We start from the raw sequence: 56,655 nt of genomic DNA on the forward strand, positions 1-56,655 counted from the left end.
GACTCTGCCCGGCGCGCAGCGGATGGCCGCAGCGCTCCCAGACATGGCGGATGCTCGCCGAGCAACTGCCGCAGTGCGAGAGCGGCGTGTTCAGCTCATCAAGCAGGGTGCGCAGCAGCCGGAACCAGGGGTTTGGGGAGCAACGGAACAGAAAGTGCACTTAAGCCCAGCGCCTGCCCGCAAACCCTTGTGGCGTCTGGTTAGTTCGGGAAAACCATCCTTTTGTCGAACCCTGGCAGGCACTGACGCCAGGCCGTCCAAACGCATGAAAAGCAGTGCAGAAAAGTCGTTCAGTAAAACAAAGTCTGGATAACCGCCCCTATTTTCGGCAGCGGTGAACTCTAGCTAAGCCTTACGTTGGTTTTTGGTTCCACTGCTCCCCAAACCCCTAGTGCCGGGAGATTGATTCTTGGCGGGCTTGGTTTGCTGCAGAGTAACGCGCGGTAGGCTGTGCAATAAGCCGGGGCAGGCCGATTTCCTCGCCTGTCATTTCGCACCACCCGTATTCGTCATCGGCAAGTGACTTGAGTGAGTAGCGGATGTTGTTGAGCTGGTTGGTGAGGCGGTCCAGTGTGCGTGTGAGGTTCTGCCGATCCTCTTCGATATTGGCAAGGTCTGCAGGATCAGCCGCGTTGCCGAGGGTGGCCAAAGTGAGTCGCGCGGCTGCAATGGCATCCATCACGGACGCCTGATTTTCCAGCAAAACCTGAGAGAAAAAATCCTTCTGGATTTCGTTCATGTAGTCATCGGCCGGCATGGCGAGGATGTCTTGAGGGGTCATGCTCAACTCCTTGTTGGGTGATGTGATGCAAGGGTAGGGGAGAGGGATCAAGGGCGGGGGTGATATCCCGCCACATTCCATACAGATAGGCCTGACTTAGCGCTTTGTAGCCTTGAGCAACAGCACGCTGATCGAGGTGCCCGAAAATGCGTTGTCGATGGGCTCGGAGAACTCCAGGTCAAAGCCCGGCAGTAGATCAACAGCATGTTTGCGTGCAGACATCGGCAGCACTGCGCCGATTCGGCCGCCATCGGCCACCAGGGTTGCGGCGCGTTTCAAGTGCTCTTGCCAGCGGCCCTCGCTGTACGGTGGGTTCAGAGCCACTACAGAGAAGGTTGTGCCAGGATTCCAGGTAAGGAAATCTGCCTCGGTTACGGTGTGACCTTTGCGCCGCAGGATGTCGCAATGTAGCGGGCTGATCTCGACGCAGCGGGTGCGATCCTTCGGAAGGTGGTCGGCAATCCCGCCCTGACCCGCTGAGGGCTCGCAAACCGTATCGAGCAAGCCGATTTCGAGCCAATCGACCAGCCGCAGCGCCACTGGCTCCGGGGTTGGGTAAAACTGATGGCTCTTGTGATCTGGGATGTAGCCGAGGGTGGCGACCTCATGCACGAGGTCTAGGGCATCATAGTCAAACTGCCAATATGTGAAGTGTTTGCGCTCTGTGTCAGTAGTCAGGACGCCACCGAGGGCCTGCATGACAGCATCAATTTCCGCTGCAAGGTGCTTGCTGGTGTCACGCTGGCGAAAGCACAGCTCGATGGCATTTCGAATCGGACGCTTATCGTACTCACGACGCCAGTCAGTGCTTTTGACGTATCGGCTGGCTTGTTCCATGTGTGTAAGGGCAGTAGCCACCGAGTTGCTAAAGGGGCGCTCGAACAGCTTTTTGCTCTTGAAGCCAGACGCCTTCGCACGAACTGGCCGTCTACGAAATGCTTCTGGGATAGCTGCCGGGTGGAGGAATGCAAGAATGCTATTCAACCGGTAGGCCATGTCTGGGTGAACTTCTAGATGGGCGGTGCCCACTTGGTAGGCACGCACACGAAATGAGCCGCAATCGGCCTCAAGCCATTCACCGCGAGCCGCTCGGGCGCTGTTGAGCAACCGGCTTGTGGAGGCCCTGCATGGATCGTCGCGGCCCATAAATTTTGCGATCACGAGCCGGAGGTCATGAATCACGCCCTCACTGCTGTAGTCCACGCTACCCCATTCGTTGAATACGCGGCCCATGATCATGCGCTTGGAGAAGCCCTCAGGCACGTTTGTTACATGACTGCGGGAAAGCGCCTTGAAGATCCCATCGACCCGCTCGGCCAAAAACTCGGCACGTCGAGCCAGCAGAGATTCAACTGTGGCGCGGAGGTTTTCGAGGTTGAACTCCGGCATGTCCAGCTCGGGATTCTTCCCGCGCTGATAGCCATGCTCACGCCAGGCGTTGAGAATTTCAGTCCATTGCGAGCGGCGAGCCTGGGGCATGAACTCCATCAGGTCGGTCTGACGTAGTGCTCGATCCCAGAATTTCGCCGTCAGCTCATTGAGCGCGCCTTCCAGGTTGAAGATTTCGGTGAACGAGCTGAGGTGGCGTAGCGAGGCGTTGTTGCCGTATTTGTCGCCGGAATTACCAGCGAAAAAAAACCCTAGCACCCCGCTTACGTTTTCTTCGGTGATGATGCCGTGGACCTCAATGATGCGCTCGCGCAGACGGATAAACTCGCTGGCCAGCAGGGTCAGCGCGTCGAACTGGACCGGCGCATAAAACTGGTCGAGGACATCGCCTGCGATGACGTGCTGAGCGTCGTGGCTGAAATCGTGGGATTGGGTGTGCATGGGCATCGCCTCCTTGTTGATGCCTTCAGCGTCTCACCGGCCCAGAAAATCCCAAGCGGTGCCCGGCATGGCCGGTGCCGGAGAAGCGCGTAGCGACAGGGATACGGAGGAGATTTTTTCCACCCCGAACGTAAAGGGTGAATACGCGACGCGGTGCGTACCAAATCCGCAACGATCCGCACCCTTCCGCCAGGCGCTCGCCCCTGCTGCTGGTGGCTTTCCGCAGAATCCGCAGAATCCGCCAGCATGTTCAGCAGGTTTTCAGCGACGCGAGAGCCAGCAAATCACAGCGCTCTCCACATCCACATCGTCGGCATAGAGCATCTGGGCTAGGCTCCCAGCGCTGATGTCATCCAAGCGCTCAAGCCATACACAACCGTCCCAATCATCGCCGACATCGACGTGAAGGCTTGCCAGCCATGAGGCCGCTTGATCCGCGTTGTTGAGTAGGGTGCTGTAGCCAATCGAGATTATTGAGCGATCCAGTCGGTCTGCATTGGCTTCGCCGTAACGCAGGATCGAGTGGAAAATGAGGCCCACATCTTCGGGGTCTTTGGTTCGGGCATTGGTCGTGATCACTACTATTTCCCATCCGTTCGGATATTCAGTCGATTACAGCTGTTTTAGCGGCATCCCAGTCCCCCGGTTGGGCAACTCCTAGTGAAAACCCCATCCGCATCATGACGGTCGGCCGTCCCTTCTTTAGGAGGTAAGCAGCAGCGCCCGCACACATCGCCTCATGCCCGGACGGGGTGTATTCACCCTCATCATCCCACTCACCTCCGCGCGCTGAATGCGTTGTCTTGTGGCATGGGAATGTGCCGTGATCGTTATCAATCAGAGAAGAAATTATCCCCTCCATTCGACCGCGGCTAAGTGTGATCGCCCCTTCTTTTCGAAACGGACAGTTTGCGCAGGGCTTCTTGAGGCGTAGATGGTTAGCGAACGGATCAGTGCTCATTGGCTGTGAAACCTCCTTGGTTTGCTTCAGTATTATCAGCAAACAGCAGAAGCCCAACATCCGGAGCTATGCTCTCAGCGCTACTACTTTCGGTAATCGGATCGGACATGACAGGCGATAAATTGAAATGGCGGGTTTCCACCGAGCAGGTTCTTGAGGCCTTACGCTATTTTAGCGCTGCGGATCTACGCGCTCAGCAATCGAAATTGACTGGGACCGCCACCCAGCTGAAACAACTGCTTGATGGTCGACTCAGCCACCTTCTCTCGGAAGAGGAGGTAGAAAATATCCGTGTGACGGAAGACCTGGTACAGCAGCTAAACCTTCGCGTGGAGCACGCCAAGGAGATCAAGAAGCGGGAGGAACAGAAGAAGGAAAAAGCCAGAAAGCTCCATCAGGCCGCAATTGATAAAGCCCTGGATAAAGCCCTTCCTCCGATAACCCGCGACGCTACCAATATCGGCAGCCGCATCATCAGCCTCACCGAACTACTTCTGGCATTTCACAGCCAAAAGCTCATTCTCCACTACCTGAGTTCACCCGAGTTGGTGAGCGATATTCGGCGAAAGGTTGAAAAATACGCGGCTCGAAGTGATTCGCTTTGGGAGGTCGGCGACTATCTCTACCGCGACCTGAGGGGAGCCCTTGATTCATTCCTTGGCTGGGCGAAGGACGAAACACCTGAGCAGAAGCTGTCTGAAATTCTTGAGCTTGCGCGTGGTGATGTAGCGGGCATTCGCAAGTCACAAGCTGACCTTTTCGCCTATGTCGAGGGTCAGGTGGCTATTGAGGAGTCTTCTAACGTCCAGCGGTTACGGGGAAAGCCCACGCGGTAAAGTTCTACTGGCTTTCTCCGTGGGGCTTTGCATGCTGTTCCTCACGCCGAAGCAGTGCGCGTTCCATGTACTCGATTGCCTTTTCGAGCGCAGCAACGGCCCAACCAGGGCAAGGGGTTGAGCTGGGTTTATCCGGATCATTCACCCAGGATCGAACCGTGCGCGGCGAGCATGGTCGCTGTGTAACGGCGGCAATCAGCACAGCACTTTTCGCCTGAGTAATACCGTTTTCCTTTAGCAAGGTCAGGAAGCGGGTCCGATTATCCACTTGATAGCACCTACAAAATAGGCAATATTGCCTACGCAAGAGAATAGGCAATCTTGCCTATAAGCTCAACGAACGATCTCATGCCCGAGGATGGCTGGACGTTTGACGGCTTGGGTTTCCGGCGAAGCGTGTGAACCTATGAGGACCACAAATTGATATCGGAAACCAAGCCATGCAGCAGTCCAACTCAAGCGAATCATTTACTCAATCCATCTATGACGCTACTAAGCCGCTCATTCGTAAGCGTGTTCCAGGTGGAGTGGAGAAAGTTGAAACCATTCGCGAAAGTGTCAGCTCCGCATCGCAGTCACTTACCCCGCGCCACTTGCGGCTTTGCAATTTGCGCGTCGAAGAAGCTGATCAACGCCAGAAGGCATAGCAACGAAGATTGACCAAGGTAATCACCTAATGACCGATACCCGAGACCCAGTAACCGCCTACCTATCCCTGCACATAGGACTGATCACCGAGGCTGAAAGTGATATCGGCGTTCGATTGAGCACGAGGGGAGCTGAAAGCTACTTGCAGGCGTTGTACGACTTGCAGCGGATTCGACCGGAGACATTTTCCCGGCTCCGGGATGAAATCCACCAGTTAAAAGCGGCTCGTATTGCCGAGCTGGAAGCCCGTGCAGCTGAGTTGGACCATAGCATTCGCGCAATAGAAGAAGAGATGCGCAGCGACTAAGGCTCGTTAGGAGGCTCAACGTGCGGCTTGAGGCTTACGCGGAACGGCATAACGCCGTGATTGAGGATTTCAGCCAAGACTGGGACGCAGCTGCTGCTTCGCGGGGCTGGCGGTGCCTTGCTGTTTTCACGCAAGAAGATGACTGCGAACCTGACATGCTCCTGGTTCAGTCACCTCGGTGGCCAAACTTCCAGGTGCGCAATATCGCCTCAGGATTATCCAGTGGGACCATGCTCACCGAGCGTGAGGTCAAACAGTGGATCAAGGGGAGGGCGGGCGCTGGTGGCGAAACCTGCGCCCAATAGCCGGTGGACCCGGTAGAGGTCAGCAGGCGAGAGCTTGCTGGGAAAGCAGGTAGGTTGTGATTCGGTCATTCATGGCCTTGCGGTCTGCTGCCATTCTCGCTTCACGCTCTGCGCCGACCCCGTTGTATTTCTCGATTAGGTATATCAGTGATGTTGGCGTCCACGCGCCACGGAACACTTTCACCCAGTCTTGCCGGCAGCTCGCCCGATCTTGCTCGGGTAGGGCGAAGTACATGCTACGGGCTTTACGCCACAATGCGGCTTCTCGCAGCCTCCAGCGGGCAACACAGGCATCGTCCCTGCGCTGACGCGCATCTTTCTCTGTCTCCCAGTCGTGTTGCTGTTCGCGGATCTGCTCTGCAAACAGCGGCAGGGCATTGGCTTCGCGGTTTTGTTTGCGCTGGAACGCAGATGCTCGGCGCTGGTTAAAGTCGATGGGACGAGGCCGATGGGGAAAAGGTTTGTATTTCATGCGCGCACGCCCCCCTCAGCAAGCATGCCAAGCACCAAACCCACCAGCCCCCAGAATACCCACACTACGATGCCCAAAATTAAAACCCCGGTGGCGCCCATAAGACCTCCAGCAAGCATCAGGAACTCAAAGGGAATCAGATAGGCGTAGCCTGCCCAAATGGCGATAGCGTGGATTGCTCCAAGGGCAAACACTGCCCAAGACAGCAACAGGTGGAGGGGTGGGCGTGGGGTATGCTTGGTAGTCATGGGCAGCTCCTTGTTGGCCACGGGTAGATGGTTAAATGCTACTGCCGCCGCTGAAAATCCCAACTCAACAAAAAGCCCGGCGAACCGGGCTGGGTAGCTGGCCTGACGCATACACTTACAGTGCTAGCTCGCCCTGGCGGTCTGCGTAGCCGCACCAACGGGCGAAGCATTCAGGATTTCCCACCTCCATCTCTATGTTTCCGGCATAGCCGTGGGTGCGCGCGTCACGGATCAGCTCGGCGATAACTTCGGGACTGTCTCCCATCTCGAAGCAGGTATCAAAAGTACGCTCGCCCAGTCCTTCAAACCCACGATCCCACAACTGGTAGCTGGTGATCTCATGTACGAGATTGTGGCGGTAAGCCAGCTGTACAAAGCGCACACGAGCTTTGAAGCCCGAAGCGGTTGAAAGGCCTACCTTGTCGCGTAGACCAAACAGTTCGTTGATGGTGGCGGTGGTGTAAGACATAAGGCGATCCGAGTTTTCCAGGAGATGCCATCAGGCTACGGCATGAGCTGGGAATCCCAACCAGACTCAACGAGCCTCGGGAGGGCTGATGCCAAACGGCGGCATGATCAGGATTTCGTAGACAGAAGGGAGCAGGGGATCAATTTGCACCCTGATGCCGGTGTATTGGGCTGAAGGCCTCCCATCCAGAGGAAAAACGCCGTGGGGAATTTCAGGATCGGAGCCGAGCCACATCCTGGCGCGGTAGTCGATCCGGAAAAGCCCAACCTCGATCCAGTAGTGGGGAGAAACGGCCCGGCCAGCAACAAGCAGTTGGCCAAGCATGCCTTGGTAGGGAATTCCTGCCCGAGCCAACCTGGTAGCAACCAGCCTGCACATCCCATCGCACTCGACAGGTGCGCTATCCAAGGCTTCTAAGAGCCCATCCAGGACTGCGGCGGTGATTCGGCGGTCAGTCATAGTCCTTTGCCTTGAGGAATGTTGATCGTTCGCGAAGATGGCCAGAGTACGTTGGCTGGGGAGAATCCCAATGGCTGGTTGAGCGACAGCGCGTTGCTCAAAGAAAAGCCCGCCTAGGGCAAGCCTGGCGGGCTTCGGAAATAAAATGAGCAGCTTCAGCGACACCACAGACGAGACAGGTGAGGGGGGGAGTGCCTTGGGAGCGTAGCTTCTACCATGAAGCTGCCCAGCGGCTAATTTACCATGATCTCTACCGTCGCTGTTCGCTCACGAGAACATCGATTTGATTGCCGAGAGAAGGCTTCGCTTTGGCGCTTCTGGTTCTACTGGAGTGCTTGCCGCACGGTAGGCTGCCATCAGGTGAACATCGTTGGCCAGCATCCGGTAGACGCACTGGTTTGCGTCTGGGGTCGGCTTATGCAGTTGGTAGCCATAATGTTTGCTGATATACAAAGCAACCGCGGCACTGCGGGATCGGCCGGCTTGGCAATTGACAGCGATATTTTCCCCTCGATCTGTAATTTCCCGGATGCGCTCCCGCAGCACGTCAGCCTTACCGCTGAGCAAGTAATCGACGTAGTTCCGCTCAAAATCTGGCCCATATATCTCGATGACTTCTTCGTCAAAGCCAGCGTCAATGAAGTGGTGGTAGCTCACGCTCTTCCAGCGTGCCTCGTCGATGCGGGCCTGGTCTTCAAGACCATCAGATATCGATATCAGGTGCCAGTCGGGGCCTTGCGAGTATGCTTCAGCGTCACTGCGCGATAAGAAGGTGCAGCTGGGTATGGTTCGGTGCATTTGTTTCTCCGTTTCCACCGGCATGACTACTGGATTGGTAGATCCCTTTTACAATGACAAAGCCCGCGAGCTTGTCAGGGCTGCGGGCTTCTAATGTGGGAAGATGGATTACTTCTTGGCGTCGATGAACGGCAGGGTTCCGCCTGGAAGTACAGTGGTAGGCAGCACGCCGTTCCAGCGCTCGGCTTTGGTCAGTTCGACCAGGCCGGGGTTGCTGCCCAGGGCGCGAGCGCGGGCGTCGATGGCTTTTGCTTCCGCTTCGCCGCGCAGCTGAATGCTTTCCGCTTCGGCACGTGCGGCGGCCAGTGCAGAATCCGCGGTAGCCTGGGCCTGGGTGACGACAATCCGCGCCTGGATCTGCTCAGTGGCCAGTTGCTGCTCGCGAGTCTTCACGGCAACCTCAGCGCGCATGCGCTCTTCGATCGACTTCTCGTAGGCGTCACTGAAGTCGATGTTCTCGACCTGCACACTGTCGATCACCACCGGCCCACTGACTGCGCTCTTGATTGCAGAGGCGATATCGGCAACCAGCTTGCCGCGTTGCTGTACGGCATTGACGGCGGTGTATTGACCGAAGACGTTTTCCACCTGTGTTGGGACATGGCGGCTGATTGCTCTTGTCAGCAGGCCGTCCAGATCGGCGTAGCCCTTGTAGACCTCCGCGACCTCGCCTGCCGGCACGTGCCAGCTGACCGAGACCGACAACGTTGCAGCCTGTTGGTCACGGCTGTATGCCTGCAAACCGTCCCACTTGGTGGCGTTGTTCTGTATCGAGATCGCTTTGGCGCTATCGATGAAGGGGATTTTCCAATGCAGCCCTGGATCTGCCACCTCCATGAAGGCACCGTTGCGCAGGACCACTGCGCGTTCTTTCTCGTCGACGGTATAAAACGAGCCAAGCAGCAGACCCATACCTATAACGGCCACAACGGCAATCGAGCCGAGAGCCAAGGGAGATTTGGACGAGGATGAGAAATTGTTGAATTGCATACTGATGATCCTTGTTGGTTGGTCGGCGATTAGTTTGTTAGGTATTGGCTGAGGAAGGTCTCGATTTCAGACGGTTTTTTCGCCTGAAAGCGGGCTGCGCTGTTTGCGGTTGTGCGGTGTTTTTCTCCTCGGTTTCAGTCGAGGTTGCATTGGCCACGTTATAGGCCGACTTGAAAAACCCAAGTCACCTCAATGCGGCCGGCTACTAAGCTGATTGAGTCGTGGGGCCGGCAGCGCAAGGAAAAGCGAGAACAAAAAAGGCGACACAGCCGGTCGCCTGATTTCTATGGGCCTCCTTTTAGAGGCTCTTCAACACACCCCAGTGAACTGGACGGCGATCTGCCTTTTCCAGTGCCTCCGCTGCTACCGAGGCTTGCTCGTGCGAACTCCACACGCTGTCGGAGCAACGCTCAACTCCGTGCTCCTGGTCTCGGAAAATCAGGTCAAAGGTCGGTGCCTCGTACTGGTCAGAGATATCCCGCACTACAAAGCGCTCGTGCTCGAGGTGATGTGTCACGGCGGATGCGGCGCTCACAGGCACGATCCTGCTTTCAGGGGAGCTGAGGATGGAGACCCCGAGGGGACTCCCAGCTGCTCCGCCGAATCACTCTCTGGGGGCCAGATCGACGCCGAACCGTCGCGCTCTGGTTGGGAGATGGACGTTTCGATGTTGCAGCGACCGATCTCAATTCCAAGCTCATTGCTGGCCTGTTGGGAGAGAACTTGCAAAGCATCCTCAACCGCTAGTTCGAGCTTGGCCTTCAGCCGAGAAAGCGCTTGTGGTGAGCCAGTAACTCCAATAGCCAGGCTGAGGGTAAGTCCAGCATGATGCCGAGCCTGGGGCGTGACGACCTGCATAAATGGTTCTCCGTATAGGTTGATCTGCCTCCTTCTCTCACGATCGTTGAGAATCCCAAGAGCCAACCGCCTGTTCAGGATCGCCTCTCCCCAGTGTTTAATAGCCGGGAATCAATCTTTTAACGGAAATCCCATGGATCAAAGCCTTGAAGTCTTGGAGCGAACGCTGCAAGCAAGCATCAAAGAGCAGCGTGCAGCACGTCGCTGGAAGAACTTTTTCCGGCTCGCGACCCTTGGGGTAGTCGTGACTGCTTTTGTGGTCGGCGGAAGGGCAGACCTCGATGGCGTCGGCACCGATGTGCCGGTAACAGCGAAAATCAAGGTGAGGGGAGTGATTGCGGATGGGGAGGAAGCGAGCGCTGAGAACCTGAAGCGTAGCCTCGGCAAGGCCTTTGAAAATGAGAATACGAAAGCTGTGATTTTGGAGATCAACAGCCCAGGCGGAAGTCCCGTGCAAGCAGGCCATGTTTACGATGAAGTTCGTCGCTTGCGTGCACTGCATCCAGACACGAAGGTTTATGCCGTCATCACAGATCTGGGAGCCTCCGGCGGTTATTACATCGCCAGCGCAGCCGACGAGATATTTGCGGACAAGGCCAGTTTGGTCGGATCGATCGGTGTAACCGCGGCGAGCTTTGGTTACGTCGAACTCATGCAAAAGCTTGGGGTCGAGCGCCGCTCCTATACGTCCGGCGAACACAAGGCCTTCCTCGATCAATTCCAGCCTCAAAACCAAGAGGAGACGAAGTTCTGGGAAGGGGTGCTCAAAACAACCCACAATCAATTCATTCGCTCGGTTGAGGCTGGGCGGGGAGAGCGTTTGAAAGCGAAGGAGAATCCCGACCTATACTCGGGGCTGATATGGACTGGCGAGCAAGCGGTGGAATTGGGGCTGGTGGATCGCCTGGGTGATTCCGACTACGTGGCTCGCGAAGTCGTAGGTGTGAGCAAGATCGTTGACTTCACCCGCAAACAGAATCCCCTGGATCGCTTTGCCAGCAAGATCGGCGCTTCGGTTGCCGAACACCTCTCATTGCGGCTTGGGTTCGACGGCCTGAGCTTGCGCTAAAGCCCAGCAGGTACCCGGCCAGGCTAAGCAGGATCTGCCCCGTCCAGAGATGAACGGGGCATTTTTTTTAGCCGCGCTTGAGTTGATCACGCAACTGAGTGGGTAGATTGCGAATAGTCAGCGTGCCGGCATTCTCGTCGTAGTCGATCTTGGAACCCAGCAGGTGGGCCTCGAAGCTGATCGACAGACCTTCTGCGCGGCCGGTGAAGCGGCGGAATTGGTTGAGGGTGCGTTTATCCGCTGGGATCTCAGGCGACAGTCCATAGTCACGATTGCGGATGTGATCGTAGAACGCCTGTGGTCGATCTTCATCGATCAGCCCCGACAGCTCCTCCAGCGTCATCGGTTCGCCCAACTTCGCCTGGCTGGTGGCGTAGCCAACGAGCGTATTGGTCTTCTCCCGCGCCTGCTCCTCGGGCAGATCCTCGCTCTCGACGAAATCGCTGAATGCCTTGAGCAGGGTGCGGGTTTCACCGGGGGCGTCTACACCCTCCTGGCAACCTATGAAATCACGGAAGTAGTCCGACACCTTGCGACCGTTCTTGCCCTTGATGAACGAAATGTACTGCTTGGACTGCTTGTTGTTCTGCCACTCGCTGATGTTGATGCGCGCTGCCAGGTGCAGTTGACCGAGATCCAAGTGCTTGGCTGGAGTCACGTCCAGGGTGTCGTTCACCGCCACGCCTTCGCTATGGTGCAGCAGGGCGATGGTCAGGTAGTCGGTCATGCCTTGCTGGTAGTGGGCGAACAGGACGTGGCCGCCGGTGGAGAGGTTCGATTCTTCCATCAGCTTTTGCAGGTGCTCTACGGCAGTGTGACTGAAAGATGTGAAGTCTTGACCGCCCTCGATGTACTCCTTCAGCCATCGGCTGAAGGGATAAGCGCCCGACTCCGCGTGGAAAAGACCCCAGGCCTTGCCCTGCTTGGCGTTGTAGCTCTCGTTGAGGTCGGCGAGCATGTTTTCGATAGCCTGCGAAGCCCCCAGCTCTGTGTCGCGGGCATGCAGCACCGCGGGGGTGCCATCGGGTTTTTTGTCGATCTGATGAACGATGATGTGACGGATTGGCATGAGCAAAGTCCCTGTAGTTTGGGGTTAGTAAGGCGTTTCGTGGGGGTGTTTCGACAGATGGGCGGTGAGCACTTGCTTACTGAAGTCGGTCAGGATTTCAGGAGCAAGAACGGAACCGGTGATTGCGGCGGCGGGGCGAAAAATCCTCTTGCCGGGGGCCGTGAGCCAATCGAACACCATGAAGTGTTGGTGGGCTCCAGTTTTGAGAGCCGGCAGCGCCTGCCAGGTCATAGTGGAGCTGGCGTATAGCGACAGCGCTGATATGACGATTTGCGACTCCCGAGCATTGCGGCTCTGCTCTGGCAGAGCGTCATAGGCGCTGAGGGTCGCGCCGAGAACATCAGCGGGCTGAAGTCCGTCAAGATTCTTCAGATCTTCGCCGCCCTGCATTGCTCGATAGCCATCCAGCGTGAGCTGGCCAACGAGTCGGGGGCCAGCAACCAAGTTGTATGAGTACAGCCAGAATCCAACGGCGTTTTGTGCGCCGGCAGTATCGTCATCGATAACCCAGCTTGCATCGCGCAGTGACTCTGCAAACTTGCGAGCACGCGCCTCTCCTACGTCATCCATCTACGACTCCTATTTCTTGGCCTTCGTCGACGCCTGTGCGAAAGCTCAGGCAATGTCGAGCACAGTCGCACGCCGGCCGGAAAACCCAAGTCGAGGTGCGAGCATCAGGAAGAGCCTGTATCGGCGCGCATTGGCAGGAAAAAATATCCGCCTCAATTAGGCTGCGTTCCGTTGCCGTCTCCATCCCACGGATCGAGCACCTGGCTTGGGTTATTTCGAAGCGATGGTTTCCTACCTGTAGTTCTAACAGCGGGAAACCTCGATGCAGCTCCGACCCTACCAACAACAGCAGGATTTTGAACTCCGCAAGGGCATAAGCCTTGGCGCGATCATTCAGATGCTGATGAGTCCAACGGGCTCCGGTAAGACAGAGGTGGCCAAGCACATCATTGCCGGTGCGCAGGCGAAGAACCGGAGGGCCTGGTTCATCGTCGACAGCGTGAAGCTGCTCGATCAGACGCTTGAGCGGTTCCACAAAGATGGTTTGGTCGCCGGTGCAATTCAGTCAGACCATCCCTGCACTGACTACCGAAAGCCCATCCAGGTCGCAACGATCCAAAGCTTGCGTCCGCGCCTGGATTACATGCTCAACCACCACAAGCCACACCTTGTTCTCATTGACGAGGCGCATGTCATCCACGAGGCCCACATTGAGCTGATCACGTGGTGCCGGCGGAACAAGGTGCCAGTTATCGGGCTCAGTGCTACCCCATGGCGGCGAGGCCTGGGCCGCATCTTTGACAGACTTGTCAACTGCATCTCCCTTTCCGAGCTGACAGACCAAGGTTTCCTTGTCCCTACAGAGTGCTACGCGCCATCCGTGCCTTCTCTGAAGGGGGTGAGCACGAAGCCGAATGGCGACTGGATCGAGGACGAGCTAGCCACGGTCATGGGTGACGCCAAGCTGCTTGGTGACGTGGTAACGCACTGGAAAGAACTGGGCGAAAACCGCAAAACAATGGTTTTCGCCTGCAACGTCCAGCACTCCAAGAAGCTCGCAGATGAGTTTCTAAAAGCTGGGGTTGCCGCAGCCCATATCGATGGCTATATGCCGGCGCATGAGACTGAGGAAATCCTGCGCCAATACAAGGCAGGCAGGATAAGGGTATTGGTATCAGTGGCCATGCTGATCAAGGGGTTTGATGACCCCTCGACCAGTTGCCTCGTGATAGCGCGCCCTACCAAGTCCCTGATGCTTCACTATCAGATGATTGGCCGTGGGCTCAGGCTCTCGCCTGAAACAGGAAAAATCGACTGCATTATCATCGACCACTCGGGGAATCTCTTACTTAACGGGAAGCCAACGGACGAGGTGCCCGATGCCATGGACAACGGGGAAGGGGAGCGTCTTGACCGCCGCCCGCAGGACAAAGGCGATCAGGAGAAGAAAACCAAGCCATGTCCGAAGTGCAGCTTTGTTTTCAGCGGCTTGCTCTGTCCGAAGTGTGGCAATGAAATCGTTATACCGGATGGGGTGGCGGTGGCCACCGGCAAGCTCGTGAAGCTAGACGATCGACGCAAAGTGCTCGGGCCGACCAGTAAACAGCACACTTTCTGCGAGCTGCTTGGGTACGCCCGTGAGACCGGCAAGAAAGACGGGTGGGCTCAGTACGCATACCAGGCATACATGAAAGAGCTGCCAGATCGCGCATGGATCGGTACCGTGCAACCCAAACCACCGAGTGAAGACATGAAAAGCTGGGTGAAGGGCTATAACGTCCGTCGCGCCAAAAGCAAACGCCGATTCGGGTGAGCCGGCGGCTTGGGATTATCCAGAGCCATGTTTCACTGCTTTCAGCTGGGACTTAACACCCATGCGATTTTCAACAACCAAGGAGTAAAAGCGAATGAATCGTCAAGAACTCGTGAAAGCGATTGCCGACGAAAGCGGGCACAGCCAGTCAACCGTGGGAGAGGTGCTGAACAGCCTCATCTCGACGGTTCAAAATGTCGTTGCCGGCGGCGACAAGGTTAGCCTCGTGGGCTTTGGTACTTTCGAGTCAACCAAGCAGGCCGAGCGTCAGGGCCGTAATCCGTCTACCGGGGCTCCGATCACCATCGCTGCCTCGATCAAGCCAAAGTTCACCCCTGGCAAGTCCTTCAAGGATCGCGTCAACCAGTAAGCCCCCTCCAGCCGCCCCGATCTGGGGCGGCGTCTGCGTAATTCAGACCAAAAAACCGCCCGAAACCAGACCTTTCCCAGCGACCTGCATGAAACGATCTCCTCACCTAAGGAGACTCACATGCCCAGCGAAAAATATCTTCCGGCGATATGCCGATCACCACTCATTGACTACCTGGCAGGCATCGGCTCGCACGCGGTCATGATTCTGACGTTCAGGCACAGCGGCGAAGAGCTGCGCTCGATATCCAGTCGTCACACTGCTGGCCTGATGGCAGTAGCGGTTGGCATGGTCGTCGCCTGTACCCACTTCGCCCCGAGCTCCAGTTCCACGCATAGCTTGGTGTCTTGCGCATTATTTGCCCTCCTTATCGCAGCGGCCTTACGCACCTTCGGAATGCATGCCGTTGCAGGGTATGCGACGTTCCTGGTGGTTACAGAGCCGGTGGCCCTGGTTATTCGCCATCTCCCAATGGGCGACGTGATTGATGCCGTGTTTTCGTTCTGGTGCTTAGCAGCGCTGTCTGTCTACGGCGGTAAGTCCGCAAAAAACAGAATGGAGTCGCCTCAATGAAGTCGACCGCAGAACAGCTTCCGATCATCGAATACCAAGGTGACCATCTGGTGGTGAAGGCCTATGCCGGGTGCGGCAAGACGACAACGCTTGTTGCCTATGCCAACCATCACAGCCACTTGCGCATGCTCTATCTGGCGTACAACCGCGCTATCCGGGATGAAGGCGCGGAGAAGTTTCCGAAAAACGTAGTGTGCAAGACATCCCACCAGTTGGCCTGGCCGCAGTTTGGCCGACACTATCAGCACAAGCTCGGGAATATCCGTCTGACGGATGCTGCCGGGCTCCTCAAAACACGGAACTGGGGAGATGTTCGAGACGCTATCGCTGTGCTCAATGCCTACCTTTCGAGCGCTGACGAAGAAATCAGTGAGGCGCATTATTTTGCTGCGCTCAGCGAGGAAGAGGCAGCGGAGCACGGAGCCGATCACCTCGACCGGACGATAAATTCTGCCCAGAAACTCTGGGACGAGATGATCGATACAGAGAGCAAATTCCCCTGCCAGCATGACGCATACCTGAAGCTCTTCCAGCTCAGTAATCCCCAGCTGCCGTATGACGTGATCCTTTTCGATGAGGCGCAGGACAGTAACCCCGTAACTGCCTCCCTGGTCGCTGGTCAGAAGGCGAGGAAGATATTTGTCGGCGACAAATGGCAGCAGATCTACCGTTGGCGAGGGGCTGAGAACGCACTTGATACGCAGATTGTGCAGGGCGCGGCGTCGATGTTCTTGACCAACTCATTCCGGTTCGGGCCGATGATTGCCGGCGTAGCCAATGCGATCCTCAAACAGCAAGGGGAAACACGTCCCCTGGTCGGGTACGGTGCGCGCGACAAAGTGACGACATCGCTTCCCTCTGGATGTAACCACTACACCGTGCTCAACCGCACGGTGATTGGCGTGATCATGACGGCCATTGATGCTGTATCTGATGGCCAAGTTGTCTACTGGAACGGGGGGATTGAGGCATACCAGATCTCCGACCTCGAGGATGTTTACCATCTGAAGGTCGGCCGCAAGGATGAGATCCGCAACAAGCGCCTTTTTGGGCAGTTCAGCGACTTTGGAGGGTTTGCCGAAGCGGCAGAGGAGTCGAAGGATGCCGAGATGAATCGGATGCTCAGGATACTCAAGGAGCACAACGACATCCCGAAATTGATCGCAGCTCTACGCCGTAACTCAACAGATGATCCTCTCGATGCCGATGTGATTGTGAGCACATGCCACCGATCAAAGGGGCTGGAATGGGATGTGGTGGTCTTGGAAGAAGATTTCCCGGACATCTTCGACGAAGAGAAAATCACCCCAGATCAGCGGATTGATGAGCTGAATTTGCTCTATGTCGCAGCCACAAGGGCAAAGAAGGTACTGGTGATCAACAGCATCACCCAGGTCGTGATCCAGAAAAGTCACGCCGAGGCCAAGCGGGAGATGGAAGCGGCAGCGGGGCAGCGCGCATGATCTACCTCTACCTTGCGCTTTTACTTGTGCCGGCCGGAGCGATTTTTGTCTGGGGTAGGCTGGTGTCACAGTTTTCGGCAAAGACGTGGATTATCTATCGGAACACTGGAATCATCGGCGGGCCCGTACATGAGCTGGCGCACGCGATTGCATGCCTGCTCTTCGGCCTGCGAATCAGGAAGCTTGCGCTATTCGCACCGGATGCAATCACTGGGCAGTTGGGCTACGTCGAGTTTTCCTATAGCCCGTTTTCTTTGCGCAACTCGATTGGTCTTCTTGTTCAGGGCATTGCGCCCTTGTTGGCCGGGGGCGCAATCGCCGTTCTCTCCCTCGGCACATCATCCGAACAGAGCCTTCCCGACCAGGGCATGGTGCCTTTGGTTGTCTGGATCGGCGCTGTGGCCACCGGTTCTGTTACCGCGATCGTCGACTTGGGTACTGGCTCATTGCAGGGGTTTGCTCTGGCGTTGCTCGTCCTAGTTATCTCGATGCACGCCATTCCAAGCACTGCCGATATCGCCCTGGGTCTCAAGGGCTTTGCCATCATTGCGGTCGCTTTCGGCGGCTTAGTCTTCTTGCTCCAGATGATTCCATTCCAGGGAGAAGGTGTTGCAATGGCGTTCATCATCAAGGCCGCGGATTTTGTGGCGCGTTATCTCGAGATCGGGATGTGGCATGCGCTCAACGGCGCAGTAACGGTGGTGACCCTATCTGTAGTCGCGAGCGTAGTGCTGATCCTGCTCCCAGCGTTTTTCTTCCATCTCAAATCCTTCTGGGATGGAGCCCGTGGCCATGTTTGAGCACTTATGGTGCATGCAATCGCGGGTGCATTAGGCCCGAGCAATTCACGAAGTCAAGGAAATTATATGCCCAAGTTTCTTAACACCAGCGCTACCAATTACTACCTGGAGGAGCTGATCAAGAACGCGAAAGAGCGGCTGATCCTGATCAGCCCGTTCCTCAAAATCAATGATCGCATCCGCGAGCTGCTGGAAGACAAAAACCGTATGAAGATTGACGTGCGGATCGTCTACGGCAAGAGCGAGCTCAACCCTCAGGAAATTAACTGGCTCAAGGGCCTGACCTTCGTTCGCACGAGCTTCTGCAAGAATTTGCATGCCAAGTGCTACCTCAACGAAGAAGTGGCCATCATCACGAGCCTCAACCTCTACGAGTTCAGCCAGGTCAATAACAACGAGATGGGCATCCTGCTGACCCGGGAGGCTGACTCGGAGTGCTACCGCGATGCCTACGACGAGGCTCAGCGTATTGTCCGTGTAAGCGATGAGGTGCGTATTGCAATGGAAATGGTCGTCAAGGTCGAAGGCGGTGGCGCTGCTGCTCAGGCAGCATCGGCATCGACCGATGCGGCTGATGGCGGTTCAGGCGCTATGGCCAAGCTCACCTCTGCAAAGTTGGCTGCAAAAATGGGCATCAAGACGAAAGACCTGATGGATCGGCTTGTTGCGGGGGGATACCTCGAGCTTCGAGATACCATGCATTACCTGACAGAACTTGGTAAATCCGCAGGTGGCGAGTTCCGGAAGGGGCCTGGCGGTTTTTACTTTTTATGGCCGTTTGATTTTGATTTTTGACGCTTGTGTCGAGGCCCGACCGGCACGGAAAGCAAGCCTGGATGCCATGGAATTCCTCACCTGATGTGAGCCGGCCCAGAAACACGATAAGCGAGCCGCCCAAGGCTGACTAAGGGCGGCTTTTCTTTCTCCTCCGGGCCTGCTTGACCGCAAATTTGCGTGATCCCAGAGGGTTGCAGGCATCCCTGTAAATAGGCATCATGGCCCTACCGAAAGGTGCGTAAGCTGCGCGCTATTGCAGCTCAAGAACCCTCACAGCTCCGATCGGGGCTGTTCAAGTAAGCATAAGTCCATCTGACTTATGCTACCTCCCAGAATCAACCATCCGCGCATGAGCGTAGATGTTTGTCCGTGCCTGGCACGGGTCGTTAGCTGCGACTCTAATCAGCTTAAAAACCTACCCATGCGGGGAAACCCGTATGGGCTTTCTCCGCTCTGAAAACTGGAGTTGAGAATATGAGCAATACCAACGAAGTCGTTAACCTGACCAAGTTTAAAACTACCCGTGAACTCGAAGCCTTCGGGGTTCGTGATCTTACGAGTTGGAAGGAATTTCAGGAGATTCGTAGTCTCCTTTTCTTCCCGGTGTTGCCAACGAAGGAAAGTGTTGCAAAGCGCGTTGAGCGTCTTGGCGAAATTGCCCTTGCTGAAGCAAAGAAATCTGGCGCAACTACCGTTCTGGTCAGCTGCCCGCCATGGATGATGCACTCGCTGTGTGCCGAGCTGGTTTATCACGGGCTCACACCAGTCGTAAGCTTCACCAAAAAAACCAGTGAAGACAGCCTGTCTGTAATTGATCTGGTAGTTGCTGCGTAAAACCCGCACAAAAAAAACCGCCCACTGGGGGAGTCTTCCCCTATGGGGATTCTCCTTTTCTTGGGCAACTGCTTTCGAGAACGGAGAATTTAAAATGCAATTCAATGCACAAGTTGAGATGAAAGAGTTCGGCTTCAATACCAACGCGAAAGCGCCTGGTTTTGCAGAAGGACACCAGTGGATGCATCACGTCGCGCCGAAGAAGAAGTATTTCTTCCGCGAGATGCTGGTCAAGCCGTTCATGAGCTGGCTCTACGCTCCGTTTGGGGATAGCTGCATGCTCCTCGGCCCAACTGGATCGGGTAAGTCTTCGCTCGTAGAGCAAGTCACTGCCCATCTTAATTGGCCCTGCATCACCGTTTCGGCACACAGCCGGATGGAAATGCCGGAGCTTACTGGTTACAACCTGCCTGTCACTGATCCGGTGAGTGGCGACCTGAACACGAAGTTTGTGGATGGGCCGCTGACCCAAGCAATGCGCAATGGGTTTGTGTTCGTGCTCGATGAGTACGACACACTTGATCCGGCAGTAACTGTAGGTCTGCACGCTGTCATGGAGGGGAGACCCTTAGTGATTGCGGAAAACAATGGTGAGGTTGTGAAGCCTCATGCCAACTTCCGGTTTGTCGCTTGCGGCAATACGGCGGGACAGGGCGATGCATCGGGAGTACATGCTGGCACCATGCAGCAGAACCTGGCATCGCTGGATCGCTTCCGTGTGTTTGAGGTTCCATACCTCGAGGCTGATAACGAAGTAGCAACTTTGATATCTGCTTTGCCAATGCTTCCGGAAGAGATGGCGAAAAATATGGTGAAGGTTGCGAACTCCATTCGTAATCAACATCAAGGGTTAGGTGGTAATTACCTAAGCGTTACGATGTCCACTCGGACATTGCTTCGTTGGGGGCGTATCTCTTGTGGATACACTCACCAAGGCGCAGCTAATCCGCTTCAGCTTTCGCTGGATGAATCACTGCTCAATCGCTGCGATTTAGTTCAGAAAACAGCAATTCGTAAGATCGCCCAGAGTGTCTTTGGTGGCGATTGGAAGGTTGCTGTGTAAAAAACCCTAAAGGGGGAATCTCCCCCCACGGGTGCGATTCCCCCTTTTTCATGCATGTGAGAAAGGAGAATCGTGAAATGTCCATTCAACAGAATGAAATTAAAATCCTAGACCAACTACTGCTGGTCGATCTTTCCGGTATCCATCTGTGGACTGCTCGGAAAAAGCTTAAACCTGAAATGCTGGAGGGGAAGATTCCTCCTGCTATTTTGGCTTCACTCGGATCGATGCGTGTAATCGACCCGGAGAAGCTGAAACCGTTTGAGAAGATCAAGCGGCAGGCTACAAAGGTGGTGGAAGAGTGTGGTGTGCGGTTCCTGGGTGGCTATGCAGTTTCCCAGGACAAGATCCAAGAGGTTGTTGACCGACTGGAAGCGCTCAAATCGCAATTCTACGACTTGAAAAACAACTTTCTCCCTAACTACGAACGCTGGATCACTGAGTGGATCGACAAGGGCTGGGAGAAGCAAGAATGGCGTGATGCTATCCGCACCTCGGTGACACCGAAGGCGCAGGTAGATGCAGGGATGCATTTTGGGTACGCGGCATGCCGTGTTTCCCCTGATGGCGACAAGCACCTCTCTAACACGCTGGGTACGCAGGTCCGTGGTTTGTCAGATCAGCTGTACGCTGAGACGGCAGATACAGCCGAGCGCTTGCTTGAAACAGGCTTGGCCACTCGTGGCCATGTCACACAAACGACGCTGAACACTGTTCGGAAGATCAACGCCAAGCTTCGCGGCCTGATGTTCCTGTCCAGTGAGGTCAAAGCCCTAACCGAACACATTGAGGAAGTCCTTGCGGCTCTCCCCAAGTCCGGGGTGGTTAATGGCTCTCAGTACAACAGTGTTGTAGCCCTTGTGTCGGCCCTCTCTGATGAGGACTCGATCAAGCGGCTGATCAAAAACCTGAACATAGCTAACGGTCATGAAGATGCATCGATGGCCTTCGTTCCAGCATTGCCTTCAGTTGAAACCGAGGCCCCGGCCAGTGTTGAAACAGAGGCTCCTACAGCAGTTGAGATCGAGGCTACGGCCGAGACTGTCACTGCTGTTGCTGTACCTGATGCTGAAGTACCCGCGGATGCCGTAACGATGGTCGAGGAAGAGCTGAGCGCAAGCGTAGCTAATCCGAGTTGTCACGACAGCATCAACGAAGTACCAGCAAAACCCGAGGTTGTTGAACCAGCTGAATCCGTTCCAGTGGAGCAGTCTGAAGAACCCCTCGTAATCAATCCGTCCGAACCCGATATGCCCTTCGGCACCTTCTGGTTCTGACATCACAAACAAACCCCGCGTGGGAGTAACCCTCCTCGCGGGGTTACTCCTTTTCGCGGTGGCGAGAAAGGAGATAAACGATGAGCAATCAATCCCTGGTCGGCACTCTTCCGATCTATGCACAGCACCTTGCCGAGCTAACTGGCGTCAAAGTGCATGTTGAGGGTATCCAGGCTAAGACAGATGGAAAAAACGTATTTGTCCCCTTCACCGAGGACGATCTGCCGCTGTCCTTCGGGTACATCGCACATGAATGCTCCCATGTCCGCAACACAGACATGGGCTGCTTTCGCGACTCAAGCCCGACACCCTTCCGCAAGAATCTGCTGAACATTCTTGAGGACATCCGCATTGAACGATTGAGCATGGATCAGTACCCAGGTACTGAGTCGGACATCCGCTACCTGAACCGCAAGGTTCTGCTTGAGCCGTTCCGGCCTGAGCAGGTGGATGACTGCCCGGCGCTTCATGTGATTCACAACGGAATTCTCTACGGCGGTTACTGGCTACTCCAGGAACCGCAGCTTGAGGTTCCAGCAAAAGCCTACCTGGCCCGTATGGAGACCCTTCTTGGGGCTGACCTTACGGATCAGATCCTGACCCTGGTGAAGAACACCCTGACGTGCGAGAGCACAACAGATGTTCTCGCTCTGGTGGACGCGATTATCGACCTGCTGCCTTCGCAAGAGGATGAGCAGGAAGATGAGCAACCGCAGCCCGAGCAAGGCTCGGAGGGTGCTCCTCAGGACTCGCAAGAGTCGGGTGGAGGCGATCAGCAGCAGGAGCAGAAGCAAGACGGTGGTGCGGGTGCAGGTGATGAAGGCAAAGAGGAGGGGCAACCCGAATCCAAGCAGGAAACATCTGATGGAGGCCAGTCCGGCTCCGAGCCGCAAGACCAATCCCAACCAAGTAGCGGCAGCAATGCCGGCGACGATGGCCAAGAAACCTCGCAGTCCAGCAATGGCAGCGGCAAACCTTCCCCAGAAGCCAGCAACCTGCGCGAGCAGGCCAAGGATGCAACCGAAGCCGACCTGAAAGGGTTGATCTCGGAAGTTGGCGACAAGGCGGGTGAGTTGCTAGGCCGTAAGGCAGTGCGCGACGGTAATCCGCTCCGACCATTCTCTCTGGATGGGAGGGGGAGGAACCGATCCGATCAAGCGAGCGTCCGCCGTGTGCAATTGGGCATCGAGCAATCGGCCGGTCTGCGACAGTGCCTTAATGGGCTGTTACAGGCGCAGGTTGATTGCCGTGTTCGGCTGAAGCGGCAGGGCAAGCGGATCGACACTGGCCGTATCGCCATGATGAAGGGCGGCGAAACGAGGGTGTTTAGAAGTAAGTCTCGAGCAGAGCGTCAGTCTGCATCGATCCAGATTCTTCTCGACAAGTCGGGGAGTATGAAATCTGCGATGGATCAGGCCGAAGCCGCAGTCTATGCGGTTCTAAGCGCGCTGGAGGGACTTCCGCTGGTGACAACCGGCGCGATGTCGTTTCCCAACAAGGCGAACGATGGCGTTGAGCGCTGCGCACTGATCAAGAGCCCGAAAGAGCGATTGATCAGGGCGGTAAGCGAAGGTGGCTTTGGTGCGATGTCGGAGGGCGGTACGCCTCTTGCGCAAGCACTGTGGCCGGCTGCTGTTGAAGTTCTTCGTGCGAAGGGCGAGAAGAAGATTCTTTTCGTCATAACGGATGGGGAACCGAACGCAGGTACTACTCATGCAGCGAAAGAGTTTATTCAGCGGTGTGAGGTCAGCGGTATCGAAGTGATTGGACTTGGTTTCGGAAGTGCCAATGAGCACATCCTGAAAGCATTGTTCAGCCAATACCGTGCTGTTGGGGAGGTTGCGAATCTCAAGAACTCGCTCTTTGAGCTTGTTCGCGAAGCATTAGCCGCCTGACAAATAACCATTCAACCCACTAGGGGCTTTCCCTAGTGGGAGGCCTCTGTCGGTTTGAGGAGGTCTGAAATGGAAAATACTGCGACTGCGTTGCCCTTGCTGGATCTGTTTGGGGAACAAGTAATTATTCAGCGCCGCTCGTTTGAGCGGAGACCACGGAGAAAGGCAAGCCATGCGCGAGTCTTTCAACTTGGATTTCTCGACATTCTGGAAATGTCAGACGCTGAGTTGGAAGCCCTGCGGACACGAGACGAAATCACCGATGATTACGTTGAGTGGATGCGGGAATACCTGCTGAAAATCACTCTGAGGCAGATCATTCATCCTCAGGTCAGTGAGCAGAATTGGCGCGAAGCAATGGATTGGGTACTTTCGGACGAAGTTCATCCGTTTAGCTTCCGAGTCTGTTGTGAAGCAATGATGTGCGACTTCGAAGATGTTCGCGCTACCACATTGAAAATCGCAGCCAAAGAACTGTTTAAGTAAATAGAAGCCCGATAGGGGGGAAAGCCCCTACGGGCTTTCTCCCTTTCTGCGTTTCGTAGAAATGGAGAATCAGATGAATGCTTATAAGGATGCCCAGGCCGGCGAAGCCAGGACGTTCGTTACTCGTAACGATCAGGTGGTCAAGCTAGTTGAAAGGCTGCTGAAACGCGCTGCCGGCGTTCTCGTCGAGAAGGTTTGCCGCAAGGCTATGACGGAAGGCGAGCTTCAGGTTGTAAAGCAGGCGGTTGAGCGTGGCGAGCTGTACAAGGTTTTCAGCCTTGTTCGTCCAGCTGCTGACCAGATGCGACGTGTGGACAGCACGAACATTTACTGGGACTGGATTGACGCATTCGGGAGCTATTCGGACGCAGTTGGCTCTTGCTGGCCATACATGAGCCAGGAGCGAAGAGCGTACGCTCTGCTGCACGCTGAAGAGCTGGCCAACGCAATCTGCAAATAACCCTACCGGGGAACCCCGGCGGGGTTCTCCATGAAAATGGAGATGAAAATGCACCGGTTTGTTGAAGAAAAGATGGCAAAAGTCGCGCCTGTTCCATGCGACTTCATCCTTGGCGATACCGTGACGGTGACAAATGGATACGGAGTCGAAATCCAGGGAAAGAAAATCCTGGGATTCGTCCGAGAGATCGATCCTGAGTTTCGTCCCGAAGCTTTCATTTTTCTGGACTGGGATTGCTACTGGTTCCCGGTATCACCGGATAAATTGAAGCTCGAAAGCAGATATTCAGGACTCTAAAAAACACAACCCAAGGGGGAGAAATCCCCCGCGGGGCTTCTCCCTGCATGGATGTATGGAGAAGTCGATGAACGCGATCCTCGAAGCTGCTCGTTTGCAAGGCCAGGCCTCGATAAGCCGTAAGGCTTGGGTAACCAAAGGGGGCACAAAGGTTCACCTATGGGAGCTGTCATCAGGGGGCGTCATCCTCCTGAAGCACTCGCGGGGAGAAGGTTTTTTCCAGCCGATAAAGCTGGAGGAGCCAATGGAGATGGTTGTTGACCGTTTCCGGAATAAATGCGGCCACAAGGTGTTCTCACCTAATGGGCTATGAGTGTGAAAGGGTGGCCTTCGGGTCACCCTTTTTTTTGGTTCGCCATCTTGTTAAAGGGCATCGGTTTGGTATCATCGCAGGCATAGAGCGGGCCTCAGGTCGAGCTCTCAAGAACCCCTCCAGCACAGAGCCCTCTGTGCTTAGAACTTAGCGCCATGCATGAGCATGTCCGCCAAGGCCTGAAACGTGTATGCGTTCAGGCAGTGTTCTCATCATGTATGTGATGAGTCACAAAAAGCAGAGCCACGCTTTCAAACCGGCTTAAAAATAGCACTCAAATTATCGACATCCAGGCAACTGGATATTGGTTTTTCTGCGTGCATAAAAAACCCGCAGCGGGGAGATTACTTCCCGCCAGGGTGGTTCTCCGTCTGCATCTTTTGCTAACGGAGAACACCATGAAAACTCTCATCGTCCTTACCGCTCTTGTTGTTGGTGGCATTCAACTTGGCTTCAAGGCGTTCGATGCAGGCGTTGAAACTGCTCAGCAGTCTCACACCGCAGAAATGATCAAGGCACGTCACGCGCTTTGATTCAATAAGGCTCTTGGCAAAAAGCTTTCGGTTTTACTGGAAGTCTTTGCTTCGTAAGAGGTCGTCCCGATGTTTCATGTAAACGCAATTGACGCTGTTCGCAGCGCATCATCGTTGGCAGAAAAATCGAACTTTGCCTATGCGATTTATTCGCAGGCAAATGGCTTTATTGTTGTTCTTCTAACTCAGCCGAACGGCTCGGAGTTGGAAATAATTAAACCCTGACGGGGAATCCCGTTGGGACTCCTCGTCTTTTTGAGGAGTAAAAAAGATGTACAAGAAAATACTATTCGACTGGATTAAGGCTTCACTTATGGGCGTTGGCTGTAGCTTGTTGGCAGCCGCTTTTGTTTCCATCGTTACACCAGGAACGCATCCGCTTGTCGTATCGTTCTGTCTGGTGCTTGGCGTGGTAATGATGATCGCCGATTTGGTGGTATCCTTGATTACAGCGATGAGCAATCCGAAAGGAGAATGAAATGGACTCGATGCAGATGCTTGTTTACGCAATCGTAGGCGTTGTCGGTGCTTTGGCCCTAACCGGCGTGATCGGTTATGTGGTCGCTGACCGTCTCGACAAGAAGCACGGCACGAACATCAAGGCCCACTGAGCCTTCCCTCAGGGGTTGGCCCAGTGAACGGATTCAAGTCTAGCTTCGGCTAGACCGCTGCGTGGTCACCCTCCGTGGGTGATCCACCAGAGCCCTTCCGTGTGAAGGGCTCTGGGGATCACCCACACCTGGAGAGTTGAACATGACCGCAGCAAACGCACTATTCTGCCAAGAACTCAAAGAACTGATGGTCGAGTCTGGACGGGTGTTCAAAGTCCCCGAGCAGATCGCCAGAACTGTTTCGTCCTCCGATCCGGATACCCGGTTCGTTAAATCATGGGCGGTGATTCATCGCTTGATCCCGAGTGATGGCCAGGTCTTAGTAGTGCCTGAGGCATGATCAAAAACACAGCGAGCCCCGGCCGGTGACCCCACCAGCCGGGGCTTTGCTTTTTCAGGCGATTTTGTTGCCTGAAACCGCGCCATCATTTCTCACCCTTCCCCTAGCATCGAAGCATCCCCATTTTTGGACATGCGATCGATGCGACAACCACTCAAAACAACGCTGAGACGGCTGGTCAACGTGACCGTGATCGGCCTGTATCTCAACAGCATGACCTTCACAGCCTGGGCCGACGCTGTGACAGCAGGATCTGCGGCCGGTCAATCGGTAGGCCAGCAGGCACTTCAGGTATTCGATGGTGGGGACGCCTCCGTCACGCTTCAGGATCTTTTCCCTGAAACTGGAGACACTGCCTCGCTCGAGAACGTCTACGGCGACGATGTGAAGACGATCGATCTCGGGTTGCGAGCAAATACCCGCCTCCAATCGGAATCGTCCTCTGAGGGAGAGGCATACCGAACCCTGATCGACAGCGGCAACCGCATGTCGGTAGATCTCTCCAACGACCCTATGCTCAATCAGGCTGATCAAGTTCGTTCCCCTGACTTCATGGATGGGTTTAAGCAGAACTTCGCGGACTGCACCTCTACCGAAGTTTTTGAGAACGTGACGAAAAACGCCCATGTTGCCAATTACAAAACATGTGAGCGCGTCGTGGATCAAGGCGGAAACGTTGAGTTCCTGCATGACTACAAGGTAGGTGTAATCGAATACGTTTCCGGGCAGCCAAACTTTCAGTCGTGCGGACCAGGTTGCTTGTACATCTGGGTCGGCACGGTAGGAGACAACTACTGGAGCGGGAACTGCAAAATCTATGAGGAGTACACCCGATTCCGCGTGATAGCCAAGGACGCCATTATTTCAGCTACCGTCGACAGAGCTGTTTTCGACGATTATTTCCAAATCCTTTTCAATGACGAAATGCTTTGGACGCACACACCTGGTGTCTTCCCGCCGGAAACAGCTGGAAGCTGCGAACGCGGAACAAGCTGGAACGTAGCTCCGAACAAGGTGATCACTGACAAGTTCGGCAGCGATGATGACGTGATCACGTTCAAAACCCGCACCTCGGTTACCGGTGGTGGTGAGGGTTACGCCCGCATCAAGATCATCTATGACCCGGCAAAGGCGTTCGTTGATAAAGGCTGGGGCCCAGAAGAGCGCCTGCCAATGTTCGACATGATCAAGGATGGGTTCTGCACCAACGCACAGATGTCGTGCACCTCTATGCCGGCAGTTGATGCTAACGGGTGTACCGAAACCAATGGCGTTCAGATCTGCCGTTCTGACATGCCACCATCCCCGCACCCGAGCATTGATCCTCTTTGCAAGAAGGCCCAGGTAAGCGCCGAGTGCTCCTACTACAAGGGGAATATGGATTGCTACACGGACGCCCAGGGTGTGCAGCGGTGCCCCTCAAATGATGGCGGTAACCTGAATACCTGCACCCAATACGAGCAGAATCCCAGCTGTGGTTTTATCTCTCAAGGCTGTATTGATGGCGCAAAAGGCGAGACAGGCTCGTGCTATGCCTTCGAGGAGGTCTGGGACTGCGGTTATGACACCAGCTACGAAACCATCGTGAACACTGGGGCACAAATCGAATGCCCTGGTGGGGCGCGCTGTATGGGCAGTGAGTGTTTCGACTCGTCGAACACGAAAAGCGGCGATTTTGCCTATGCGGTGGCCATGCTTCAGGTTGCTCAGTTTGCTGAGCACGACTTGGACTGCGGTGGTGATGGTACCGATATCAACCAGGCCAATGACTGCAAGGTGTTCAAAGGCGAGGCTATGGAGTGCAAGAAGGCGCTGGGTGGCTACGTCGACTGCTGTGAAGCCCCAGAAAGCGTGTCCATCTTCGACTATGTGAATCTGACGATGAATACACTGAAGATGACCAGCTCGCTCGAGGCATTGAGCAGGACAGGAAATCTCTTTGCTCCGGGGTACTGGGCTGCGGGTACTGAAGCGGCGATGTCTGTTGGCTCCTCGGTTATCAAGGGCCAGTGGGGCACCATTGTGGATAGCGCCACTGCTGCGTTCCAGAAGGGCTTTGAGGGCGCGGTACAGGAAACCCTGATGAGCGAACTTCAGCAATGGCTCATGCAGCAGGCTTATGACGCGATGGTTGAGATGGGGGCGACGGCTGCGGCCGACGCGGTATTTGCCACCGGAGCAGATGGCGCGGTTACCGGTCTGGGGTCGCAAGCTGCGATGGTTGTGAACATCATCGGCTGGGTGTACATGGTTTACGTGATCGTGGATCTGCTGATCAACATCATCTGGGAATGCGAACAGAAGGAATTCGAGCTGGGTGCAAAAAAAGAAACGCGGCAATGCCACTTCGTTGGCAGCTATTGCGCATCCGAAGCTCTTGGCTCTTGCGTCGAAAAACGAGAAGCCTATTGCTGCTTCGGCTCGGTTGTGGCCCGGATCATTCAAGAGTCAGCCCGTGAGCAACTGGGTTTGGGATGGGGTGACGTGAAGTCACCTACGTGCGAAGGAATTACGCCAGCTCAGATGGCGCAAATGGATTGGTCCCGTGTGGATCTGTCTGAGTGGATCGGTATGCTGAATCTTGCAGGGCGGCTGCCAACCGCGAACACCGTATCGCTTGAGGACGTGACAGGAAGTGGAAGTAGACTTCAGATAACGCAGGGTGAGACGCGGCTCAACACGCTAGACCGGAACTTGCAGAGGCTAGAGGGTTTCGATGTTGACGCGGTGAAGAGAAAAGCTGAGGAAGATATGAGATAAAAAGAAGCCCCGCCAAGTGCGGGGCTTCTTGTATTAATGGCGGCGTTTGCTATTTCCCAATGAAATACATCGCCTGGCCTTTATTGATGATGCGCGCGGGTACAGAGTTCTTTCGCAGCTTCTGGCCTGGGTGATACATGTAGAACCACTCCGGCAGAATTTCGGAAATTTTAGTCATGGCTTCCAAGGTCGTTATGTCGTTCTTTATTCCATCAACTGTGTACTGCTCATTGAGAATGAAGATTGGCCCATATGCCTCGGCGGCATTAATAAAGCTCGGTGGGGGCGTGGCTCTGTCGGCAAATTGCACGGGAGTTTCTTTCACGAAAGCTGCGGGACTATCGTAGGCCTTCCCGTGACCTGACGGATACTTACCTACCAGCGATTTGAGTTTTGAGCGGTTATGAGGAAAGGCTTTGACTCGCGCCTCCTCAATTAGCTTCAAGACCAGGGCAGACGCTTCTTCGGGCGATTTTGCCAGCGTGCTGGGTACCCAAGCGGCAGTCTGGTAGGTGCGAGCTGGATCGCTCGAGCCGCCGAGGAGGAAGAGGCCTACCCCTAGGCCAAGAGCTGCATTGCTGCTGACACCAGGAGGAGGCGACGCATAGCCGCCTGCGGCAACAGCAGCGTCCGCCACACTCGAGCCTCCTGTACTAGGAGTCGCCGTGGTCGGGTCGGATACAACGAATTCTCGGGGAACATCACGCTGACCAGAAATGTTCATGGCAGTCAGAACGTGCATCGCATCAGACCATTTTTCCTTCGGCACATTCTGCGGGTCAGGCAGTTGTACGGTGGGTGCCTTCGGCGAGGAAGAGCACCCGACCAGGAGAGCAATAGCTGCGGCGAGAAGCCCGGTGCGAATCGTTATACTGCGGTTCTTCATGGTGAAACTCCTTTTTTCGATAGCCATAGGTTACCGTCTTCGGCGGCGATCCCAAGCGAAGTCGAACGACCGACTATGTGATCAGGGTGTTTTTTCGTTCTGGATGCGCTGGTAGATCTCTTCGCGGTAGATCTTCACCTCTTTCGGCGCTTCAAACGCCAACCTGACCGTACCGTTCGCAGCCTTTGTGACGATCACCTGTATGTCGTTGCCGAGCCGAATCGACTCCCCTACCTTGCGCTCAATGTGCAGCATTACTGCCTCCTCAGGCTTCAGCCGTGTTCTGGCTGGCCTCATACTTCTCCAGGATCTTCAGCAACGATTCCGCCGCCTTCGAGTCAAGCCGCAACTCATGCTGCGCATCGCCCCCGGACTTGAGTTGATCGCGCAGGCTTCCTGTAAGGCCGCTCAGTGCGCTGAACGCACTCATGGCTTCCTTGGGTGTCACCTTGAACTTGCCAAGCGCCTTGTTGGCGTCTGAGCCCGTTGCGCGGGTACGACCGGAGGCCTTTGCTCCTTCGATCATCCCCAGCAGCTTTGGATATGGGTCTTGCCCAGTTCCTCGCAGCTCCACCAGAACATCAATGACAGGCGACGCTTTAATTGCGCCGTCGCGAACGAGCTGTTTGACGTTCTCCTCGGCGTTGGCGAGAAGCAGCAGTCGCTCAACATGAGTGACGCTCCTGTTCATGCGATCGGCGATTTGGGCTGGAATCCAGTTTTGCCCGGCCAGGCGCTTGTAGCCTTCTCCTCGCTCCAGCGGCAGCAGCTCTTTGCCTTCGCTGGTCTTGATCATCATCACAACAGCGTCGGACTGATTTCCTTTGAACTCGTTGACCATCAGGCCTGGAAGATTTGCACCGCGCCCATCTGCGATGCGAGCGCCAGTGAGGCGATGGTGGCCTTCTCGGATCACGAGGCGAGGGTTGCCGTCGATGATCTTCAGTTCTGCGACGACTGGAGGCACATACAGGCCCTGCTCATAAGACTTGGCGAAGCCTTCGGCATGGTCAGGATCGATGGGCCTCAGATTGAAGCCTTCTTCAATTGCAAACCAGTCAAGCGGTGCAATGTAGATGTTGTTGCGAATCATCTGTTCGTCGCGTGGAACACCAGTTTTCTTCAGGTGTTCGTCCAACTGGCGAAACGATGCAATGCGTGGTAGATCGTTCATGGCGTATCTCCCTGATACGTTTATTGAGGTGTGCTCAGTACATCACTGCTCTGGAATATCCCAAGCACAAGAAAAACCCCGCCGGAGCGGGGTTGGAGTCATCGACTCGTAGGAGGTGAATCCGGGAAGTGACCAAGCCGCTCCTCAAATACGAGCCGGCTATGACCACAATCCCAGAGAGAGAACATCAGCCCTGTGCTCATGTCAGCGGCGATAAAATCCTCTCCGTTTGGAATGAGGGTGTATCCGTTGGCTGAGATGAGATCGAAAACCTCATCCCAGCTACTGGCCCTGCGTAGCGCACGGAAAAGGCCCACCCGACCTTCTAGCTGCTGGGTCATGGCGTCACGAGCGCCCCAAAGCGCACGAGTGCCGCCGGCGTCTAGCCGGTCGGCCCATTCATCCAGCCTATTGAGCACCGATCTCATTGGCCGCGCCCTCAGCAGGGGTATCCAGCTTGTCCTGGTTGGGAGCCTCGTCGCGCATTTTGACCAGCTGCTGCATGGTTTGGAGTAGCACCTGCGTGCTTTGGGCACCCTTCACCAGCAGTTTGTTGCCTGTCAGGTTGTCGACTACGACCGTTGCTGGCGTGCCGGTGACACCCATGTTCGTGCCTTTCTTCACCTGGCCTTCGATCAAGGCCCGGTACTTGCCGCTTTCCATGCACTGACGATAGGCATCAAGGGGAGCACCAACCTCCTGCGCAAGACGCTCTACGTCCTCGACACCTTGGCCATTGAGTTGAGTGCGAGCGAACCATTCGCCAGTAAAGGCCCAGAAGGCTTTGTTGCCGGCAACCTCGCCCACGCACTCAGAGGCGTGAGCTGCCACTTCCGCTGCGGGGTTGTGGAAGGCCAGGGGGTAATGCTGCCATTCCCAGTTAATGCGCCCTTCGGACTTGTCAGCCATCTGCTTTGGCGTGTCATGGAAGCGCTTGCAATAAGGGCATTCCAGGTCAACGAACTCGACCAAGGTGAACTGGGCGTCCTTGCTGCCGTAGATGTGCCGACCTTCAATGGTGGTGTCAGCTGCGCCGCTCCACTTCGAGAGAATTTTCGCTTTCGCTGCGTTGATCTTCTCAACTTCACGATCCTTCAGGGTTTTGTCGACCGCGCCTGGCAACTGCTCCACAAGGGCATTTTTTACGGCGATGTCGGTGTAACTCTGACCCATGTGGACAGAGACACCGATAGCAACGGCAGAGGCCACGATGGAAACGCCAATGGCTGTAGCGAGAGTGGGATTGAATTTAGGCATGACTGATCACTTATAGGAGGGGGAAAAAGACGGTTTCAGGTGAAGAGGGACATCCTTCGGGGTGCCTTCGACGAGAATGACCCACTCCTCGTAGCTCAACCGTTGAGCCCCTTTGCAGAGCTTGTTCCGGACGGCAATGTAGTCATCGACCGAACCGGCCGCGTTGGCCAAGGTGACGATGCGCTCGCTTGCCGCGGGTTGGCCAAGAGCAAAGGCCTGCGCCACATTTGCAGAGTCAGCACAGTTGGCCTGGAACATGGATGAGGGGACTGCAACGCTATCGTTCGTTGTAAGGCGTGCTTGCAGCTCTGGGTGAAGCTTCCCGGCCGGGGTCTCGAGAACATCGAGGCTGCCAAGAACGGGTTGATAGGTGGGTTTTCGCAATGCTGCACCGCCTCGGCCCGTATGCCCCCAACTGGTGTGGTATTCGCGCATGTCGGGCTCGTAGCTTGCTACCTCGAATGGCGTGCCTGAGGCAGGTGGTTCTGGCTTGTTGGCACAACCCGCTGTGAGCGCCAAGCCAATGGCCAGGCCTAGCGGCAGGAGAGATTTAAGGTGGTGCATGGTTGATCCTCTGAGGCTGGTAAGGATCATTTTCCTCTGTACAGAAAAGGAGATGGCCCGTTTTCAGGACGAAAAAGCGACTGAAAAAACGCCGACAAAAAACCCGCTTGCCATTGGATTCTGCTTGTTGCAGACTTCCTATCACGTCGAGTAGCTCGGCGTTATAAATCCGGATTGCATGCCTTGCAGTCCATCTAGCAGGCCCAGCGCCTCATGGTTGAATCTCAACCATCATGAATTCCCAGATTAAGTCAGCCCACATGTGTGGACTGATTTAGTCATGCGCTTCGTCGCATGGTCGGCTTGTTGGCCGTCTCAAAAGTACAACCAAAAACCCATGAAAAACCAAACCCCAACGGGGCTGCTATTGCCCCCGTATTGGGGTAATGCCGCCCCGTAGTTCTATCTAAATGGAGAAATACTATGGCTCGCGGCGTAAATAAAGTGATCTTGGTTGGCACCTGTGGTCAAGATCCAGAAACTCGCTACTTACCGAACGGTAATGCAGTAACCAATCTCAGCCTTGCAACAAGTGAGCAGTGGACTGACAAGCAAACGGGACAGAAAGTCGAAAAGACCGAATGGCACCGTGTTTCTTTGTTTGGGAAAGTCGCTGAAATCGCTGGTGAGTATCTGCGGAAAGGATCGCAGGTATACATCGAAGGTAAGCTTCAAACACGAGAGTGGGAAAAAGACGGTATCAAACGGTACACCACCGAAATTATCGTCGACATGCAGGGCAGAATGCAGCTCCTGGGTGGTAGGCCAGAGCGCGACAACTCTCAAGGGCAACCCCGTGAGCAGCGTCCGCAACAGCAACAACAACGTCCTAGTCAGTCACCACGCGATCCTGCTCCACAGCATGATCCGCATTATGACAGCTTCGACGACGACATCCCTTTTGCCCCAATTAGCCGTTTGCTTCTAAACATCATCTAATCAGGCAGAAGTCAGTCAAGAATTAACGCACCTTCGGGTGCGTTTTCTTTTTAGAAAGGAAAATGAAATGAGCGATAACTTCCAAAACGCAGTTGCAATTATTGCGAAGCAAGAAGAAAAGTTCATCAAGCTAGTGGAGTCGTCGAAGACTGACGTGATGTTCAAAAATGAGCTGCTGTTTGCATCGCAGGCCATGATGAACAACGACTATCTGTGCAAGTGCGCTACGACTAACCCGCTAAGCCTTAGAAATGCCTTTAGCCAGGTTGCGGCTTACGGATTGACTCTTAATCAATCCCGACAGCTCGCGTACTTGGTGCCCCGAGACGGGCAGGTGGTTTTGGACGTGTCCTGGAGGGGCATGGTCAAGGTCGCTGTGAACGACGGTGCGATCCGTGATTGCATCGTTGAATTGGTCTACTCGAAAGACAAATTCGAGTACAGAGGGAAGCGACAAAGCCCGACCCACACGTTCAACCCTTTCGACAAGAAGGCTGATCGTGGGGAGTTTGTAGGTTGCTACGTCGAAGCTCTTCTGCCTGATGGCCGCGTTCACGTTGAGGCGGTTACCGCTGATGAAATCAATGCTGCTCGCGATGCTTCAGAGCTGTGGAAACGCAAGAAGAAAGGCCCTTGGGTCGACTTCGAAGATTCCATGCGCAAGAAGTCGGCCATCAAGATTGCAAGGAAATACTGGCCTCAGACCGGCTCAAAGCTGGACGGAGTGATTCAGTACCTCAATACAGACGCTGGGGAAGGGTTCTCTTCCAACGATGTACCAGTTGAAGTTGTTGAGCGATATATGGGCGCTGCTGATGTGGTGGAAACTGAGCCGTTGCCGACCTCTAACCAGGTTAATCAGCAGCCAGAACCCACCGTAGACCCCGAACAGGCCGCTAAACCAGAGGTTGCAGATCCTGCCCCGGCAGACGATGTGATTGAAGGTGAAGTTGTCCGTGATGGAAGCCAAGTTCCGCCACCTGCTGATTTACCTGCAAAGGTGATCAAGAAGGTTGCGGAAGTTGTTCGGCGTGCTCGTGATGCCAATAGTTGGGAGCCGGCGTTCGAGTACGTTTCGACGTGGCCTGTAGACGCTCGGGATTACGCTGTAACCCAGTTGAAATCTGCGCAGTACGTTGCTCAGTCGCAAGGCGAGTGACGCAAAAAAACGCTTTGGGGGGCCTTGTTGCATAGGGCGCTTCGAACTGACCACAACCCTGCGGGGCTTTCCCGTAAGGGGAGTGCTCCGTCAGTTCAAAAGGAATCAATCAGATGGCTGACTTGATCGTCTTCATCCTGACCCTGCTGCTGCCGTAAGGCATCTGCAAAAAACTCCCTGACGGGGCATATCGCCCCCAGGGGCGCATTGCCCTCGTCGTTTTTTGAGAAAGGAAAACGATATGGCAACTGCACAACCGAAAGTCACCGTACAGCTCATGCATGACACCGACGCAGAAAACCCGCGCAAGTGGGACAACCTTGCAATGATGGTCTGCGCTCATCGCCGCTACATTCTGGGTGATGAGGATGGAGCTACTGAGGCGCTTGACCTGATCTACGAGCACCTGTCCGAAAGGCAGCTCAACGAGATGGGCTTCGACTCAACTCATGTACCTGACATCCAACAAGCTCTCAAAATGACAGGCAAGGCGATCATTCTGCCGCTGTATCTCTACGATCACAGCGGCATCACGATGAGAACCAAGCCGTTCGCCTGCCCCTGGGACAGTGGGCAAGTGGGCTTTATTTTCGTGAGCAAGGCGAAAGTGTGTGCTGAGCAGGGCTGGAAACGGCTGAACAAGTCACGCACCGAAAAAGTAACCGCCATGCTGGTTGGGGAGGTCGAGGTTTATGACCAGTACCTAACCGGCGATGTGTGGGGCTTCAAGGTGATTGAAGACGGCGAGGAGACAGATAGCTGCTGGGGTTTCTATGGCAGCGATCCGCTTTCTAACGGCGTAGTAGAGCATCTTGCAGGCCAAGCAAAGCAGCTGGTTGAAGCTGGGCAATACCAGCGAATCAACTGAGTAATCGCTATCCCTGAGGGGCACCGCCCCTCAGGGAAGGTGCCTCTTTTTCAGGGCTAAAAATCTGAGAAGGAGATACACCATGCGGACTTACATCCTATCGATGACCATCCTGCATACACAGCAGAAGGCTACCTTCCGTTGTGAAGCAACCACCTTCGGCGAAGCGATCGACAAAGCAGAGAAGGCCCATCCGGGTTTTTTTGCCGTTCTGACCCACTCCCTTCCAGGAGAGCAGAACAATGCGACCGTCAACCGTTGAGGGGCTGAAGGACTCCCTTGCTAGCTGGGGGGAGATGAAAGAAGAGGGTGGTGCGTTCGCGGAATACGCTGACGAAATGATCGAGCAATTTCAGGTGAAGCTCATTCTCCTGGAGTACCTGCTTTGTCAGTTCACTATCCACGGACTTGGCTTGACGCTGAAGCATCGGAGCCGGGATGCCTGGGGTGTTCTTATCCCAGACGCATCTCAGCAAGGGCGCTTTCGGTGGCAGGCGTTTCAACGTGATGGCTTCACCGGCCATTGCACGCATGACACGCCGGAGCTGTGCATTGGCGACATGCTTGACGATGGATACGCACTTCTAGATATGGGGGCGCTTGATCGATTGTCGGGTACCGCTGAATGGCAGCGCGGCATGGAGATCGTCGCAGTGATTCAGGCTTGCAATGCAGGTCAGTTGAGCTTCGAGGATGCCATGCGCAAGCGAGAAGAAATCTACTCCCGCTACGCGAAGGTTGCGTAATCGTGAGCATCACTGGAACACCAGAGAAAGAATATCCCCCAGGGGGCGAAAGCCCTCTGGGGTTTCGCCTTTCCGGGGGTGCCACTTGGGTTTTCGAGCCAGGGTGGTGAACTTGAGAAAAGGAGAAATCAATGAAGACCTTTGAGTCATGCTGCAAGGCATTCCATGCCGTAGAAGCCGCAATCGTCGCTCACCGCAATTCGGAGTTAGGAGTCGAGATCCAAGAAAAAACCATGTTGGGGAAACTCAGCATGTTCATGGATCTGGATAACTGGCCTGAGAACCCTGACCTTCAGGGATTGACGGAAGCAGACGAAAAGCAGCTGCGCGAATGGGGTGTTGTTTACAGTAAGCGGCTCCAGGACTTCCATGCGAAGGCCGAAGAGCTGAGAAAGGAGCGGTATAACGCCGTCTGTAGGGCGTTACGGCTGCTCGGAGAAGAAATTGGCTTGCAGTTCAACTTCTTCACATCAGGCCCACTAGATGAGCGCATAGCGAATGTGCTGAGCCATGCTGACTTGCTACGCAAGACGCTGCTTGACGGGCTCGGCTATGTCGATGTGCTTGATCCAGAAACAAACTTTGCGAAGGGCTTCTACAGCACCACAAAGTTGAAGAAAACCGAGCTGTTCCACGACCTGAAGCTCTGTGCTGAGTTCCGTAACAACGGTGTTCTGCATGCGTATGAGGTAATGGCCAGGCTGGGGTTCCATGAGGGTGTCGACAATGAAAATCGTTGACATCGCGCAGCGGACTCCTGATTGGCACGAGTGGCGAAGGGAAGGCATCAGTGCAACCAGTTGCGCTGTCATCATGGGTGAAAACCCTGATAAAACGCCCCTGGAGCTGTGGAAGGAATTGGTTGGAATTGTCGAGCCAGCTGACTTGTCGGTAATCCCGCAGGTTAGGAGGGGAGTCAAATTCGAACCGCTAGCGCTACAAGCCTTTGAGGATAAGTACGGCAAGATGGCTTTGCCGTTCTGTGCAGAGTCGACCGCATACCCTTTTATTCGGGCATCGTTCGATGGGGTTCTGGATGACAAGTCTCCGGTAGAGATCAAGAATCTCTCCGAAACCAACCATCTGGAGGTGCTGCAACTCAGGGAGCATAGCAAGGCATTTAAGCTGTACCGCTGGCAAGTGATGCACCAGATGATCGTCAGTGGAGCACGGCGCGGTTACCTGTGGTTTTGGTCGCCGAAGCATGAACCCTGCTGTTTGATCGTTGACTGGGATGACCTTCTGGTGAGACGAATCATTCAGGCAGAAGAAATCTTCTGGGGGCTGGTGATGCGCGGTGTGCCGCCTGAGGCCGATCCAAAGCGGGACGTTATTCCGCTGGATAGGCTGGACCTGGCTGCATGGCGTCCGCTAGCAAATGCCAGGAGAGCGAAGGAGAGCAAGATTGCTGAGCTGAAGGCCCAGTTGAAAGTGCTCACCAAGGAAGCAAAAGACCTTGAGGCCGAGATCCTGCCGTTGCTGGGGGAGTTCCGCCGGGCCGATGCTCTGGGTGTGAAAGTCACGAGCTACGAAGTGGCTGGCACTGTGGATTGGAAAGGTGTTGCGCACGAGCTGGAGGCGGTTATTCCGCCCGATGTGATCGCGAGACACCAGACCGGTTCGTCAATGGCTACGCGGGTCTCTGTGGATGCCTCCTACGATGAAAGTAAGGCCAAACCTGAGCCGTTGCCCCGCATACGGCAAAAGGTGGACGCAATAAATGAGACGGTCGAAGAGCCGTCACAGTTTTTCGGAACCTTCTGGTTCTAACCCCTCAGCCCGGCACTTGCCGGGCTTTTTTTCGACCATAAAACTGCCTGAAAACGAAACTCAAGGCGGTATCCCTCACGCATCATTCTCAGCACACAACATGGCCGAGAAGCGTATGCCTCCATTTTCATTCCTGAAACGCCTGTGGCCTCGAAGCGAGCGTGCCCTTACGGACAGCTTCGCGCACCCGGCCGAGCAGATGATTACTCCTGAAATCAAGCGGTACCTGGAGAACCATAACTGGCGAAACCTTCGGTACCCACCTTACCAAGAGGGTTATCCAGGGCTGGTTAGCGGGCAGTGGTTCATGCGCAATTATCAGCACGAGCTGTTCGATCGGATTATTCATTCAGTCGGAATGCCTGCCAGTGACCTCAAGCTCTACGTTGAGCCGATCCTGGTGAATTTCGCCGAATTGGCGCACATGCTGCCGGCGTCGGAGAACCACCATCACTCCGGCCCAGGGGGGTTGCTCCGACATAGCCTTGAGGTCGCCTCGCTCACCCTGGATGGGTGCCTTACGACAGCCTTTGATACAAACGAGACCCCGGCACGGCGAAGCATGCGCCTGCGTCGGTGGTACGTCGCGGGCATCGCGTCAGGGCTGCTACACGACGCAGGGAAGCCTCTCACGGATATTCGCGCCACCGATTTTGAAGGCAACAACCAGTGGATCTACGCGCAGGAAACGCTTCATGACTGGTCTGTGCGCAACAAGTTGACCCGCTATTTCCTGCATTGGAATTCCAATAGGCATGGGAATCACGTTCAGGTCTCTGTAGCGCAAGCAACACGGATCATTCCGCCAGCCGTACAGGCGTGGCTGATTGAAGGTGGCCACGACATCTATGAAGCGCTCCTCGATGCAATTTCCGGGAGCGGAAGCTCGCCTCTGACCGAGTTGGTCAAGTGGGCCGACTCTGCATCCACCAAGCGTGACCTCAATCGAGGCTCGAATAATGGCGGGGGCAATGCAACAGGTGTCCCGGTACCGCGGTTGGTGTCGGATGCAATGCTGCGGTTGCTGAGTGACGGAACCTGGAAGATCAACACGCCTGCCGGCCGCGTATGGGTTGCAACTGATGGCGTCTACATCGCTTGGAACCAGGGTGCCGAGGAGATTGTGAGCATGCTGGTCGGTGATGGGGTTGTGGCCATCCCGCGATCACCTGACACGCTAATTGGTACCTTGGTAGAGCACGGGATAGCAGAGAGAGCCCCAAACGGCGACCTGTACTGGCTGGTTACGCCTCACCTTCTGCGCAAGAACGGCAAAGGCCCGGCGCTGCGCTGCATGAAGCTTGTGAATCCGGACATCCTTTTTCCAACCACACCGATTCCGCCGCCAGTTTCCATCAGCCTTGGGAAGGAGGGAAAGCAGAAGGATGTCATTGCTCCTAACGATACGGCTGGCGCAGCAGCGAACGCGCTGAGTGAACATCAGGAAGACCTATTTGGGGCTGATCTGACTGGGGACTCGAGCGGGGATACTGACGCTGATTCGCTGCCTACACCTTCTAAAGAATCCGCATCGTCGAAGCCAGCAAGAAAGAAAAAAGCGGCTCCAAGGCAAGCAGCTCCGGTACCAACAACCGCCTCTTCAGGGGTTAGCCTCAAACAAGCGCAGAATCCCGCCGAAGAGGCCCCAGTTGGTGTGGAGTCAGCGCCGGCAGCTGACGATACGGCTGCAATTGCTTCCTCCCAACCAGAGGAAGCTTTGGATGCTGAGGAGGAGGAAGAAGCACCTCAGGAGCCACCTGCCAGCCTTGAGGAAATGCTGCTTTTCTTGAGTCCCCATTCCCCGGCGGCTGAGCCCCCTCAAGAAGAACCACTCCCGGCCGCTGAGGCTGAAAGTAGCACCGAGCCCTCTGACGCTGATGCCCAAGTCGGATCAGAGCAAGGGGCGCAGGAACTGTTGCCTCGCCAGGAAAAGATTTCCCTCAACTCCATCATGGGGCAAGGCAAACGCACGCCTAAAACTACGCCTCCGTTGGAATCGAAGAAGCAGAAAGTTGGAGAAGCCGGCCCTGTGGCAAATGAGGTCCCAGGCGCTGGCAGTATCCTGCCAGCGGATGTCGTGTCGAAGCTCACAGCGCACGAATGCTACCTGTTGGAACAACAACCTGAGCTTGCCCAAAAGCTCATCACCGCGACTCAAGACCCCGAGAACGCGGCATTAGCAAGAAACAAGGTATTCGTTCGACTGGGAAAATCTTCGTTCCTTGCTGAAGACATCCACCCGCTCGTCCATGCGGGCTGGTTGTGGCAGGACATTACGGTCGAAGGGCCTGCTCTGACCCGCACGCTACAGTCCCGTGAAGGCTTCATGCTCACCGCCGACTACAGCGTCATCTACTGCAAGTTAGCGGAGCTGGACTGGGCTATTCCTCACATATCCCGGCTTCGCGAGGCCGACATCCCAAGCCTCGAGCAAGCTGTGAAGTCGCTGATCGAGAAGGCCGTACTTGAGGAAATAGGCGGGTCGCCTGTGCTCAGCCTCACAACCTACATGCTCACGAATGTCGCTGAGCAGTTCGGTATCACATCAACATCCCTAGAGAACGCAGTGTTCTGCTTCCGCGATGCCGTCAAGGTTGCCAAGCGCAGAAAAATCTTCGTTCGCCCCCTTTACGAGGAGCTTCCCAAAAAATGAGTGAATGGGACTACACCAGTTACTGGCGGAAAAACTACGAGGCGCGGGAAGCTGTTGCGTGGGGTTCGTCCATGCTTGCCGGCACCGCCGTTCAACTGATGACGGAGATGCCGGTAACCCCATACCTGATCACGCTTGGCGTGCAGGCTGGATTCGCCCTGGCGGCCATACCAAGGGCACTCCGCGTTCATAGGGCAAAAGCATGTCTCGTTGGAGCAGATCTCTCCTTCATCACCTTGGAGGAGGTGATGGAGCTGGTAAAGAGACACCCTCACGAGTTCTATTTCGGCGAGGCTTTCCCTTGGCGGCAGCGGCACGGCCAGTACGCATTCGAGCTCCAGGCGATGGATATCGAGGCCATTATCGGTAAGCGTGGCCGCCGCAACGCTGATGTTAAGGGTACGAAATGGATACACGGGATCGGCATGGATGAGGAGGAGCCATGTTTCCGGCCAGCAGACCAGCGTTCGATCCACCACCTCGTACTGGGCACAACAGGGGCCGGTAAGACCCGCTGGTTCGACCTGGCCATATCCCAGTGTATCGCTCGTGGTGAACCGGTGATCGTGATCGATCCGAAAGGCGATAAAGGGCTAGCCGAAACATGTGAGCGGACATGCAAGGCGATGGGGAAGGCCAGCCTGTTCAAATATTTCCACCCTGCGCATCCTGACAAGTCGGTTCGTTTGTCTTTGACCAAGAACTACGGCCGCGCAACTGAAGTTGCCTCCCGTGTCGCAGTGCTGATGAAAAGCGAAGCCGGCGATCCGTTCCAAGCCTTTGCGCAGATGTCCTTGAACAGCGTGATTCAAGCCATGTTGATCTGCAACATCCTGCCCACCCTTGTCGGCCTCAGGAGAACCCTTGAGGGGGATGTTCCTGGGCTGACAATCAAGGTGGTCATGGCCTTCGGTTCAAAGGTCTTCGGTGAAGATGAATTCGCGAGAATGGCCGAATCAGCAATTCTTTCAGCCAAGGTTCGGAACATCGAAGAAAAGGCGAAGGTATTGCGGAAGGTCTACTACAACGACATCGCGAAAGTGGAAGCCAATACCGATCTGGAAGGCCTGCTCACCATGCTCGAGCACGAGCGATCGCACTTCAGCAAGATGATTGCTGGCCTTCTTCCAATCCTGGTGATGCTTACCTCCGGTGAAATGGGGCCGCTGCTTTCCCCGCACACCGACGATGAAGACCCGCGCCGAATCAGTGACTTGAACTCTGTCATCAACGCCGACCAGGTTCTTTACCTGGGCCTCGACTCGCTTGCTGACTCAATGGTGGGCTCAACCATCGGCTCGCTGGCGCTGGCCGATCTGGCATCGACCGCAGGCGAGATCTACAACCACAGGTTGCCCAAGCCGGTGAACATCTTTGTCGACGAGGCTGCTGAGGTGATCAATGACCAGCTCATCCAGCTGCTGAACAAGGGCCGCGGCGCAGGAATAAATCTCTACATCGCAACCCAGACCATCGCCGACTTCAAGGCCCGCATGGGTGACGAAGCCAAGGCCATGCAGGTTCTGGGGAACGCGAACAACATCATCTGCCTCCGCATCCTTGATACCGATACGCAGGAGTTCGTGGCGAAAAAGATGACGCCAACTCGCTACAAATACGTCATGCGTACTCAGGGCAACTCGGCAGGTGAAGGCGGGGTGGTGCAGGGCGGGAATGTTGGTGAGCGCCTTATGCAAGAGGAGGGCGAGCGCTTCCCAACAGCGCTCCTCGGCGAGCTACCAGACCTCGAATATCTCGCAGTGTTTGCGGGCGGCGATATCCGCAAGGGGCGACTGCCCATCCTCACCGGCCCGACTGCCAACTGATTCCGGAGCAAAAAATGACTGTCTCGATTCCACTAGAAATTCAGAGGCTCACTGGCCTGGATGAGGCCTCAACAACTCGACTGCGCACGTTTGACCTGGAATGGCGTTGTGGCACGCAATTCATCTTCAAGATGCTTGAGGCGGGCCATAAACCCGAGGTAATTGGTGCGGCCCTGATTGATGTGCTGGTGGCCTACCAGCGTATGTGTCGGGAGGGCATCAGCGACTTCATTCGGCTCCGGGTGGTGCTCGGCCACATCCTCCAGATCCTCACGAGCTACGGCAACGCCCCTGCACCGGATGATGTTGTCTTGTGGTGCGAAACAACCAATGTCCCGCAACCTATCCGGGAGTTCCTGATCAATGGCTGAGATGCTTGAAGAAAAGTGGCCAAAGGGCGTTATGGCCTCTATAGCGTTCTTCTTCGTCCTGATCCTGATGCTGGCAACCGTTGCGCCGAACAAGCTGGTGGATACGGTAATGCTGAAAGAGCGGAAATGGGGCATCGAACTGCTTGGCGATTCCGACATGGATAAGGTGCTTGAAAAGACCAATCGCTACTACTCGGCACTTGTCATCGACTCCGGGGCAAAAAAGGTTGTCTCCGACATGCTGATGCCTCGAGGCGGCACCGTGGATGCCTTCGAAAAGAACGTGGATTGGTGGTTTCGGTATCTTGAGTCCCGAGGTGAGGCCGTCCAGAAAATCATCTACCAGATGGTTTACCGGATCGTTTTAACGCTTTACTGGCTGCCACTGCTGATCGCGGTTCTGGTGCCGGCCATTTACGCCGGCTGGATGCGCTGGAATGCCAAGCGGCATGGATTCGACTACTCATCACCGTTCTTGAATAACAACGCCGCGATCGTCCTGTCATGGGGCGGAATGCTCATCGTGCTCAGCGTGTTGATGCCTCTACCTTTACCGCCGCTCGTTATCTCAACCTTCATCGTCATCATGCTGCCTGTCGTGCTGTCCGTGCTGATCAGCAACCTGCCAAAGCGCATTTGAATTCTGACCATAAAACCGCCTGAAAACGGAACTTTCAGGCTGCGTTTATCCGCAGAATGCCCCTAACACCACGACAGGCTGACCCTTATGGCAACGAAAACAACACCCTCGAAAACGATCCCTTTTGCTATTGCTATCACAGCCCTTGCCACCGCTCTGGTAGTTGGCTCGTACTACCACTTCACCACCATGAGCCAGCTACAAGGCCAAGTCAAAAGCCTCGAGGGTGAATTGTCTGTTGCGAAAGCACAGGCAGTTGACCCCGCCGCGATCCAAGAGATTGTCGATAACCTCAAACAGCTTCCAGAAGATGATATCCCCGCAGCTCCGGACAACTGGATCTATGGCTCTTCATCTGCTCGGTACACGCTCGTCGAGATGACGGATACGGAATGCCCTTACTGCCGCGATCACTTCCCCCTGCTGAAAGCGCTTATCGAGTCTTCGGCTGGACAAATCAATGCCGCGATTCTCCATGTCCCAGCCCTTGGAGAGGCCTCCCGGCGACAAGCCCTGGCCATCGAGTGTGCTGGTGAGCAAGGTGGCTCAGATGCTGCCTGGAAGTACACCCAGACGGTGTTCGATAAAACCGGTGGCAACGGCAAGGGAGTTTCGGAATCGCTCGTGTCTCTTGCGACCGATCTTGGCCTGGATGGGAAGCGCTTTGCAGCCTGCACAGACTCGAAGCAGGCCATCGAGCGAGTAACTGGCGATCTCGATCAAGCCATTAAGCTTGGCATCCAACAGACCCCTTCGACTCTGCTCCTGGACAACCAGACAGGTATGTCGATGGTCCTCCAAGGTGCTAACGCTAGTCATGAAGGCATCCTCAAAGCGATAGCCAGCCTCAGCAAAGCAGGGGGTGGCAAGTGAGTGAGCCAATCAAAATCCCGGCATACATCGACCAGCCGCCGCACGTGATGTTTTGGCGTTTGGATGAGGTCATGCCGATAGGGATCGGTTTGGTTGCAGGCGTTCTTCTGGCACAGCTGATTCTTTGCACAGTGGTAGGTCTTCTGCTCGCCCGCTTCTATCGGCGCTTCTGCGACAACCGCCCTGACGGCTATCTGCTTCACGCTATTTACTGGCACTGGGGAGCTATTGGCCGGAAGAGTGTGCGATCCATGCCCAATTCCTACGAGAGAGAGTTCGTCTGATGCTTTTTAAGTCGCTTAGCAATTCGTTCGATGGCATGCGGGGAGAAAATCAGTTCTTGCGCATTGCCGTTGCAGGCCTTGTATTGAGCAATCTGCTGGTGTCTTGCTCTGCTCTCAACAAGGATGAAGTGGTCACTGTGATACCGCCTACCCTGACTGAGACCGCCTGGGTCAGTAAAACGCAAAGTTCCGGGGAGTACGCCGACGCATGGGCTCTTTACATCGCAATGATGCTAGGCAACGTTACCCCGCATAATGCCTCTGTCGTAAAAGACGCCCTGGGGCCTATCCTCGACAAGTCGATCTATCAAGATACGATGAAGGTTCTCGATACTCAGATTCATCAGATCCGCCAGGATCGAGTGACCCTGAGCTTCGAGCCGCAGAAAGTGCTCCGCGATAACCTCAACGAGAACAAGTTCTACGTTACTGGTCGCTCCGTAAGCGAAGGGCCGGCGGGCGACAAAAAGCGTAGCAACCGAACCTATGAGTTCGAGCTTATGATCAAAGACTACAAGCCTGTACTGAGTTGGGTTAGTACGAACTCTGGGGATGCTCGAACCCAGGATGTGGTTGATCGCGAGAACAGCAAGGCTGAGAAACAAGCAGAGCGCGAGAAGAGAAAGAATCAGCAGCGCTAAGCTGAGGCGAAAGAAGCCCATGTCAATGTCTTTGGCATGGGTTTTTTGTTGGTATCGCGAGTCCGCGGCTACAAAAAATACCCCTCCGTTTTCAGACGCAAAAGCTGCTTGAAAACGCAACTCAAGCGGCTGAATGGCCTCCAGAATTGACGACATCTCAGAGCAGAGGTCGTCTCGATGTCACTTCCAGTTTCCCTCCATTTCTTCAAGCCAGCTGCGCTCGTAATGGCTATGGCTGCCGTAATGCCTGCTATTGCGCAGGAGCAGATCCAGATTCCAGGCATGAACATGCCAGTTGCAGCCAGCACGCAGCCTCAAGCGGTTGCCAAGCCTACACCTTCTCCTGAGAGCGTTCCTGAACGACAGGAAGATCCTCAGGAGGAAAAGAAACCACGTTTGGTTGCCATTACTCCCGGCTCTGCTGAAAACCCCAGCGTGCCTGCCAGCGTTGTGAAGAAGCCCACACCTGTTCAGCCCGTCGAGTCTCGTCAGGATGTGGTCGTTGCAAGCGGCACAAACACCCTGATTCCGATCAGCAGAGGCCAAATCAACCGTCTGGTTACGCCGTTCGATAACCCTCATATCCAGACGGTAAGTGAGGCTGAAATTTCTACAAGCGGAAACGTCATCTACGTCACGACTCAGGATGAGAAGCCGGTGACCATGTTTGTCACCCCTGAGGACGATGAGTCTGTCGCCATCTCCCTGACGTTGCTGCCTCAAGGCGTGCCTCCCATCCAGGCGAACCTGATCTTGGCAAAAAACGTACAAGGGCTGGCGAGCGGAATGCCAATCACCTCGTCGACGAACTACAGCGGCCAGGCGCGGAAGTGGGAGCGCTCTCAGCCCTATATGGACACTCTTCGCTCCCTGATGCGCGAGATGGCGCTAGGCAAGTTGCCGCGTGGATACAGCTTCGGTGCGCTTACCAGCGGCAACAAGATCCCCGCCTGTGCGCAGCCAAGCCTCAGCTTCGATTTCAGCAAGTCGCAGTTGATCGAGGGCCATGACTTCCGAGTCTTCGTGGCCACCGCCGAGAACGTGTCGGCCAGAACCGTTGAGTTCGATCACGGCTCCTGCACGCACCCTCACCGAGCAGCTGTAAGCGCATGGCCAGATGAGGTGCTTGAACCTGGTCAGAAAACAGAAGTGTTTGTAGTCACGCGGGTTCCGACTGAAGTACCGCAAAGCTCCACTCGTCCAAGCCTGTTGCAGTAAGGGGAACCATCAGTGAAAGCGATTCAGCAATTCCTCGAAAAACTCACGCCCAGAGGCAAGCTGATGCTTGCCATCGGTGGGACGGTTCTGGTCGTCGGTACTATCGTTGGCGTCGCCATGAACGCGGCGAGCCCCGAGCGCAAAGCGCGCGCAGCGGCAAAACCACAGGTAGAGGCCATCCTCACCGATGAAGACCCACGTGCGTTGGGCTTGGACTCCATCGCCAGCCAATTGCGACAGCTACAGGCGCAGCAAAACCGCCTTGAGCGAGTGATGGGACAGAAAGAAAAGGACGTTCAGCTCAAAAATACGCAAGAAAAAGTGAGCGGTCTGGAGCAAGAACTCCAGCTGCTTCAGCAGGAGCTGGCGCGGGTTGGACGCGAAAAGAAAGGCACTGGTGAGGGTAGTGATACCTCGTCGAGTAGTTCGACAGCCACCCAGGCGAGATCCCCTATCCCCCCTCGTGAATCAGCATTCATCAACAAAGCAACGAGCTCGCCAGCAGATCTGACTGACGTTTATTCGAACCTTCCACCTGAGCAACCGGAAGACCCCAAATCACGATCAAGCGAGAAAAAGGAAACGCCTAAGATCCGGGTGATAAAGGGCAAGGAAGACGAGGGGAAGAGCGACAAGCCTGAGGAGCTTTCTGTGACCCTGCCCGCTGGATCGATCCTGTCTGGCGTTTTGGTCACAGGTATGGACGCGCCAACTGGAAAGCAGGCACAGCGCGACCCCTTCCCGAGCCTGATCCGCATCAAGAACGAAGCAATCCTTCCTAACCGCTTCAGGGCTGACTTTCGCGAATGCTTTCTGATCGCCGGCGGCTGGGGTGACCTCAGCTCGGAAAGAGCCTATTTGCGAGCGGAGCGCCTGTCGTGCGTACGCAATGATGGTTCGGTGCTGGAGTCCAGCCTGGAGGCTTACGCAACAGGCGAGGATGGGAAGGCAGGCATCCGCGGCCGTCTAGTCAGCAAGCAGGGCCAAATCCTCGCAAGAAGCCTTATGGCTGGCTTCATGCAGGGGGTCGCAAGCGCGTTCAACGTTCAAAAGGTACCGACAATCAACGTCACTCGCGCTGGCGATAACGGCGACACCGTTGCTCCTGTTTACGAGCAGGCATTCGATAGCAACGCACTTCAGTCGGCCGGTTTCAGCGGGGCTGGCACGGCTCTTGAGCGAATTGCCGACTTCTATCTCGAAATGGCTGAAAGCATCTTCCCTGTTATTGAAATCGATGCAATGCGCGATGTTGACTTTATCGTCAACAAAGGCATGACCGTTAAGTTCAATGCAGCAACTCTAAAAGTTAATGACGTAAACAATTAAGGGAATCGTGATGATTAAGCAATTTATCCTTGTATGCGCAATTACTGCATTGACTACCGGCTGCACGAATCTTCTTAACGTAGGCTCAAGTGAGTACGCCTGTAAAGGCATGCCAAATGGCGTTACTTGCATGTCCGCGAAAGATGTTTATTCGGCAACTGAAGGTGATGACTACAAAACCCAACTGAAGCAAGAGCAAGAAAGCGTTGAGGCCGACAGTGGTAAATCAACAGGAACCGGCTCAACTCGCGTGCTTATCGCTGAGGGGTCGGACAACGCCCCAATGCCGATGAGAGCAAGAAATCCTCTTCCGATCCGCTCGCAGGCTGTAGTCATGCGTATTGCAGTTGATCCGTGGGAGGATGAGAAAGGCGATTTGTATGTTCCAGGCTTCATTTATACCGAGGTAGAAGCGCGTCGTTGGGAGATCGGTGCACGAACCCCCCAGGCAACACCAACCTTGCGTCCCCTCACAATCGTTCAACCGCCACAGGCTAATTCTGCCAAGTAGAACATTAAACGAAATGTCGGCGGTTGAGCAGAAATGCGCCTTGCGAAAGCAGGCGCATTTGGTCGTTTCAAGACCTAACAAAACATACTCTAAGGTTTCGCTTGCCAACGCGAGTTAAAGGAGTTCCACGATGGGTACGACAAAGACCCGAGGGCCATCGTTCCTCAATAAAGTGAGTGGTGCGCTTCTGGGCGCTATCGCTTTGGCAATTGTGCCAATCAATGGTGCGTATGCCGATCTTGTTAAATACGGCTATACGAACAGTGCAGGGGTTCAAACCAATACGGAGCCAGGCACAGGGTTTATCAACCCATCCACTGGCATATCGTTCATGGTAAGCGGTGGTATTGACCGAAAACTGCGCATAGCGGTGACTGCTAACGGTGCCGCCACACCTGTCTTCGTAAAGGAAAGCACCAAGGTGCTTGGGGCTAGCGACGTTATTTCTTACAACGGTGAGAACTACTATGCCGAGGAGTTTGTCAGTCCGAAGCTACCGGATGGACGCTACACCGTAAAAACAGAAATTCTGTCCAGCGCTGGGGCTGTTGTTCAAACTGAAAACGTTCCCCTCGTTATTGATACCGCTGGCCCAATAGCTGGGACATTTGCCCCGCGCCCATATACATGGGGCGATCCCGTTCTCACTGGCGAAGTTTGGAAGCTCGGCCTTGCAGCAATCGATGCTTTGACATATTCGAGCTTCGTCTTGGACGGTTTCTCTGACCCGTCGGGAATTAGCAAGGTTACCGCTAAAGTCTATAGGGAGTCTGGTGCTCTGTATAAAGAGCATAATGTTCTGTTTTCTGAGGAAAGCAAAACAGCCTCGATTCAGTACAGGACAGACTTCTTCCCTGACTCAGACTTGGATGAGGTTTTCGGGCTTGAGTTTGTTGTCACCGACAAGGCTGGCAACTCTACGGTAACCAAGCGTCAGAAGGTAATGTTTGACAACATTGCCAACGCACCAACTGAGCCGTTTGGTGTGTATGACCCAAGTGTATCAACTACTCTCGCGCCAGGCCTAAAGGGGTTTGTTCCCTATGTCGCCGGATCTTATGTCAAAACTAATCCGATACGGCTTGCATGGAGAATCCCAAAGAGCAACTGGCACACCTACCGACAAGGGGGTATACGCTTCACAAACAGTTTTGGAGAGAACCAGATTGTTGGCGAGGATTCGGCCTATGTTTACCTTGTCGGGTCGCTTCCATATCGAGCAGAAGACGTTAACTACATCAGGTTCTATAACTTTGGCGAGTGGGGCACGCGAGGAACTATCCATTACGATTTAGTATTGCATCCGTCTGCCCCTAAAACGCCCGTAATAAGCCGTATCGAATATTACTTTAGCGACAAAGGCTGGATGAGATATTCGCCCAGGGTAGTCACGCCTCAGGAGTTACCTGTCACCGTCTCGAAAGTTCGGTATACCGTCGAGGCGCGACCTTTTGACCAAGTGGCTACTCACATGGGCACTTGTACTATTCCTGCCGGGCAGACCCAATGCGAAATCGCAGTCAACGTCCCGCTGAGCAAAGGCACATCTGGATATCTTCACGATCAAGGCGTGCTGAGAAGTGCAGACGGCACGTTGAGTGCAACCGGCCAATGGGCGGACGTCTGGTGGAACGACCTGTATCTGCCAGTCCTGTCTTATACCTATAACTCTTCGGAGATGATACTGACTCTCAAAGTCAGACAACCGCAGCAAGGCGCGTATCAAGACGCTCTTCGTCACAATACGGCATGGCTTGAAAACACTAGCGGAACAGCACTGAGCGTTACCAAAAAACTCACATCGTCATCTGGTGAATATTTTGAATACGAGTTCGATCTGAAAACCCTGCCTGAAGGCTCCCATGATCTGGTTGGTGTTGCTAGCGAAAATCTAGGCGCAATAACAAAGCTACCACTTTTCAAGTTTCAGAGCGATCGGACAAAGCCAGTTGTTACGGTAAGCAAGGGTGTGAGTGATTCTATTGATACACTCGACAAAATCACCTTTACGGTAACTGACAATAAAGACCCCGCACCAAAGATTACATCGATTAGCTTGACTGGGGGGCCGGCTAACGAATCTATTGCTCTTTCGTTCCGCAAGCTCAATGCTACTACCTATGGCCTTGAGTACCCGATCCTATTCCCGTCCTTAACGGCTGGAGAGAGTTATACGCTCAGAGTCAATGCGCAGGACTCACAACAGAACAAGGGTGTTGGCTCAACCACGTTCCTCTACAGCCCTAAGATGGCTGGGATCGTTGGTCATGTAAATGGTCTCGTTAATATCCCTGCGGTGCCAAAAGAGTTCAATCGTAACGATGGCTCTGTGGTGATAAACAGCGAACAGCTAAAGCTTGCGGACGGTACGCCAGTTTCTGGTGTTTATGATCTGCTGGCAACGCTCAGGTCTGACGCAGCAACACCCCTAAAGATTGGCGGTGTTCTCGTCAATCCGGGGGCAACAGTAACGATTAGCCAACTCAACTTCACTAGTACCGGCGGTAAGATATCGCTACCTGTTGTTCCGGTAACTCAGGGAGCTACCGGAAGTAATGGTGTGATCATTTCTACCTCCGCGCCGAATGCTCCTGTGGTGTACGCCGATATCAATACCTGGATGCCCAAGGTCACGCTTGGCATCAACAATAAAAATCCTGTACAGGCAATGACTGACACCACGGTAAAGTTGTCCGCTTCGGCTAGCAGCATTTGCCCTCTAACGACATCTTCCGCGGTGGCAAGGTCTGCCGATCCCATCAAGTCGCCCATCTGCTTGCTTGAGTGGACGAGCATTCCCCGAGGCCTTCAGCAAGTAGAGGTTTCTGGTGCACCGCACCCGGTCACTCAGCTGACAGGGCGAGTCCTCGACGCAGGCCAGCAGAAGGTCGCTTATTCCCTCTATGTATTCAACAAGGGTACGGAAAAGGTACTGCTGAGCAGCGGTGAGGAAATACTGAGCGTCAAAGCTGCGACCGGCTCAACAACCTTCATCCAATCGCTGCATGAGAAAAGTGTTACTCGTGCGATTGAGACTGCATCCGTCACCATGACGCAGCGCTCGGGCCCAACGTGTTCGATCACTGGTGATGACGCAGCGGCAAAGAGTGCTGGCATGAGCGGCGGTGCCTTGAAGTGCTTGATTGAGTTCTCGGTCATCCCGAAAGACCTGAGCATCAAAGCGCTCGATCCTCTTGAGTTGACCGGCGTTTTCACTCGTTCCGGGAAGTATCCGATCCGCTGGACGGCTAGCGTCTACGACACCACCGGGAAAAAGATCACCCTCGAAGAGGGACAATCGCTCATTCAGGTAATAGAGCCGCCTGTAACAACGAAACTGACGGTCAGCGTCAACGAAAGCTCATCGGTGGACGCAACTCCGGTAGAGGATTTCCCTGCGGCGTGGGAGAAGAAAACCTATTCAGTTCTGTCGAGCCCGTCCCAGGGCGCTGTAGTCGCGACCCCTACCGGCTTCACCTACACCCCGAACACTGGATACGTTGGCCCCGATGAGTTCAGGTACCGCGTGCAGGACGTGTCAGGGATGAGGGCTGAAGCGACCGCGGTTGTGAATGTCGCGAAGTTCAATTACGCCCCTACCTGGACGGGAGTAACCATTCAGGCTCGCGAAGGTCAAGTGAGTGACCAAGTTGATCCTGAGGTGCATGACATCAATCTATGGGACAGCCATACGTTCAAGATCCTCACGAACCCGACGCACGGGACTGTCCGTGTGTTCTATGGCCGTATGGAGTACACCCCTAATCCGGGTTTCTATGGGGAAGATTCGTTCACTTTCAGCGCCACGGACCAGGAAGGGCTCAGCGTGGAGGGAGAGGGGAAGGTCACTGTTACTCAGTTCAATTTTGCACCAACAGGTATCACCCCCTCGACAGTGAAGATGTATGCAGGAATCGGTGGAACGGCCGATCTGAAAGTGATCGATCCGAACAACTGGGGATCGCACACCTTGCAAGTCGTCAAACAGCCAGCACATGGCCACGTGACGGTGGAGGGAATGAGCATCACCTATAAGACCGATGGCCAGGCTGAAACCTCAGTACAGATTCGTGCCATTGACCAGGATGGCCTCTATGTCGATCAAGATGTTGTGCTGAAGCTTTTGCCGGCGTGGGAGATGTTCAAAGACCGCGAAGTTCAGCCTACCTCAGTGGCCCCGAGCATCCCGGCCGTGAAGCACCAAATGACAACCCGCTTGGGTGGCTATGCGCTCCGAATTCCCGACCAGGAAGTGATTCAGGCTCTCGGCGGCGAGATCATCGCCATCGTCACGCCTGATTCGAAGGTTGGGGTGACACTGGAGCATCGTGAGCTTTCTCAAGGCACCGGTATGCGTCTGGTACCTACGAAAATGACTGCCGATCTGCTGGAGGCCCGTTTAGGTGGCCTGGATGTTGGGGTCGATGGCCAGGCGCTGGTCTATCTAAGTCGCGCCGATATGGCCGGCCCTGTCTATTCCGTGCCGGTAACCGTATGGGCTCCGGAGGGCGTACTGACGGCTGATACATGGGAGATTCTGCAAGCGTCCGGCCGGGCTCAAATCAGCTTCAGCCCGAGCAATGGGGCATGCAGCATCTTGACCAGCGAAACTGTCGCGAAGCCGAAAAATGCACTTCAGGATCGTGCTTGCTACGTCACTTGGACGAAAACGCCCGATGAATGGCGCAACGCTAGTAGCTTGGCCAACCTGATGATGGATGCCGGCGGGAGTTCGTTGGGTAACCAGGCTATCGAGGCTACCGCGTATGTGTTTGACCCTAGCGGCGTGAAGCACAAGGTTGCGAGCTTCGCTCGTGACCTGAAGATCCTTCCGGTTGCAGATCAGATCCGCTTTGGCCTGAAGCCTGCACCGGCAGAGGCCTATCAGAAGGTGCAGCAACTTTCCTTGTTGCTCCGTCACACCGATGGCCCTGTGTGTGATGCAACGGCGAATGAAGGCGTTGCGAAAAAGACGGCTCAGCAATGGTCGAGCCGCCCATCGTGCCTTATCCGTTGGATGCAGATGCCAGAAGGCATGGCCCAGCAGCGCAACACCGTCACGCCACTCGCGGAAGGAACAATGACCCTGCTTGGAGCGAACAACATCTCCTGGAAGGCATCCATGTTTACGCCGAGTGGTCAGGAAATCGATATTGGCTACGGGGAGCACACCGTAAACGTGATCGAGCCGCCGGCGATCGAAATCGATATGCCGGCAAGCAACCTGGTGAAAGAGGGGCTGTATTCAGTCTCACAACTCGGCGGCTATGTTGGGAGCGCATCAGTTACTGCAATCGCAGCCTCCTTGGACGTGGCGATCAACAGGGCAGATGCAGTGATCGAACGGTCTACGATTCCGAGTTACGGTCGTGCCCAGCGGTTTACGCGCTACATCGAGGGAGCCGAGGCTCCCCTGTGGAGCGTAACGCCTTACTCCGTTGACGTTGGATACACCGCGTTGCCAGAGATGAGGACGACCAAAACCGCGTCACTCCTGGCGGTGCCTCACGACAAAATTCTCCCTGTCATTCTCAACGACGAAAGAACTGTCCTGGATACGGTCAGCCTTCCAATCCGCGTGGCCATCAAAGACACCCGTTACATGGAGGATGCATATCGGCTGAGCAGCATGGGCGACTGGGATATTCGCCTGCTTTCGACAACCGCCGGAGTGAACTATGAGCCGATGACAAATTGGGAGCCCATCGACGAGAACGGTGAAGTTGAGTTTGAGATCGATCTGCAATCGCTGACGAACAAGGCGGTTCGCATTATTGCTGAAGCGCGTGTTCGCTCTCCTGTGCCGGAATACGAGCTGATTCGGGAGTCGGGCTCGCCAATGGTGCTTTCCGTTCTCAACGGCGAATCTCTCGATGGTTCAATCCAGGCATTGCGGGTTATCGGCCCAGCTCCTCTTCGCAGCAGCTTCTACGCCGTCACCAACGATCGCTACCAGTCAGGAGACCTTGGTGGCGTGCGCTGGGAAATGAGCAAGGACGGCGGTGTGACGTGGGAGGACGTTGAGGCCAATGCGAAGCTGCCGCAACGGCTCAGCATGGTCTTTCAGCGGGGTACATATCTTCTGAGGGCAGAGTTGACGAACCGCCATAGCGGCGCGAAATCCATGACCCCTACCGTTGAAGTTATTGCCTATGTCGTCCCCGTTGCCCGCCTTAAAGGCCCAGCAAACGTGTTTATTGGCGATAGCGGTACGTTCACGCTCACTGACCTCAAAGGTAATGCGCTCGATACGACCGGAATGGTTGTGGAATGGTCGGAGGATCGCGGTAAAACCTGGGCCGCAGGGGAAGGCTCCTACCGACTGAGCCGCAACTCTGCTGATCGTGTGTACCTCACGGCCAGGCTGAAATACTCAGACTCACCAGAGGATAAGCGCGTCTACAAAACCCTCCGTGCAGGCGTTGCGTTTAGACCTGTCCGGCCGCCTCGTGTCCAGATCATCGGGCCGCGCCGTCCTGAGGTAGGAAAGGAAGCTACCTGGGTCGCCAACTTGATGATGCCGTACCCGAAAATGGATATGACAATGGATGGTGAGTTCATCCTGCCTGACGGCACAGTCGTCGACTCCACTGAGGTGAAGTACACCCCAACTCGGGAGGACATGGAGAAAGAAGAGAGCTACATCAGCGTCCGATCTTGGATCAATGGGTATGAGGATCGAGGCGGTTTGGGCCTAACTCAGCACCGTCTTATTTTCTGGTCGTACGACTGGCCTGAGTGGAAGATCAACACCAAATACTCAGCCAAGTATGCGCCGGCAGACTTGACCATGACGGCTCGCTCTCTTGGCTTGTTCCGAGAGTTCGAGGGCTTGACCATCGAGTGGGATATCCCACCTTACGCCGGCCTCGAAATGATCAAGGACTCCAGCCAGACCAGTCGCATCGTTCGACTGACTGAGCCGGGGATCTACACATTCGGTGCTCATATCACCGACTCGCGGGGCAACTACAGCTATGCCGAAACAGAGATGGAGTTTTTGGAGCCAATTCCGTGGGATGTGAAATTGTCCTGGAGTGGGGATAACGACGCGAATCGTGCCCCGCTGGGCGTTCTGATCCGACCATCAATCACCGGCGGGCATCCCAAGGACCAGATACTCAGCAAAACGTTCAGTCTCAACGGGGAGACGCTATCAAGCTCAGGGGACTATGGGCGAGCGACCCTTGAAGAGGAGGGCGTGTATACGGTGAAACTGGATGTTGCCAGCGCAATGGGGCACACAGCAACAGGCCAGGTTGATATCTCGGTGGCAAGGAATAAGCCCCCGGTCTGCAAGCTGGAGCTTGTGGTAGGTCGAACCTCCTGGCTGGCAAAAGCCGTTTGTACTGATGAAGATGGCCGCATGGCCAAAAACCTTTGGTTCATCAATGGTGAGCAGCAGGCTCTCAGCTCAAACAGCATCTCTGTGCCAATGTGGCGTTATCCAGATGGCGAGCCGGTAATTACGCTGGTAGGTATCGATAACTCCGGCGCGGAATCGCCTCCAGTCTCCAACAAGTAAAAGAGAAGGGCCGCACACTGCTCTTTATAGCAAATACTGTGTAATTGAGTGAATGAGTGAACAAAAGCCCCGCAACAGCGGGGCTTTGCCTTTCTGGTGGAAATTACACACTGTGTAATTCAGTGTGTAATCTGACATTGGCGACA

58 protein-coding genes are annotated in these 56,655 nt (G+C 55.0%); 41 read left to right on the plus strand and 17 right to left on the minus strand.

The window, feature by feature from the left end; translation table 11 throughout:
- Positions 1-388 precede the first annotated feature (388 nt).
- The 3 genes from JJD74_RS25710 to JJD74_RS25720 form a co-directional block, all read right to left on the minus strand.
- Complete coding sequence (locus JJD74_RS25710) at positions 389-781, minus strand: TraR/DksA family transcriptional regulator (RefSeq protein WP_200617107.1); 393 nt, start codon at positions 779-781, stop codon at positions 389-391.
- 96 nt (positions 782-877) lie between these two features.
- Positions 878-2,611, minus strand: coding sequence for a DUF4942 domain-containing protein (locus tag JJD74_RS25715; protein ID WP_200617108.1), 1,734 nt, complete (start codon positions 2,609-2,611; stop codon positions 878-880).
- Positions 2,612-2,872: 261 nt separating this feature from the next.
- A complete protein-coding gene (locus JJD74_RS25720; protein WP_200617109.1) occupies positions 2,873-3,190 on the minus strand; it encodes a hypothetical protein in 318 nt (105 codons plus the stop codon).
- A 489-nt stretch (positions 3,191-3,679) separates the two neighbouring features.
- Between JJD74_RS25720 and JJD74_RS25725 the strand changes: the two genes are divergently transcribed.
- From JJD74_RS25725 to JJD74_RS25735, 3 genes are all read left to right on the plus strand, one after another.
- Positions 3,680-4,408, plus strand: coding sequence for a hypothetical protein (locus tag JJD74_RS25725; RefSeq protein ID WP_200617110.1), 729 nt, complete (start codon positions 3,680-3,682; stop codon positions 4,406-4,408).
- A 440-nt stretch (positions 4,409-4,848) separates the two neighbouring features.
- On the plus strand, positions 4,849-5,055 hold the full coding sequence (locus tag JJD74_RS25730; protein ID WP_200617111.1) for a hypothetical protein: 207 nt from the start codon (positions 4,849-4,851) through the stop codon (positions 5,053-5,055).
- 29 nt (positions 5,056-5,084) lie between these two features.
- Positions 5,085-5,363: a hypothetical protein gene (locus tag JJD74_RS25735; RefSeq protein WP_200617112.1), complete on the plus strand. Its 279-nt coding sequence runs from the start codon at positions 5,085-5,087 to the stop codon at positions 5,361-5,363.
- 324 nt (positions 5,364-5,687) lie between these two features.
- Here JJD74_RS25735 and JJD74_RS25740 read toward each other — a convergent pair whose 3' ends face one another.
- From JJD74_RS25740 to JJD74_RS25770, 7 genes are all read right to left on the minus strand, one after another.
- Positions 5,688-6,140 carry a hypothetical protein gene (locus tag JJD74_RS25740; protein WP_200617113.1) on the minus strand — a complete coding sequence of 151 codons (453 nt, stop codon included), beginning with the start codon at positions 6,138-6,140 and terminating at the stop codon, positions 5,688-5,690.
- Complete coding sequence (locus tag JJD74_RS25745; RefSeq protein ID WP_200617114.1) at positions 6,137-6,388, minus strand: hypothetical protein; 252 nt, start codon at positions 6,386-6,388, stop codon at positions 6,137-6,139. The genes JJD74_RS25740 and JJD74_RS25745 overlap by 4 nt, the downstream gene beginning before the upstream one ends.
- Before the next feature lie 115 nt (positions 6,389-6,503).
- Positions 6,504-6,857: a hypothetical protein gene (locus tag JJD74_RS25750; protein WP_200617115.1), complete on the minus strand. Its 354-nt coding sequence runs from the start codon at positions 6,855-6,857 to the stop codon at positions 6,504-6,506.
- Positions 6,858-6,923: 66 nt separating this feature from the next.
- Positions 6,924-7,316 carry a hypothetical protein gene (locus JJD74_RS25755; RefSeq protein ID WP_050511656.1) on the minus strand — a complete coding sequence of 131 codons (393 nt, stop codon included), beginning with the start codon at positions 7,314-7,316 and terminating at the stop codon, positions 6,924-6,926.
- Between the two features lie 267 nt (positions 7,317-7,583).
- On the minus strand, positions 7,584-8,114 hold the full coding sequence (locus tag JJD74_RS25760) for a dual specificity protein phosphatase family protein (RefSeq protein ID WP_033045058.1): 531 nt from the start codon (positions 8,112-8,114) through the stop codon (positions 7,584-7,586).
- 108 nt (positions 8,115-8,222) lie between these two features.
- Positions 8,223-9,104, minus strand: a complete 882-nt coding sequence (locus JJD74_RS25765; RefSeq protein WP_033045059.1) for a prohibitin family protein — start codon at positions 9,102-9,104, stop codon at positions 8,223-8,225.
- A gap of 298 nt (positions 9,105-9,402) precedes the next feature.
- Complete coding sequence (locus tag JJD74_RS25770) at positions 9,403-9,639, minus strand: hypothetical protein (RefSeq protein WP_033045061.1); 237 nt, start codon at positions 9,637-9,639, stop codon at positions 9,403-9,405.
- Between the two features lie 456 nt (positions 9,640-10,095).
- On the opposite strand from JJD74_RS25770, the gene sppA reads away from it, so the two are divergent.
- Entirely contained in the window at positions 10,096-11,031 is a 936-nt protein-coding gene (gene sppA, locus JJD74_RS25775) for a signal peptide peptidase SppA (protein ID WP_050511654.1), read from the plus strand.
- A gap of 67 nt (positions 11,032-11,098) precedes the next feature.
- On the opposite strand, the gene yejK is transcribed toward sppA, so the two are convergent.
- Positions 11,099-12,100, minus strand: a complete 1,002-nt coding sequence (yejK, locus tag JJD74_RS25780; RefSeq protein ID WP_033045065.1) for a nucleoid-associated protein YejK — start codon at positions 12,098-12,100, stop codon at positions 11,099-11,101.
- A gap of 24 nt (positions 12,101-12,124) precedes the next feature.
- Positions 12,125-12,670 carry a hypothetical protein gene (locus JJD74_RS25785; protein WP_033045067.1) on the minus strand — a complete coding sequence of 182 codons (546 nt, stop codon included), beginning with the start codon at positions 12,668-12,670 and terminating at the stop codon, positions 12,125-12,127.
- A gap of 262 nt (positions 12,671-12,932) precedes the next feature.
- On the opposite strand from JJD74_RS25785, the gene JJD74_RS25790 reads away from it, so the two are divergent.
- The 19 genes from JJD74_RS25790 to traN all read left to right on the plus strand — a co-directional run bounded on the left by JJD74_RS25790 (position 12,933) and on the right by traN (position 29,275).
- On the plus strand, positions 12,933-14,423 hold the full coding sequence (locus tag JJD74_RS25790) for a DEAD/DEAH box helicase (protein WP_124097837.1): 1,491 nt from the start codon (positions 12,933-12,935) through the stop codon (positions 14,421-14,423).
- A gap of 94 nt (positions 14,424-14,517) precedes the next feature.
- Positions 14,518-14,793 carry an HU family DNA-binding protein gene (locus tag JJD74_RS25795; protein WP_043859655.1) on the plus strand — a complete coding sequence of 92 codons (276 nt, stop codon included), beginning with the start codon at positions 14,518-14,520 and terminating at the stop codon, positions 14,791-14,793.
- A gap of 120 nt (positions 14,794-14,913) precedes the next feature.
- The gene (locus JJD74_RS25800) at positions 14,914-15,366 is read left to right on the plus strand and encodes a hypothetical protein (RefSeq protein ID WP_124097838.1); all 453 of its coding nucleotides are present in this window, start codon (positions 14,914-14,916) and stop codon (positions 15,364-15,366) included.
- Positions 15,363-16,829: a 3'-5' exonuclease gene (locus JJD74_RS25805; RefSeq protein ID WP_060763791.1), complete on the plus strand. Its 1,467-nt coding sequence runs from the start codon at positions 15,363-15,365 to the stop codon at positions 16,827-16,829. The genes JJD74_RS25800 and JJD74_RS25805 overlap by 4 nt, the downstream gene beginning before the upstream one ends.
- Positions 16,826-17,629: a hypothetical protein gene (locus tag JJD74_RS25810; RefSeq protein ID WP_060763790.1), complete on the plus strand. Its 804-nt coding sequence runs from the start codon at positions 16,826-16,828 to the stop codon at positions 17,627-17,629. The genes JJD74_RS25805 and JJD74_RS25810 overlap by 4 nt, the downstream gene beginning before the upstream one ends.
- Before the next feature lie 66 nt (positions 17,630-17,695).
- Positions 17,696-18,424: a phospholipase D family protein gene (locus tag JJD74_RS25815; protein ID WP_060763789.1), complete on the plus strand. Its 729-nt coding sequence runs from the start codon at positions 17,696-17,698 to the stop codon at positions 18,422-18,424.
- A gap of 456 nt (positions 18,425-18,880) precedes the next feature.
- A complete protein-coding gene (locus JJD74_RS25820; RefSeq protein WP_060763788.1) occupies positions 18,881-19,240 on the plus strand; it encodes a hypothetical protein in 360 nt (119 codons plus the stop codon).
- A gap of 94 nt (positions 19,241-19,334) precedes the next feature.
- Positions 19,335-20,303: an AAA family ATPase gene (locus JJD74_RS25825; protein WP_128655775.1), complete on the plus strand. Its 969-nt coding sequence runs from the start codon at positions 19,335-19,337 to the stop codon at positions 20,301-20,303.
- 77 nt (positions 20,304-20,380) lie between these two features.
- On the plus strand, positions 20,381-21,580 hold the full coding sequence (locus tag JJD74_RS25830; protein WP_033962538.1) for a DUF3150 domain-containing protein: 1,200 nt from the start codon (positions 20,381-20,383) through the stop codon (positions 21,578-21,580).
- Between the two features lie 80 nt (positions 21,581-21,660).
- A complete protein-coding gene (locus JJD74_RS25835; RefSeq protein WP_023049101.1) occupies positions 21,661-23,475 on the plus strand; it encodes a nitric oxide reductase activation protein NorD in 1,815 nt (604 codons plus the stop codon).
- A gap of 69 nt (positions 23,476-23,544) precedes the next feature.
- Entirely contained in the window at positions 23,545-23,961 is a 417-nt protein-coding gene (locus JJD74_RS25840; protein ID WP_013100876.1) for a hypothetical protein, read from the plus strand.
- 73 nt (positions 23,962-24,034) lie between these two features.
- A complete protein-coding gene (locus tag JJD74_RS25845; protein ID WP_023049102.1) occupies positions 24,035-24,421 on the plus strand; it encodes a hypothetical protein in 387 nt (128 codons plus the stop codon).
- Between the two features lie 48 nt (positions 24,422-24,469).
- Entirely contained in the window at positions 24,470-24,718 is a 249-nt protein-coding gene (locus JJD74_RS25850; RefSeq protein ID WP_060763786.1) for a hypothetical protein, read from the plus strand.
- Between the two features lie 67 nt (positions 24,719-24,785).
- Positions 24,786-25,031 (plus strand): hypothetical protein, encoded by a 246-nt coding sequence (locus tag JJD74_RS25855; RefSeq protein ID WP_013100879.1) that lies wholly within the window; start codon positions 24,786-24,788, stop codon positions 25,029-25,031.
- Between the two features lie 398 nt (positions 25,032-25,429).
- Positions 25,430-25,564: a hypothetical protein gene (locus tag JJD74_RS31155; protein ID WP_013100880.1), complete on the plus strand. Its 135-nt coding sequence runs from the start codon at positions 25,430-25,432 to the stop codon at positions 25,562-25,564.
- A gap of 271 nt (positions 25,565-25,835) precedes the next feature.
- A complete protein-coding gene (locus JJD74_RS25860) occupies positions 25,836-26,042 on the plus strand; it encodes a hypothetical protein (RefSeq protein ID WP_011077965.1) in 207 nt (68 codons plus the stop codon).
- A 1-nt stretch (position 26,043) separates the two neighbouring features.
- A complete protein-coding gene (locus JJD74_RS31160; protein ID WP_255311629.1) occupies positions 26,044-26,175 on the plus strand; it encodes a hypothetical protein in 132 nt (43 codons plus the stop codon).
- 142 nt (positions 26,176-26,317) lie between these two features.
- A complete protein-coding gene (locus JJD74_RS25865) occupies positions 26,318-26,515 on the plus strand; it encodes a hypothetical protein (RefSeq protein WP_013100883.1) in 198 nt (65 codons plus the stop codon).
- Between the two features lie 141 nt (positions 26,516-26,656).
- Positions 26,657-29,275 carry a conjugal transfer mating pair stabilization protein TraN gene (gene traN / locus JJD74_RS25870; RefSeq protein ID WP_102685500.1) on the plus strand — a complete coding sequence of 873 codons (2,619 nt, stop codon included), beginning with the start codon at positions 26,657-26,659 and terminating at the stop codon, positions 29,273-29,275.
- 49 nt (positions 29,276-29,324) lie between these two features.
- Here traN and JJD74_RS25875 read toward each other — a convergent pair whose 3' ends face one another.
- The 5 genes from JJD74_RS25875 to JJD74_RS25895 form a co-directional block, all read right to left on the minus strand.
- Positions 29,325-30,161 (minus strand): hypothetical protein, encoded by an 837-nt coding sequence (locus tag JJD74_RS25875; protein ID WP_102685501.1) that lies wholly within the window; start codon positions 30,159-30,161, stop codon positions 29,325-29,327.
- 81 nt (positions 30,162-30,242) lie between these two features.
- Positions 30,243-30,416 (minus strand): carbon storage regulator CsrA, encoded by a 174-nt coding sequence (gene csrA, locus JJD74_RS25880; protein ID WP_102685502.1) that lies wholly within the window; start codon positions 30,414-30,416, stop codon positions 30,243-30,245.
- Between the two features lie 10 nt (positions 30,417-30,426).
- Positions 30,427-31,335, minus strand: coding sequence for a ParB/RepB/Spo0J family partition protein (locus tag JJD74_RS25885; RefSeq protein ID WP_102685503.1), 909 nt, complete (start codon positions 31,333-31,335; stop codon positions 30,427-30,429).
- A gap of 408 nt (positions 31,336-31,743) precedes the next feature.
- On the minus strand, positions 31,744-32,592 hold the full coding sequence (locus JJD74_RS25890) for a DsbA family protein (protein ID WP_124097839.1): 849 nt from the start codon (positions 32,590-32,592) through the stop codon (positions 31,744-31,746).
- Positions 32,593-32,598: 6 nt separating this feature from the next.
- Positions 32,599-33,156 carry a hypothetical protein gene (locus tag JJD74_RS25895; RefSeq protein ID WP_033041159.1) on the minus strand — a complete coding sequence of 186 codons (558 nt, stop codon included), beginning with the start codon at positions 33,154-33,156 and terminating at the stop codon, positions 32,599-32,601.
- Between the two features lie 423 nt (positions 33,157-33,579).
- Here JJD74_RS25895 and JJD74_RS25900 point away from each other — a divergent pair, with 423 nt between their 5' ends.
- The 18 genes from JJD74_RS25900 to JJD74_RS25985 all read left to right on the plus strand — a co-directional run bounded on the left by JJD74_RS25900 (position 33,580) and on the right by JJD74_RS25985 (position 56,509).
- Positions 33,580-34,095, plus strand: coding sequence for a single-stranded DNA-binding protein (locus JJD74_RS25900; RefSeq protein ID WP_013100890.1), 516 nt, complete (start codon positions 33,580-33,582; stop codon positions 34,093-34,095).
- A gap of 67 nt (positions 34,096-34,162) precedes the next feature.
- Positions 34,163-35,254 (plus strand): RecT family recombinase, encoded by a 1,092-nt coding sequence (locus tag JJD74_RS25905; RefSeq protein ID WP_013100891.1) that lies wholly within the window; start codon positions 34,163-34,165, stop codon positions 35,252-35,254.
- A 241-nt stretch (positions 35,255-35,495) separates the two neighbouring features.
- Positions 35,496-36,122: a hypothetical protein gene (locus tag JJD74_RS25910; RefSeq protein ID WP_013100892.1), complete on the plus strand. Its 627-nt coding sequence runs from the start codon at positions 35,496-35,498 to the stop codon at positions 36,120-36,122.
- Positions 36,123-36,204: 82 nt separating this feature from the next.
- Positions 36,205-36,384 carry a hypothetical protein gene (locus JJD74_RS25915; protein ID WP_033040792.1) on the plus strand — a complete coding sequence of 60 codons (180 nt, stop codon included), beginning with the start codon at positions 36,205-36,207 and terminating at the stop codon, positions 36,382-36,384.
- Entirely contained in the window at positions 36,365-36,868 is a 504-nt protein-coding gene (locus tag JJD74_RS25920; protein WP_013100893.1) for a hypothetical protein, read from the plus strand. The genes JJD74_RS25915 and JJD74_RS25920 overlap by 20 nt, the downstream gene beginning before the upstream one ends.
- A gap of 131 nt (positions 36,869-36,999) precedes the next feature.
- Positions 37,000-37,608 (plus strand): hypothetical protein, encoded by a 609-nt coding sequence (locus JJD74_RS25925; protein ID WP_013100894.1) that lies wholly within the window; start codon positions 37,000-37,002, stop codon positions 37,606-37,608.
- Positions 37,595-38,638 (plus strand): YqaJ viral recombinase family protein, encoded by a 1,044-nt coding sequence (locus tag JJD74_RS25930; protein ID WP_013100895.1) that lies wholly within the window; start codon positions 37,595-37,597, stop codon positions 38,636-38,638. The genes JJD74_RS25925 and JJD74_RS25930 overlap by 14 nt, the downstream gene beginning before the upstream one ends.
- A 100-nt stretch (positions 38,639-38,738) precedes the next feature.
- The gene (gene mobH, locus JJD74_RS25935; protein WP_181086209.1) at positions 38,739-41,291 is read left to right on the plus strand and encodes a MobH family relaxase; all 2,553 of its coding nucleotides are present in this window, start codon (positions 38,739-38,741) and stop codon (positions 41,289-41,291) included.
- Positions 41,288-43,117, plus strand: a complete 1,830-nt coding sequence (gene traD, locus JJD74_RS25940) for a conjugative transfer system coupling protein TraD (protein ID WP_147811269.1) — start codon at positions 41,288-41,290, stop codon at positions 43,115-43,117. The genes mobH and traD overlap by 4 nt, the downstream gene beginning before the upstream one ends.
- Before the next feature lie 14 nt (positions 43,118-43,131).
- Positions 43,132-43,488: a hypothetical protein gene (locus JJD74_RS25945; RefSeq protein WP_013100898.1), complete on the plus strand. Its 357-nt coding sequence runs from the start codon at positions 43,132-43,134 to the stop codon at positions 43,486-43,488.
- Positions 43,481-44,128 carry a DUF4400 domain-containing protein gene (locus JJD74_RS25950; RefSeq protein ID WP_102685506.1) on the plus strand — a complete coding sequence of 216 codons (648 nt, stop codon included), beginning with the start codon at positions 43,481-43,483 and terminating at the stop codon, positions 44,126-44,128. The genes JJD74_RS25945 and JJD74_RS25950 overlap by 8 nt, the downstream gene beginning before the upstream one ends.
- Positions 44,129-44,215: 87 nt before the next feature.
- Positions 44,216-45,001, plus strand: coding sequence for a DsbA family protein (locus JJD74_RS25955; RefSeq protein WP_102685507.1), 786 nt, complete (start codon positions 44,216-44,218; stop codon positions 44,999-45,001).
- The gene (gene traL / locus JJD74_RS25960) at positions 44,998-45,285 is read left to right on the plus strand and encodes a type IV conjugative transfer system protein TraL (RefSeq protein WP_013100901.1); all 288 of its coding nucleotides are present in this window, start codon (positions 44,998-45,000) and stop codon (positions 45,283-45,285) included. The genes JJD74_RS25955 and traL overlap by 4 nt, the downstream gene beginning before the upstream one ends.
- Positions 45,285-45,926: a TraE/TraK family type IV conjugative transfer system protein gene (locus JJD74_RS25965; RefSeq protein ID WP_013100902.1), complete on the plus strand. Its 642-nt coding sequence runs from the start codon at positions 45,285-45,287 to the stop codon at positions 45,924-45,926. The genes traL and JJD74_RS25965 overlap by 1 nt, the downstream gene beginning before the upstream one ends.
- Positions 45,927-46,103: 177 nt before the next feature.
- Complete coding sequence (locus tag JJD74_RS25970) at positions 46,104-47,144, plus strand: type-F conjugative transfer system secretin TraK (RefSeq protein ID WP_147811270.1); 1,041 nt, start codon at positions 46,104-46,106, stop codon at positions 47,142-47,144.
- Positions 47,145-47,156: 12 nt separating this feature from the next.
- Positions 47,157-48,473, plus strand: a complete 1,317-nt coding sequence (locus tag JJD74_RS25975) for a TraB/VirB10 family protein (RefSeq protein ID WP_147811271.1) — start codon at positions 47,157-47,159, stop codon at positions 48,471-48,473.
- 10 nt (positions 48,474-48,483) lie between these two features.
- The gene (gene traV / locus JJD74_RS25980; RefSeq protein ID WP_181086201.1) at positions 48,484-48,984 is read left to right on the plus strand and encodes a type IV conjugative transfer system lipoprotein TraV; all 501 of its coding nucleotides are present in this window, start codon (positions 48,484-48,486) and stop codon (positions 48,982-48,984) included.
- A gap of 130 nt (positions 48,985-49,114) precedes the next feature.
- Positions 49,115-56,509, plus strand: a complete 7,395-nt coding sequence (locus tag JJD74_RS25985) for a DUF4165 domain-containing protein (protein ID WP_181086199.1) — start codon at positions 49,115-49,117, stop codon at positions 56,507-56,509.
- Positions 56,510-56,655 lie beyond the last annotated feature (146 nt).

Origin of the sequence: Pseudomonas sp. MF6776 (assembly GCF_016613125.1) — a bacterium.
Classification (GTDB): domain Bacteria; phylum Pseudomonadota; class Gammaproteobacteria; order Pseudomonadales; family Pseudomonadaceae; genus Aquipseudomonas; species Aquipseudomonas iridis.

Excerpts from the sequence above, each read along its gene's own strand:
- JJD74_RS25890 (WP_124097839.1), bottom strand. The coding sequence starts at position 32,592 with ATGCCTAAATTCAATCCCACTCTCGCTACAGCCATTGGCGTTTCCATC.
- JJD74_RS25750 (WP_200617115.1), bottom strand. The coding sequence starts at position 6,857 with ATGTCTTACACCACCGCCACCATCAACGAACTGTTTGGTCTACGCGAC.
- JJD74_RS25860 (WP_011077965.1), top strand. The coding sequence starts at position 25,836 with ATGTACAAGAAAATACTATTCGACTGGATTAAGGCTTCACTTATGGGC.
- JJD74_RS25825 (WP_128655775.1), top strand. The coding sequence starts at position 19,335 with ATGCAATTCAATGCACAAGTTGAGATGAAAGAGTTCGGCTTCAATACC.
- JJD74_RS25725 (WP_200617110.1), top strand. The coding sequence starts at position 3,680 with ATGACAGGCGATAAATTGAAATGGCGGGTTTCCACCGAGCAGGTTCTT.
- JJD74_RS25945 (WP_013100898.1), top strand. The coding sequence starts at position 43,132 with ATGACTGTCTCGATTCCACTAGAAATTCAGAGGCTCACTGGCCTGGAT.
- sppA (WP_050511654.1), top strand. The coding sequence starts at position 10,096 with ATGGATCAAAGCCTTGAAGTCTTGGAGCGAACGCTGCAAGCAAGCATC.
- traV (WP_181086201.1), top strand. The coding sequence starts at position 48,484 with ATGATTAAGCAATTTATCCTTGTATGCGCAATTACTGCATTGACTACC.
- JJD74_RS25785 (WP_033045067.1), bottom strand. The coding sequence starts at position 12,670 with ATGGATGACGTAGGAGAGGCGCGTGCTCGCAAGTTTGCAGAGTCACTG.
- JJD74_RS25835 (WP_023049101.1), top strand. The coding sequence starts at position 21,661 with ATGAGCAATCAATCCCTGGTCGGCACTCTTCCGATCTATGCACAGCAC.
- JJD74_RS25875 (WP_102685501.1), bottom strand. The coding sequence starts at position 30,161 with ATGAAGAACCGCAGTATAACGATTCGCACCGGGCTTCTCGCCGCAGCT.
- JJD74_RS31160 (WP_255311629.1), top strand. The coding sequence starts at position 26,044 with ATGGACTCGATGCAGATGCTTGTTTACGCAATCGTAGGCGTTGTCGGT.
- JJD74_RS25745 (WP_200617114.1), bottom strand. The coding sequence starts at position 6,388 with ATGACTACCAAGCATACCCCACGCCCACCCCTCCACCTGTTGCTGTCT.
- JJD74_RS25765 (WP_033045059.1), bottom strand. The coding sequence starts at position 9,104 with ATGCAATTCAACAATTTCTCATCCTCGTCCAAATCTCCCTTGGCTCTC.
- JJD74_RS25900 (WP_013100890.1), top strand. The coding sequence starts at position 33,580 with ATGGCTCGCGGCGTAAATAAAGTGATCTTGGTTGGCACCTGTGGTCAA.
- JJD74_RS25845 (WP_023049102.1), top strand. The coding sequence starts at position 24,035 with ATGAATGCTTATAAGGATGCCCAGGCCGGCGAAGCCAGGACGTTCGTT.
- JJD74_RS25905 (WP_013100891.1), top strand. The coding sequence starts at position 34,163 with ATGAGCGATAACTTCCAAAACGCAGTTGCAATTATTGCGAAGCAAGAA.
- JJD74_RS25810 (WP_060763790.1), top strand. The coding sequence starts at position 16,826 with ATGATCTACCTCTACCTTGCGCTTTTACTTGTGCCGGCCGGAGCGATT.
- JJD74_RS25925 (WP_013100894.1), top strand. The coding sequence starts at position 37,000 with ATGAAGACCTTTGAGTCATGCTGCAAGGCATTCCATGCCGTAGAAGCC.
- JJD74_RS25985 (WP_181086199.1), top strand. The coding sequence starts at position 49,115 with ATGGGTACGACAAAGACCCGAGGGCCATCGTTCCTCAATAAAGTGAGT.
- JJD74_RS25740 (WP_200617113.1), bottom strand. The coding sequence starts at position 6,140 with ATGAAATACAAACCTTTTCCCCATCGGCCTCGTCCCATCGACTTTAAC.
- JJD74_RS25840 (WP_013100876.1), top strand. The coding sequence starts at position 23,545 with ATGGAAAATACTGCGACTGCGTTGCCCTTGCTGGATCTGTTTGGGGAA.
- traN (WP_102685500.1), top strand. The coding sequence starts at position 26,657 with ATGCGACAACCACTCAAAACAACGCTGAGACGGCTGGTCAACGTGACC.
- JJD74_RS25760 (WP_033045058.1), bottom strand. The coding sequence starts at position 8,114 with ATGCACCGAACCATACCCAGCTGCACCTTCTTATCGCGCAGTGACGCT.
- JJD74_RS25755 (WP_050511656.1), bottom strand. The coding sequence starts at position 7,316 with ATGACTGACCGCCGAATCACCGCCGCAGTCCTGGATGGGCTCTTAGAA.
- JJD74_RS25730 (WP_200617111.1), top strand. The coding sequence starts at position 4,849 with ATGCAGCAGTCCAACTCAAGCGAATCATTTACTCAATCCATCTATGAC.
- JJD74_RS25795 (WP_043859655.1), top strand. The coding sequence starts at position 14,518 with ATGAATCGTCAAGAACTCGTGAAAGCGATTGCCGACGAAAGCGGGCAC.
- JJD74_RS25970 (WP_147811270.1), top strand. The coding sequence starts at position 46,104 with ATGTCACTTCCAGTTTCCCTCCATTTCTTCAAGCCAGCTGCGCTCGTA.
- JJD74_RS25930 (WP_013100895.1), top strand. The coding sequence starts at position 37,595 with ATGAAAATCGTTGACATCGCGCAGCGGACTCCTGATTGGCACGAGTGG.
- JJD74_RS25790 (WP_124097837.1), top strand. The coding sequence starts at position 12,933 with ATGCAGCTCCGACCCTACCAACAACAGCAGGATTTTGAACTCCGCAAG.
- mobH (WP_181086209.1), top strand. The coding sequence starts at position 38,739 with ATGGCCGAGAAGCGTATGCCTCCATTTTCATTCCTGAAACGCCTGTGG.
- JJD74_RS25815 (WP_060763789.1), top strand. The coding sequence starts at position 17,696 with ATGCCCAAGTTTCTTAACACCAGCGCTACCAATTACTACCTGGAGGAG.
- JJD74_RS25850 (WP_060763786.1), top strand. The coding sequence starts at position 24,470 with ATGCACCGGTTTGTTGAAGAAAAGATGGCAAAAGTCGCGCCTGTTCCA.
- JJD74_RS25950 (WP_102685506.1), top strand. The coding sequence starts at position 43,481 with ATGGCTGAGATGCTTGAAGAAAAGTGGCCAAAGGGCGTTATGGCCTCT.
- JJD74_RS25800 (WP_124097838.1), top strand. The coding sequence starts at position 14,914 with ATGCCCAGCGAAAAATATCTTCCGGCGATATGCCGATCACCACTCATT.
- JJD74_RS25715 (WP_200617108.1), bottom strand. The coding sequence starts at position 2,611 with ATGCACACCCAATCCCACGATTTCAGCCACGACGCTCAGCACGTCATC.
- JJD74_RS25965 (WP_013100902.1), top strand. The coding sequence starts at position 45,285 with ATGCTTTTTAAGTCGCTTAGCAATTCGTTCGATGGCATGCGGGGAGAA.
- yejK (WP_033045065.1), bottom strand. The coding sequence starts at position 12,100 with ATGCCAATCCGTCACATCATCGTTCATCAGATCGACAAAAAACCCGAT.
- JJD74_RS25885 (WP_102685503.1), bottom strand. The coding sequence starts at position 31,335 with ATGAACGATCTACCACGCATTGCATCGTTTCGCCAGTTGGACGAACAC.
- JJD74_RS25915 (WP_033040792.1), top strand. The coding sequence starts at position 36,205 with ATGCGGACTTACATCCTATCGATGACCATCCTGCATACACAGCAGAAG.
- JJD74_RS25895 (WP_033041159.1), bottom strand. The coding sequence starts at position 33,156 with ATGCACCACCTTAAATCTCTCCTGCCGCTAGGCCTGGCCATTGGCTTG.
- JJD74_RS25805 (WP_060763791.1), top strand. The coding sequence starts at position 15,363 with ATGAAGTCGACCGCAGAACAGCTTCCGATCATCGAATACCAAGGTGAC.
- JJD74_RS25735 (WP_200617112.1), top strand. The coding sequence starts at position 5,085 with ATGACCGATACCCGAGACCCAGTAACCGCCTACCTATCCCTGCACATA.
- JJD74_RS25865 (WP_013100883.1), top strand. The coding sequence starts at position 26,318 with ATGACCGCAGCAAACGCACTATTCTGCCAAGAACTCAAAGAACTGATG.
- JJD74_RS25820 (WP_060763788.1), top strand. The coding sequence starts at position 18,881 with ATGAGCAATACCAACGAAGTCGTTAACCTGACCAAGTTTAAAACTACC.
- JJD74_RS25855 (WP_013100879.1), top strand. The coding sequence starts at position 24,786 with ATGAACGCGATCCTCGAAGCTGCTCGTTTGCAAGGCCAGGCCTCGATA.
- JJD74_RS25710 (WP_200617107.1), bottom strand. The coding sequence starts at position 781 with ATGACCCCTCAAGACATCCTCGCCATGCCGGCCGATGACTACATGAAC.
- csrA (WP_102685502.1), bottom strand. The coding sequence starts at position 30,416 with ATGCTGCACATTGAGCGCAAGGTAGGGGAGTCGATTCGGCTCGGCAAC.
- JJD74_RS25830 (WP_033962538.1), top strand. The coding sequence starts at position 20,381 with ATGTCCATTCAACAGAATGAAATTAAAATCCTAGACCAACTACTGCTG.
- traD (WP_147811269.1), top strand. The coding sequence starts at position 41,288 with ATGAGTGAATGGGACTACACCAGTTACTGGCGGAAAAACTACGAGGCG.
- JJD74_RS25920 (WP_013100893.1), top strand. The coding sequence starts at position 36,365 with ATGCGACCGTCAACCGTTGAGGGGCTGAAGGACTCCCTTGCTAGCTGG.
- JJD74_RS25910 (WP_013100892.1), top strand. The coding sequence starts at position 35,496 with ATGGCAACTGCACAACCGAAAGTCACCGTACAGCTCATGCATGACACC.
- JJD74_RS25955 (WP_102685507.1), top strand. The coding sequence starts at position 44,216 with ATGGCAACGAAAACAACACCCTCGAAAACGATCCCTTTTGCTATTGCT.
- JJD74_RS31155 (WP_013100880.1), top strand. The coding sequence starts at position 25,430 with ATGAAAACTCTCATCGTCCTTACCGCTCTTGTTGTTGGTGGCATTCAA.